Genomic DNA, 47783 nt, shown 5'->3' with positions numbered 1-47783 from the left:
GCCAGGCCCACCACCACGGGGGCGGTGAAGGCCCACGCGTCGGGGGCGGTCGAGGAGCGGCGGAGCAGCGCGACGACCGCGGCCACCGCGACGACCACGGGCACGAGGGCGGCGAGGGCGCTGGCGCGGCGCGCCCGTTCGGCACCGGCGGGGCGGAGCAGCTCCGTCAGCGGTCCGCGCAGCGCGACCACCATCGCGGTGACGACGGTGGCCGAGGCGAGGAGCCACACCGCGGCGACCAGTGCCGGGGACGCGACCTCGGCGCCGAGTGCCAGCGGCACCGCCGCACCCACCGCGCCGCCGAGGACGGCGGTCAGCATCGGTTCGGTGACGAGCGCGGTCACCCAGCGCATGCCGCGGCGGCCGTGCAGGCGCAGCAGCGCCGCCTCCTGCCGACGCGCGGAGCCGAGGGCGACGCCGGCGCCGGGGAGCACCCCGGCCGCGAGCACGACCAGCGGCACGAGGAGGGCGGGCCTGCCGCCGGCGTCGGCGAGCACGGTGGCCGCGGTGACCACCGCGATGGCGGCCGCGACGGGCAGGTGGGTGCCCCGCCGGGCCCACCACCCGGCCACGACGCGCAACGTCATGCGATCCGGCCCTCGTCGATCGCGACGTGGTGGTCGGCGAGCTCGACGATGGCGGGGTCGTGGGTGGCGATGACGACGACGCATCCCCGCTCGGCCTCGGCGCGCAGGGCGTCGAGGACGACCGCGACGTTGCCCTGGTCGAGCTCGCTCGTCGGCTCGTCGGCGAGCAGCACGGGCGCGCCCACCACCAGGCCGCGGGCGCAGGCCACGCGCTGCAGCTGCCCGCCGGAGAGCTCCTCCACCTGGCGGTCGCCGAGGTCGGCGATGTCGAAGCGCGCCAGCGCTGCCTCGGCCCGGTCGGAGGCGTCGGTCCACGAGGTGCCGCGGGCGCGCAGCGCGATGGCGACGTTCTCGCGGGCGGACAGGATGGGGACCAGGCCGTAGACCTGGAGCACGAAGGCGATCTCGGGGGGCGGGTCGCCGTCGCCCTGCCACGTCGCGCGGCCGTCGTACGTCGCGGCGCCGGTGCTCGGGGCGACCAGGCCGCCGGCGATCGAGAGCAGCGTCGTCTTGCCCGAACCGCTCGGCCCGGACAGCGCGGTCACGCGGCCGGCCGCGAACGTCACGGAGACGTCGTCGAGCAGGAGGGGACCGGGCTGGTAGCTGACGTGGTCGAGGACCAGGTCGCCGGTCCCGTTCATCCCGGCGCTCATCGCAGACCGTCCCGCGGGATGCCGGTCTCGTCCGCCGGGTGGCTGATCACGATCCGGCGCGGCTCCGCATCGACGCGGACGAGCGTGCCGGCCGGCCACTGGGTGGTCAGGTGCGAGGGCAGGTGGAGGACCCCTTCGCTGCCGATGACGGCGTACTCGGCGCCGTGGTGCCCCTCGGACCCGACCCGGCCGCCCTTCATCGTCACGGTGCGGGGGAAGGTCGCGGCGACCTCCGGCTGGTGGGTGACCACCACGACGGTGGTGCCGAAGTCGCGGTTGAGGTCGTGGAGCAGGCCGACCACGGCGTCACGGTCCACGTGGGAGAGCTGGCTGGTCGGCTCGTCGGCGAGCAGCAGGCCGGGCGTCGTGGCGACGGCGCACGCGAGGGCCAGGCGCTGGCGCTGGCCGCCCGACATCGTGCTCACCACCTGGTCGGCCTGGTCGGTCAGCCCCACCCGGTCGAGCAGGTCGGACACGCCCGGCGCCCGGTCGGCCTCCTCGGCCGTCATGCCGATGCGGGCGAACTCCACGTTGCGTCGCGCCGTCGTGTAGGGCAGGAGGTTGCGGGTGGACCCCTGCAGCATGGTCGCCACCCGGCGCGCACGGAGCCGCGAGAGGTGTCGCTCGCTCATCCGCGAGATGTCGTCGTCGCCGAGCAGGATGCGCCCGGCGCTGGGCCGCTGGATGCCGCCGAGCAGCGCGAGCAGGGTGGACTTGCCCGACCCGCTCGGGCCGAGGAACGCGACGCGTTCGCCCGGGGCGATCTCGAGGTCGACGCCCTGCAGTGCCACCACGTCGTGGCCCTCGAAGGTGCGGTAGAGGTGCACCACGCCCGAGCACCGGACGCCGATGCCGCCCCCGTCCTGCACGTGAAGTCCTCCTGAAGCTGCGTCGTCGTACCGTCACCCGGCCGCGCCGGAATGCTGGGACATCATGCACCGGCGACGACGACTCGGCGTGCGACGACGCCCTTGGATCGATCCAAAGTTACCGGTCCGTACCGCGGGCCACCGTGGGTCGCGCAGGACCGGGCGCCCGATATGGTCGGAGTGGTCACCAAAGGCCGCAGTTGTCGACGGGGTCACCGAAGGCCCCACCAAGGAGGCATCACCATGACTGTCCGCGTAGGTATCAACGGCTTCGGCCGCATCGGCCGCAACTTCTTCCGTGCCGTTCGCGCCTCGGGCGCCGACATCGAGATCGTCGGCGTGAACGACCTGACCGACAACGCCTCACTGGCCAACCTGCTCAAGTTCGACTCGATCCTGGGTCGGCTCGACGCCGACGTGACCAGCGACGACACGTCGATCAAGGTGGGCGACCAGACCATCGCCGCGTTCGCCGAGCGCGACCCGTCCGCCCTGAAGTGGGGCGACATCGGTGCCGACGTCGTCGTCGAGTCCACCGGCTTCTTCACCGACGCGACCAAGGCCAAGGCCCACGTCGACGCCGGCGCCAAGAAGGTCATCATCTCCGCGCCCGCCTCCAACGAGGACATCACCATCGTGATGGGCGTCAACCACGAGCTCTACGACCCCTCGGCCCACACCGTCATCTCCAACGCGTCCTGCACGACCAACTGCCTCGCGCCGATGGCGAAGGCGCTGCACGACGGTCTCGGCATCAACAAGGGCCTGATGACGACCATCCACGCCTACACCGCTGACCAGAACCTCCAGGACAACATCCACAAGGACCCGCGTCGCGCCCGCGCCGCCGCGCTCAACATGGTGCCCACCTCGACCGGTGCGGCGAAGGCCATCGGCCTCGTCCTGCCCGAGCTCAAGGGCAAGCTCGACGGCTACGCCATGCGCGTCCCGGTCCCCACCGGCTCCGCCACCGACCTGACCTTCGAGGCCAGCCGCGAGACGTCGGTCGACGAGGTCAACGAGATCGTCCGGGCTGCCGCCGACGGGCGCTACCTGCGCTACTCGACCGACCCGCTGGTCTCGACCGACATCGTCACCGACCCGGCGTCCTGCATCTTCGACGCGCCCCTCACCAAGGTGATCGGCAACCAGGTCAAGGTGCTCGGCTGGTACGACAACGAGTGGGGCTACTCCAACCGCCTCGCCGACCTGATCACCCACGTCGGCACGTCGCTCTGACCGATGGCCGAGTCCGCCGCTGGCATCGAGTCCCTCGGTGACCTGAGAGGCAAGCGCGTCCTGGTCCGCTCGGACCTGAACGTGCCCCTCGACGGCACCACCATCACCGACGACGGCCGGATCCGCGCGAGCGTCCCGACCATCACGCAGCTGTCCGACGCGGGCGCCCGGGTGGTCGTGACCGCCCACCTGGGCCGCCCCAAGGGCGCGCCAGACCCGGCGTACTCGCTGGAGCCGGTCGCCGGTCGGCTGTCCGAGCTCCTCGGGCGGCCGGTGGCGTTCGCGACCGACACCGTCGGCGCGAGCGCGTCCGAGACCGTCGCCGGCCTGCAGGACGGTGACGTCGCCCTCCTGGAGAACGTCCGCTTCAACGACGGCGAGACCAGCAAGGACGACGAGGTCCGCGGCGCGTTCGCCGACCAGCTCGCCCAGCTGGCCGACGCCTTCGTCTCCGACGGCTTCGGCGTCGTCCACCGCAAGCAGGCGAGCGTGTACGACATCGCGCTGCGGCTGCCGTCCGCGATGGGCGGCCTGGTGGCGGCGGAGGTCGACGTGCTGAGGCGTCTGACGGAGGAGCCCGAGCGGCCCTACGTCGTCGTGCTGGGCGGGTCGAAGGTCTCCGACAAGCTCGGGGTCATCGACAACCTCATCGACAAGGCCGACAAGCTGCTCATCGGCGGCGGCATGGTCTTCACCTTCCTCAAGGCCCAGGGCCACGAGGTCGGCAAGAGCCTCCTCGAGGCCGACCAGCTCGACACCTGCAACCGCTACCTCAGCGAGGCGGCGGACCGCGGCGTCGAGATCGTGCTGCCCACCGACGTCGTGGTCGACACGGCGTTCCCGTCGGGCGACCGCGAGCCGCAGCCGTCCGTCGTACCCGCCTCGGAGATCCCGGCCGACGCCCTCGGGCTCGACATCGGGCCGGAGTCGGCGGCCGCCTTCGCGGCGGCGCTGGCCGACGCCAGGACGGTCTTCTGGAACGGCCCGATGGGCGTGTTCGAGACCGACGCCTTCGCCGGCGGCACCCGTGCGGTCGCGCAGGCGCTGACCGAGATCGACGGCCTGTCGGTCGTCGGCGGCGGCGATTCCGCCGCGGCCGTGCGCCAGCTCGGCTTCGACGAGGCCGCGTTCGGCCACATCTCCACCGGCGGTGGCGCGTCGCTGGAGTTCCTGGAGGGCAAGGAGCTCCCGGGCATCGCCGTACTCGAGAGGGGCTGACCGTGGCCGAGAAGACGAACCGCACGCCGCTGATGGCGGGCAACTGGAAGATGAACCTCAACCACCAGGAAGCGGTGGTGACCGTCCAGAAGCTCGCCTGGACGCTGTCGGACAAGCGCCACGACTTCGGCAAGGTCGAGGTCGTCGTGGTGCCGCCGTACACCGACCTTCGCTCGGTGCAGACGCTGGTCGACGGCGACCGGCTGTCGATCCGCTACGGCGCCCAGGACGTCTCCGTCCACGACAACGGCGCCTACACCGGCGAGATCTCCGCGGCCATGCTGTCCAAGCTGGGCTGCTCCTACGTCGTCGTCGGGCACAGCGAGCGCCGGATGTACCACAATGAGTCCGACGAGCTGGTCAACGCGAAGGCCCACAAGTCGCTCCACGCCGGGATGACCCCGATCGTGTGCGTCGGGGAGGGTCTCGACGTACGCCAGGCCGGCGAGCACGTGCCCTTCACGCTCACGCAGCTCGACGGCTCGCTCGACGGGTTCACCGCCGAGCAGGTCGCGGGCCTCGTGGTCGCCTACGAGCCCGTCTGGGCCATCGGCACGGGCGAGGTGGCGACCCCGGACGACGCGCAGGAGGTCTGCGCGGCGATCCGCGAGCGCGTCCGCGAGGTGCACGGCGACGGTGCGGCCGACGGCCTGCGGATCCTCTACGGCGGGTCGGTCAAGGCCGCCAACGTCGGCGGGATCATGGAGAAGGCGGACGTCGACGGATGCCTCGTCGGGGGCGCCAGCCTGCAGGTCGACGAGTTCGGCGGGATCTGCCGCTTCTACGACATGCCGGTGCTGTGAGGGCGCTCACCGGTTCGCGGCGGACGTGACGTAGGCTTCCGACCGTGATTCTTGCTTTCACCATCCTGCTCGTCCTCACGAGCGCGATCATGATCCTGCTGGTGCTCCTCCACAAGGGCCGCGGTGGCGGCCTGTCCGACATGTTCGGTGGCGGCGTGTCCAGCAGCCTGGGGGGATCGTCGGTCGCTGAGCGCAACCTCGACCGCTTCACGATCGGGGTCGGCCTCATCTGGTTTGCCTGTGTTGTCGCCCTCGGCCTGCTCATGGCCTACCAGGGCAGCTGAGTCCCCCGAGCGTTTCTGAGAAGGAGTCGTCATGGCTGGTGCTGGAAACGCGATCCGCGGTAGTCGAGTCGGGGCCGGCCCGATGGGTGAGGCCGAGCGCGGCGAGGCCGCACCGCGGCAGGCAGTGACGTACTTCTGCAGCCACGACCACCGGTCCGTGGTGACCTTCGCGATCGAGGCCGCGGTGCCCGAGTCGTGGGACTGCCCGAAGTGCGGCCTGCCGGCGAGCCTCGACTCCGAGAACCCCCCGCCGGCCCCCAAGATCGAGCCCTACAAGACGCACCTGGCCTACGTGAAGGAGCGTCGCAGCGAGACCGAGGCGGCCGACATCCTCGACGAGGCCGTCGCCCTCCTGCGCAGCCGCCGCAAGGCCGGCGAGATCATCTTCTGACCGACCGGTCATCTCCTCGCGCTAGGCATCGCCGAGCGGGCACTTCCTCGCGCTAGCAGGCGCCGAGCGGGCACTTCCTCGCGCTAGGCATCGCCGAGCGGGCATCTCCTCGCGCTAGGGAGCGCCGGGCGGGCGCTGGTCCTGCTTGCGCCTGTGGATGACCTACGACGTCCAGCGCCCGTTTCGGGCATCGTCCGAGCATGCAGCGCTTGCCGACCTGGTGCCGCGACGCCGTCCTGCTGGACGGAACCGCGCCACTGCCTGTCGATCGACCGTTCACCTCGCACGAGGCCGACGCGGCCGGCGTCCCCCCGAGTCTCCGGCGCAAGCTGGTCGCGAACGGTCTGTTGAGGCCGATGGTGCGCGGGGTGTTCGTCGCGACCCAGGTGCCTGACTCGCTGCGACTCCGCGTTGCTGCCGTGGCGCTGGTGACACCTCCCCACGTCGTGGTGGTCGACAGGACCGCGGCCTGGATCCATGGAGTCGATGCTCTTCCCCGCAGCGCCATCCACGAGATGCCGTCCTTGGACCTCTACAGCCGCAGCGCCAGCAGGATGAGACGCGCCGGCGTGAGCAGCGGTACGCGGCACCTGACTGGAGCGGACATCGAGGATGCCGGCGGTGTGGCGGTCACGACAGCCCTTCGCACGGCTTGYGACCTGGGCAGGCTGCTGTGGAGGTACGACGCGCTCGCGGCCATTGACGGGTTCCTCCGCCTCGGCGTGGCACGGGAGCAGCTGGTCGGTGAGATCGACAGGTTCAAGGGACACCGCGGTGTCGTGCAGCTCCGACGCTTGGCTGCGCTCGGCGATCCCGGTGCGGAGTCGCCACCGGAGAGCGCGCTCAGGCTGCACTGGCACGAGGCCGACATACCAGCCTGGCCCACGACCCAGATCTGGGTGCACGCAGATGACGGCACACCGCAGTTCCGGATCGACGTGGGCGATCCGGAGGTGCGGTTCGGCGGGGAGTACTTCGGGGAGGAGTTCCACGGCGAGGACGACGAGGCCTCGGACGAGGACCGCCTGCGATGGCTCAGGAACCGACGTGCCTGGGTCATGGAGGTGTTCACCAAGTCGGACGTCTACGGCCCGGACCTCGCGGCGGGTGATCGCCTCCATCAGGGCTACCTCGCGGCGCGGTCGACCATGGGCCTGCGGCGTCGGACGTACGTCGACCTCGGCAGGTTGTAGCGCGAGGAAGTGCCCGCTCGGCAGGTTGTAGCGCGAGGAAGTGCCCGGTCGGCAGGCTGTAGCGCGAGGAGGTGCCCGGTCAGAGGGCGGAGGCGGCGGCCTCGTCGAGCCACCAGACGGTCTCCTCACCGCGTGCGCCGCGGGCGGGGGTCTCGGTGACCGACCCGTCGGGAGCAAGCGCACGGGCGACCGCCTCGGCCTTGCCGTCGCCGCTGGCGATGAACCACACCGCGCGGCAGCGCTCCATCGCCTCGAAGGTGAGGGTGACGCGGTCGGGCGGCGGCTTGGGGGAGTCGTGGACGGCGACGGCGATCGCGTCGCGCGCCTCCAGCGCAGCGTGGCCGGGGAAGAGCGACGCGCAGTGGCCGTCGGGGCCGATGCCGAGCATCAGCACCTCGAAGAACCCGGCGCCGTGCTGGCGCAGCGCTTCGCCGTAGGCCGCCGCGGCGTCCTCGGCGGTCGCGACCTGGTCGCTCGCCGGCACCTCGTGGACGTTGGCCGGGTCGACGGGGACGTGGTCGAGGAGCGACTCGCGGGCCTGGCGCGCGTTGCGGTCGGGGGAGTCGGCGGGCACGAAGCGCTCGTCACCCCACCAGAACACGACGCGGGACCATTCGACCGCGGAGTCGACGGCCCGGCGCGCGAGCTCGCGGTGGAGCTCCTCGGCGATGGTGCCCCCGGTGAGCCCGACCTGCGGAACCTCGCCGCGCGCCTGCGCGGCCTCGAGCCGGGCGAGCAGGGCGGAGGCGATGTCGCCGACGAGCACGTCCGCGTCGTCGTGGCGGCGGACCTCGGGCTCGTTCACTTCTTGCTCCTCAGCTTGACCAGGCGGGCGGCGACCTCGGCGTAGACGTCGTCCTCGTCGAGGCGGCGCAGCTCCTCCGCCAGCAGGGCCGGCACCTCGCGGCGCTTCAGCGCGACCGGCCGGTCGGGCCGGTTGGGCGAGGAGAACGTCGCCAGGCGGCCGTCGGCGCGGGAGATGCGGATCGGGCCTTCCTTGGTGTCCATGGTGACCTCGGTGATGCCGGGGCCGTCGGAGTTGCCGCGGGCGACCTCGACCTTGAGCCGGTCGCTGAGCCAGGCCACCAGCAGGTCGGCGCTGGGGCTGATCCGCTCGGCGGTCACCTTGGCGCGGGTCACCTTGAGGGGGTGCTGGTCCAGGGCCGCGGCGAGGAGCGCGCGCCACGGCGTCAACCGGGTCCAGCTCAGGTCGGTGTTGCCGGGCGCGTAGGTGCGGCACTGGGTCAGCATCGCGGTGGACTTGCCGCGCGGGACCGCCGCGGAGTCGGTGATGCGCCGCTGTGCAAGAGCGCCGAGCGGGTCGGCCGCGACGTCGGCCGGCGCGGACGTCGGCCACCAGATGGCGACGGGGGAGTCGGGGAGCAGCAGGGGTAGCACGACGGACTCGGCGTGCTTGACCACCTCGCCCTTCAGCCGGATCACGGCGATCTCGCCTCCCCAGCCGTCGCCGCTGCCGACCTGGGCGTTGACCTGGGCGGCGCCGCGCGCGTCACCGAGGATGACGCCGAGGACCCGGGACGGGTGCTCGCGCGAGGCACGCTTGGCCGCGGCCATCGCCTCGGCCGCGTCGTCCTCGGGGGCGACGATGACCAGGGTCATCACCATCCCCATCGCCGGGCTGCCGGCCCGGGTGCGTGAGCGGATGAACTCCGCGGCGATCTTGGACGAGCTGGTGTCGGTCAATTCGATCATCTCGGGGTCCCCTCGGTGTTGTTCGGCGGAGGAGCGGCTTGGGGTCCCCGCGGGAAAGTGGTCCGGGGGAGCGAAGCGGAGGAGGTCACTTGGTCGTGGGGCGAAGCGTTGCGGGGGAGGCGAAGAACAGCGTGGGGTGAGGTCATCAGGGCCTCCTCCAGGTGCGGCCGTCGCGCGCAAGCATCTTGTCGGCGGACTCAGGACCCCAGGTGCCGGAGTCGTACTGGTCCGGCTTGCCCTTGCGGGCCCAGAACTCGATCACGGGGTCCAGGATCTTCCACGAGAGCTCGACCTCCTCGTGCCGCGGGAACAGCGGCGGGTCGCCGAGCAGGACGTCGAGGATGAGCCGTTCGTACGCCTCGGCGCTGGCCTCGGTGAAGGAGCCGCCGTAGGCGAAGTCCATGTTGACGTCGCGGATCTCCATCGCGGTGCCGGGCACCTTCGACCCGAAGCGCAGTGTCATGCCCTCGTCGGGCTGCACGCGGATGACCAGGGCGTTGTGCGTCAGGTCCTCGGTCGCGGTCTGCGCGAACGGCAGGTGTGGCGCGCGCTTGAAGACGATGGCGACCTCGGTGACGCGCCTCCCCAGCCGCTTGCCGGTCCGGAGGTAGAACGGCACCCCGGCCCAGCGGCGGGTCTCAACGTTGACGGTGATCGCGGCGAAGGTCTCGGTCGTGGAGGTCTTCCTGATGCCCTCCTCCTCCAGGAAGCCCTGGACCTTCTCGCCCCCGGCCCACCCGGCGGCGTACTGGCCGCGCGCGGTGGTGAGGTCGAGACGCGCCGGCAGCGTGGCCGACTTGAGCACCTTCTGCTTCTCGATGCGCAGGCTCCTGGCGTCGAACGCGATGGGCTCCTCCATCGCGACGAGCGCCATCAGCTGCAGCAGGTGGTTCTGGATGACGTCGCGCGCCGCCCCGATGCCGTCGTAGTAGCCCGCGCGGCCGCCGATGCCGATGTCCTCGGCCATCGTGATCTGCACGTGGTCGACGTAGTTGGCGTTCCAGATCGGCTCGAACATGTTGTTGGCGAACCGCATCGCCAGGATGTTCTGGACCGTCTCCTTGCCGAGGTAGTGGTCGATCCGGAAGACCGACCCGGAGGGGAAGACGCCGTCGAGGGTGCGGTTGAGCTCGCGCGCCGACTCGAGGTCGTGGCCGAACGGCTTCTCCACGACCACGCGGCGCCACTGCTCGGGTCCGGGGTCGGCGAGGCCGTGCTCCTTGAGCTGGCCCACGACGGTGCCGAAGAAGGCGGGCGGGATCGCGAGGTAGAAGGCCATGTTGCCGCCGGTGCCGCGCAGCTGGTCGAGCTCCTCGACGGTGCGGCGCAGGTGGTCGAAGGCGGCGTCGTCGTCGAAGTCGCCCGAGACGAAGCGGAAGCCCTCGGACAGCTGCTTCCAGACCTCCTCGCGGAACGGCGTACGAGCGTGCTCCTTGACCGCGTCGTGCACGATCTGTGCGAAGTCCTGGTCGGCCCAGTCGCGCCGGGCGAAGCCGACGAGGCTGAAGCCCGGCGGCAGCAGGCCGCGGTTGGCGAGGTCGTAGATCGCGGGCATGACCTTCTTGCGCGACAGGTCACCCGTCACGCCGAAGAGGACCATGCCGCAGGGGCCGGCGATCCGCGGCAACCGGCGGTCCTGCGGGTCGCGCAGCGGGTTGGTGTGGGTCATGCGGGGTCCCCAAGTCGTTGTTCGGAGGAGCGGAGCGGGGGAGAGGAACGTCGTGGGGTGCTCATCGTCGTCGGTTCTCCTGGTAGTAGCGGATCAGCGACTGCGTGGAGGGGTCCTGCTCGGCGGCCACGGACGCGTCGCCCGAGACCGCCGGCCGCAGCTCCTGGGCGAGCTGCTTGCCGAGCTCGACGCCCCACTGGTCGAAGCTGTCGATGCCCCACACGGCGCCCTGGACGAAGGTGATGTGCTCGTAGAGGGCGATGAGCTGGCCGAGCACGGACGGCGTGAGCGCCGCCGCCATGATCGACGTCGTCGGGCGGTTGCCCGGGAAGGTGCGCGCCGACACCAGCTCCTCGGCGACACCCTCCGCGCGGACCTCGTCGGCGCTCTTGCCGAATGCGAGCGCCTTGGTCTGCGCGAGGAAGTTGGCCAGCAGCAGCTCGTGGACGTCGGTCTCGCCGTCGTCAGTGCGGTCGACGAGCTCGTACGACGGTCGCGCGAAGGCGATGAAGTCGGCCGGCACGAGCCGGGTGCCCTGGTGGATGAGCTGGTAGAAGGCGTGCTGGCCGTTGGTGCCGGGCTCGCCCCAGAAGACCTCGCCCGTGTCGTATTCGACGGCCGAGCCGTCCCACCGCACGCCCTTGCCGTTGGACTCCATCGTCAGCTGCTGGAGGTAGGCGGGGAAGCGGTGCAGCAGCTGCGCGTAGGGGAGCACGGCGTGGGTGTGGGCACCGAGGAAGTTGGTGTACCAGACGTTGAGCAGTCCCATCCGGAGCGGCACGTTGGACTCCGGCGGCGCGGTGCGGAAGTGCTCGTCCATCGCGTGGAACCCGGCGAGCAGCTCCGCGAAGCGCTCCGGCCCGACGGCCACGACGAGCGACAGCCCGATCGCGGAGTCCATCGAGTAGCGCCCGCCGACCCAGTCCCAGAAGCCGAACGCGTTGTCGGGGTCGATCCCGAAGTCGGCCACCTTGTCGAGCGCCGTGGACACGGCGACGAAGTGCTGGGCGACCGCGGCCGCCTCGTCGGTGCCCGACGGCAGGTGCTGGAGGAGCCAGGCCCGGCACAGCCGGGCGTTGGTCAGCGTCTCGAGGGTGCCGAAGGTCTTGCTGGAGACGATGAACAGCGTCGTCTCCGGGTCGAGGTCGGACAGCGCCTGCCCGGCATCGGTGGGGTCGATGTTGCTGATGAAGCGGCACGACAGCCCGTCCTGGCGGTAGGGCTCGAGCGCCTCGTAGGCCATCACGGGCCCGAGGTCGGACCCGCCGATGCCGATGTTGACGACCGTCTCGATCCGCTTGCCGGTCACGCCGGTCCACTCACCCGACCTGACGCGGTCGGCGAAGGCGTACACCCGCTCGAGCACCTCGTGGACGTCGGCCACGACGTCCTGGCCGTCGACGCTCAGCGACGCGTCGACCGGCAGCCGGAGCGCGGCGTGGAGCACCGCGCGGTCCTCGGTGACGTTGATGTGCTCGCCCGCCAGCATCGCGTCGCGACGCCCGGTCACGCCGACCTCGTCGGCGAGCGCGAGCAGCGCCGCCTCCACGTCACCGTCGAGGAGGTTCTTCGACAGGTCGACGTGGAGGTCGGCGGCGGTGAGGCTCTGGCGGTCGACCCACTCCGGCGTCAGCGTGGCGCGCAGGTCGGGCTGGTACGACGCCGCGAGCTCGGCGAGCCGTGCCCACGCCTCCGTCGTGGTGGGGTCGACCGCGTCACTCATGCGCGAGCGGCCTCGAGGGACTTCGCGAGCGTCGTCTGCAGCTCGTCCCAGGCGACGACGAACTTGTCGACGCCCTCCTTGATGAGCACCTCGATCACGTCGTCGTAGTCGATGCCGGCATCCTCGAGCGCCTTCATGTGGGCGGCGGCGTCGTCGTAGAACGGACGGATGCGGTCGCCGCGGACCTCGCCGTGGTCGGCGACGGCCTCGAGGGTCTTCTCGGGCATCGTGTTGACGGTGTCCTCGACGACCAGGTCGACGACGTACATCGTATCGTCGTAGTCGGGGTTCTTGACCCCGGTCGACGCCCACAGCGGGCGCTGCTTGCGCGCGCCCTTGGCCTCGAGCGCGGCCCACCGGTCGCCGCTGAAGAACTCCTCGAACATCTGGAAGGCCAGCCGGGCGTTGGCCACGCCGGCCTTGCCGCGCAGGGACGGGTCGGTGCCCGGTCCCTCCGTGGTCGCCTCGAGCCGCTTGTCGATCTCGGAGTCGACGCGCGAGACGAAGAAGGACGCCACCGAGTGGATGTCGGCGAGCTCGTGACCGTTGTCGGCGGCCTGCTCGAGGCCCGAGACGTAGGCCTCCATGACGTTGCGGTACTGCTCGAGGCCGAAGATCAGCGTCACGTTGACCGAGATGCCGGCGGCGATGGTCTCCGTGATGGCCGGCCAGCCCTCCTTCGTGCCGGGGATCTTGATGAGGAGGTTGGGCTGGTCGACGATCCGCCAGAGCTCGGCGGCCTCCTTGACGGTCTCGCCGGTGTCGTGGGCGAAGCCGGGGGACACCTCGATGGAGACGCGGCCGTCGACACCGTCGGTGGCGTCGAAGACCGGGCGCATCACCTTGCAGGCGTCGCGCACGTCGTCGGTGGTGATGACCTGCGTGGCCTTGTCGACGTCGGCGCCCGCGGCGGCGAGCTCGCGCACCTGCGGGTCGTAGCGCTCACCGTCGGCCAGCGCGGCCTGGAAGATGGCCGGGTTGGACGTGACGCCCACGACGTGGCTGTTCTTCACCAGGTCGGCCAGGTTGCCGGTCTCCAGCCGCTCGCGGGAGAGGTCGTCGAGCCAGATGGACACCCCGGCGTCGGCCAGGGCCTTGAGACGGTCGTTCATGCGGTGCCTCCAGATGTTCGGTGGGGACTGGCGGGTGAGCCCAGTCGGTCAGGTCAGTCGGTCAGGGTGCGCAGGCTGTCGCGGGCGGCGTTGGCCACCGCCTCGCCGGTGATGTCGAACTCCTCGTAGATCCGCGCGAAGTCGGCCGAGGCGCCGTAGTGGTCGATGGACACGATGCGGCCGTGGTCGCCGACGTACTCGCGCCACCCCTGCTTGACGCCCGCCTCGACCGAGACGCGCGCCTTGACGGTGGGCGGCAGGACGGTCTCGCGGTAGGCCTCCTCCTGCTCCTCGAACCACTCGAGGCAGGGGAACGACACCACGCGGGCGCGGATGCCGTCGGCGGCGAGGAGCTCGCGGGCGGCGACCGCCGCCTGCACCTCGGAGCCGGTGCCCATGAGGATCACGTCGGGCTCGCCGTCACGGTCCTCGATGGCAGGGGCGTCGATGAGGACGTAGCCGCCGCGGTGCACGTTGGACGTGTCGCTGTAGCCGTCCTCGCCGCGCGGGAAGACCGGGACGTTCTGGCGGGTCAGCGCGATGCCGGCGGGGTGGTCGGTGCGCTCGAGGACGGCGTGCCACGCGGCGGCCGTCTCGTTGGCGTCCGCCGGGCGTACGACGTCGAGGCCGGGGATGGCGCGCAGGGCGGCGAGGTGCTCGATCGGCTGGTGCGTCGGGCCGTCCTCACCCAGGCCGATGGAGTCGTGGGTCCAGACGTAGGTGACCGGCAGGCCCATCAGCGCCGCCAGCCGGACCGACCCGCGCATGTAGTCGCTGAAGGTGAGGAACGTGCCGCCGAAGACGCGCGTGCCGCCGTGGAGCGCGATGCCGTTGAGGATGCCGCCCATGCCGTGCTCGCGGATGCCGAAGTGCAGCACGCGGCCCGCGAGCGGGTCGCCGGTCCACTGGTCGGTCGAGCGGCTCTCCGGGATGAAGGACGAGGCGTCCTCGATGGTGGTGTTGTTGGACTCGGCGAGGTCGGCCGAGCCACCCCACAGCTCGGGCATCACGCCGGCGACGGCGTTGATCACCGCGCCGGACGCCTTGCGGGTCGCCACGCCCTTGGGGTCGGCGTCGAAGGTCGGGAGCGCGTCGGCGAGGCCGACGGGCAGCGCGCGGGTCTGCATGCGCTCGAAGGTCTCGACGACGTCCTTGGGCGCTGAGCCCTTCCACGCGTCGAAGAGCTCCTGCCACGCGGCCTGCTGCTCCTTGCCGCGCGCGACGAGGGAGCGGGTGCGCTCGATCACGTCGGTCGGCACCTCGAAGTGCTGCTCGGGGTCGAAGCCGAGGATCTCCTTGGTGGCGGCCACCTCCTCCTCGCCGAGGGCCGAGCCGTGGGACTTGCCGGTGCCCTGCGCGTTGGGCGCGGGCCAGGCGATGACCGTGTGCAGGACGATGAGGCTGGGCCGGTCGGTGACCTCGTCGGCGGCGCGGACGGCGGCGTAGAGCTCGGGGACGTCCTCGACGTAGTCCGTGCCGTCGTTGGTCCAGTCGACGTGCTGGACGTGCCAGCCGTATGCCTCGTAGCGGGCGCCGACGTCCTCGGTGAACGCGACGTCGGTGTCGCCCTCGATCGAGATCTGGTTGGCGTCGTAGATCAGGGTGAGGTTGCCGAGCTGCTGGGTGCCGGCGATGGAGGAGGCCTCGGAGCTGACGCCCTCCTGCAGGTCACCGTCGGAGCAGAGCGCGTAGACGTGGTGGGTGAACGGCGAGTCGTCCTCGGCCGTGTCGGGGTCGAGCAGGCCCCGCTCGCGGCGGGCCGCCATGGCCATGCCGACGGCGTTGGCGACACCCTGGCCGAGCGGGCCGGTCGTGGTCTCCACACCCGCCGTGTGCCCGTACTCGGGGTGACCCGGCGTCTTGCTGCCCCACGTGCGCAGGGAGCGCAGGTCCTCGATCTCGAGGCCCCACCCGCCGAGGAAGAGCTGGGTGTAGAGGGTGATGGAGCTGTGGCCGCAGGACAGCACGAAGCGGTCGCGACCGGTCCAGTGCGGGTCGGCGGGGTTGTGCCGCATCACCTTCTGGAACAGCAGGTACGCCGCCGGCGCGAGGCTCATGGCCGTGCCGGGGTGGCCGTTGCCGACCTTCTGGACCGCGTCCATCGCCAGGACCCGGGAGGTGTCCACGGCCCGGCGATCGATGTCGTCCCACTCGAGGGTGGCGGGCAGGGCGGACTTCTTGGTCAACGCAGTTCCTCTCGATGGAGTGCAACCGGGTGCAGTCAGGATCACAGCCCAGCAGGGGTGGCCTCGACTACGACCCTATCGTCGTGGCCGAGTAGACTCGACCGTGCCCGAGGGTCGTCCCGGACGCCGGAACAGCTGGCCGTTCATCCTTCGGTTCCCTTGCTGTCCGCGTCCCATCCGCCCCCGTCCTCCCGAGGTTCTCCACCGTGTCCCACGCCGGCCCGAACGCAGCCGCGTCCGCCCGGCCGTCGACCGGTGACCCGGGCGTCGAGACCGACGCCCCGAAGTCCTGGCGCGACGTGGTCGCCGCCTACGTCGGGCTGACCAAGCCACGCGTGATCGAGCTGCTCCTCCTGACGACGGTGCCGGTGATGTTCTTCGCCGAGCGCGGCATCCCGCCGCTGGGGCTGGTTGCCGCGACCGTCGTCGGTGGCGCGCTGTCGGCGGGCTCCGCCTCGGCCTACAACTGCATCTACGACCGCGACATCGACGAGCAGATGCGGCGTACGCGACGCCGGGCGCTGCCCCGTCACATCGTCTCGCCGGTCTCGGCCCTCGTCTTCGCGACGGTGCTGGCCGTGCTGTCGACAGTGGTCCTGGCGCTGTGGGTCAACTGGCTCTCGGCCGCGCTGTCGGTGCTGGCCAACGCGTTCTACGTCCTCGTCTACACGATGCTCCTCAAGCGCCGGACCACGCAGAACATCGTCTGGGGCGGTCTGGCCGGCTGCTTCCCCGCGCTCATCGGCTGGACCGCGGTGACCGGCGAGCTGGCCTGGACGCCCGTCGTGCTGTTCCTGGTGGTCTTCTTCTGGACCCCGCCGCACACCTGGGCGCTCGCGCTGCGCTACCGCGAGGACTACCGCAACGTCGACGTGCCGATGCTCCCCGTGGTCAAGCCCGCGCCCGAGGTCGGACGACAGGTCGTCATCTACAGCTGGGTGATGGTCGCCACGTCGCTGCTGCTGTGGCCGGTCGCCGGGACAAGCCTGGTCTACCCGGTCGCCGCAGCCGTCCTGGGTGCCGTGTTCCTGGTCGAGGCCCACCGGATGTGGAAGCGTGCGAAGGGCTCCGAGGCGCTGACCGACATCAACCCCATGCGGCTCTTCCACGCGTCCAACCTCTACCTCTCCCTGCTCTTCGTCGCCGTAGCACTGGATCCCCTGCTCGGTCGGTAGCGCAACTTGAAGGTCTCGTCTGGTGAATGCGAGAAACTTTAAGATCTTCTTGAGACAACGTTCCGTGTCCAGAAGCCCCGCCGCCCGTTCAATGCTCCGTAGGGGGGAGGCAGTGGGCCACCCCCCGTGGGAGCAGGGGGTAGTTCTGCATGTCTTCATCACGTGAGCGACGGCACCGGACCGCTGGGGGAGCGGCCGGGCAGGGGGTTCGTCGCCCTTCGATCCACCGCGGTGTCTCGAGGCTCGTCACCCTCGTCCTGGCCGTGGGCTTCGCCGTCGTCGGCGTCGCCGGTGCGGCCAGTGCGCACCACAACACGATCAACGGTTCCGTCGTCTGCAAGACGGGCGGCGGCTGGGCCGTCACCTGGACCGTCGAGAACAGCGAGACGCGCACCGAGTCGATCACCGCGTCCAACCGGCCGGGCGTCGTCCCCGTCGGCACGCAGCTGACCTCGCGTCAGACACGCACGTTCACCGAGACCGTCACCACCAAGCCGACCTCGCCGCTGACCCTGACGCTGGCCGCGAGGTGGTCCAACGGCTCCACCAACACGAGCTCCGGGTACATCCCCGTCGCCACGTTCCTCGACGGCTGCAACGTCACCACCGTGCAGCCCCCGACGATCCCGGTCATCGACGACTGCGGCCCGGGCAACGCCCGCTACGGCCAGGTCCCGTCCGGGCCGTGGACCTCGGTCACCAACCCCAACGGCAGCGTCACGGTGACCGCCAACCCGGGCAACYAGTTCCCCGGCGGCAAGAAGAGCATCACCTACCCGGTGCCGACCGACAGCAACGTGCCGTGCCCGGCGTTCTTCCAGGTCACGACCGTGCCGGTCATCGACGACTGCGGGCCCGGCAACGCCCACTACGGGCAGATCCCCACGGGACCATGGACAGCCACGGTCAACCCCGACCGAAGCCTCACGGTGACCGCCGCTCCGGGCCACCAGTTCCCCAACGGGCAGACCGTCCTGACCTTCCCCGCGCCGACCGACAGCAACGAGCCGTGCCCGACCCCGCCGGTCGTGACCCCGCCGGTCGTGACGCCGCCGGTGGTCACGCCGCCCGTCGTCACCCCGCCCGAGGTGCTGCCAGCCGAGGCACGCGTCGTGTCGGCCCGTGCCCGCACGATCGACAAGTGCGGCACCCGCGGTGACGTCTACAAGGTCGTCAAGCGGTCGGGCGTCGTCTACACGTCGAAGGGCAAGGTCCTGCGCCAGGGCGTGTGGCTGAGGGCCGGCGCCAAGCGCGTCACCGTCCGCGCCCACGCTGCGGACGCGTCCTACCGGCTGGAGGGCAAGCAGGTGTGGAAGATGACCTTCCGCACCCGTCCGTGCGCCAACGCCCCGGAGGTCGCACCCAGCACCGGAGCGCGATGACCCGCTCCCGCGCTGCCGGGATCGTCGCCTCGATGGTCCTCTGCGTGACCGCGGTGGTCGGTCAGGGTGCGGCTCACGCCGCCCCTGACCGGCTCACCATCGGTCGCACCGGCACCGACGCGGCCATCATCAAGGTGCCGGCGCGCAACGACACCCTGGCGGTCGGCAACCGGCTCCGTGGTGCGGTCTACACCTGGTCGAAGGGCGACCCGCCCTGCGACCCGACAGGCAGCACCGTCTACGCCGGTCACGCCTGGCGCGCCGGCAACGGCGTCGCCGACCGGTGGGGCTCGCTGCGCCGCGGCGACGTCATCAAGGTGGCGGGCTGCCGGTTCGAGGTCACCCGCCGGGAGTACTGGCCCGCGTCGCGGCGGATGAGGTCGCTCTACTCCGTCGCCGGGCCGGCCCGGATCGTGCTCGTCGGCTGCAAGGCCGACGACTACTCCCGCCGCACGGTGGTCTTCGCACGGAAGATCGGGCGGTCCTGATCGGGCGGTCCTGACCGCCCGGCCTACGAAGGACCGATGCGGGTGGCGGCGTGCGTCTGGGGCACGCCGTCCGCCCGCGCCTCGTCGGCGCCACGGTGGGGCAGCACCGCCAGGGCGATGCGGGCCAGGCCGGCGGCGAGGAGGCCAGCGCCGAGCATGTGGAGGGCGACGAGGCCGACCGGCAGGTCCAGCCAGTACTGCACCCAGCCCAGGACGCCCTGGAGCACCTCGATCAGGAGCACCAGCCCGGTCACGCGTGCGAGCCACGGGTGCCCGCCGCGCAGCGCCGCGACCAGCAGCACGACGGTCAGGACGACGAGGACGTACACCGACGCCGCATGGACCTGCGACACCGTCGCCGGGTCGAGGCCGTTGCGGGGCGAGTCGGTGTCGCCGGCGTGCGGACCGGCCCCGGTCACGACCGTGCCGAGGTAGAGGACCACCCAGCCCGACGCGAACGTCGCCCACGCGAGGGCGCGCGGCAGCGGCGGTGCCATCCCGCGGGTGGGACTGCGCAGCTCGTCGATCAGGGCGACGCAGACCATGATCATCGCCATCGACAGCAGGAAGTGACCGGCGACGATCCAGGGGTTGAGGTCGGTCAGCACCGTGATGCCGCCCAGCACCGCCTGCAGCGGGATGCCGAGGCCGATGACGAGTGCCAGCCGCGTCGCGCGGCGGTGCCGCGCCCCGAGCGCGGCGAGGAAGCACAGGACGGCGACCGCGGCGAGGACGAAGGTCAGCAGCCGGTTGCCGAACTCGATGGCCCCGTGCAGCCCCAGCTCACCGTGGGCGACGTACGACGCGTCGGTGCAGCGCGGCCACGTCGGGCACCCGAGGCCGGAGCCCGTGAGCCGGACGGCCGCGCCGGTGACCACGATGCCGATGTTGGCGACGAGGTTGGCCAGGGCGAGCGGCCAGAGGTACCGCGCGAGGCGGTCGAGCAGGGTGCGTCCCATCATTCCCACCTGAAGGTCTTGGCCGTGAGCAGTGCGCCGAGCACCGCCCAGGCGGCGAGCACGAGCAGCGATCGGCCGTCGATGTCGGCGTGCACGAGCGTGGAGCGCATGGCCTCACCGAGGGCGCCGGACGGCAGCCACTGGATCAGCCCGCCGGCGGCGCCGTACGTGCTGGTCGGCAGCACGACGCCACCACCTGCCATGAGGAGCAGGTAGACGAGGTTGGCCAGCGCGAGGGTCGCCTCGGCACGCAGCGCGCCGGCGACGAGGAGCCCGAGGGAGGCGAAAGCCGCGGTGCCCAGGCCGACGGTGAGCACCAGGCCGATCACGGTGGTCGGCGGGCTGGCCAGCGAGGGCTCCCAGCCCAGGGCCAGTGCGACGGCCACGAGCACCACCAGCTGCAGGGCGACGACGTTGAGCAGCGCCAGCACCTTGCCCAGGAGCAGGCCGTGGCGGGGGAGGGGCGAGGAGCCGAGCAGCTTGATCACGCCGTAGCGGCGCTCGAAGCCGGTGGCGATGGCCACCGACGTGAACGCGGTCGACATCACGGCGAGGGCCAGCACACCCGGGGTGAGGAGGTCGACCGGCGCGTGCCCCTCGAAGGTGCTGCCGAGGCGGCCGGCCGCGGCGACACCTCCCACCAGCACGATCACCGGGATCACGATCGCGAGCAGCAGCTGCTCGCCGTTGCGCAGCATCAGCCGCGCCTCCATGCGGGCCTGGGCCAGCACCATCCGGCCGAGGCCGGAGCCTCCGGGAGCCGGGGTGAAGGTGCCGGTCGGGCGGGCGCCGGCGGGCGCGGTCCCGGCGGGAGGCGTGTTCATGAGGCCAGCTCCCGCCCGGTGAGCTCGAGGAAGACGTCCTCGAGGGTGCGCTGGCCGAGGGTGAGCGTCTGGGGGAGCACGGCGTGCTCCTCGCACCACCGCGAGACGCGGCCGAGGGTGCTGGCGTCGGCCGGACCGTGGATGAGCATGCTCACCTCGTCGAGCTGGCGCACCTCGGTCAGCGGTCCGAGCTCCCGGCGCAGCGACTCGGGGGCGCCGTCGGGGAACGGCCGGTTGACGACCAGCCGGATGGTCGCGGAGTGGCCGCCGCGGGTCAGCTCGGCCGGGGTCCCGGAGGCGATCAGCGTGCCGCGGTCGATGATGTGGATGCGGTCGGCCAGGTGCTCGGCCTCGTCCATGTGGTGGGTCGTCAGCACGACCGTGACGCCGTCGGCCCGCACCTCCTCGAGCATCTCCCACGTCGTACGCCTTGCCTGGGGGTCCATGCCGGCGGTCGGCTCGTCGACGAACACCAGCTCGGGTCGCCCGACGAGCGCGATCGCCAGGCCGAGGCGCTGCTTCTGGCCGCCGGACAGCCGGCGGTAGGGGGTTCGTCCGCACTCGCCCAGGCCGAGCCGTTCGACGAGCATGGCCGTGTCGAGCGGGTGCGCGTGCAGCGAGGCCATGTGCTCCAGCATCTCCACGGCGCGTACGCCGCTCCAGGCGCCGCCGCTCTGCAGCATGACGCCGATCCGGGGGAGCAGGTCCGCTCGGTCGCGCTGCGGGTCGAGCCCGAGCACGCGGACCGTGCCGCGCTGGGCCACCCGGTAGCCCTCGCAGGTCTCGAGCGTCGTGGTCTTGCCCGCGCCGTTGGGCCCGAGCACGGCGGTGATCGATCCCCGCGCCACCTCGAGCGACAACCCGTCGACGGCCACCTTGTCGCCGTACGCCATCACCAGACCGTCGATCTGGACGGCGGGGGAGGCGGGTGGCACGCACTGATTCTAGGTGCGCCTTATTGGGGAGCGGCTGTCGGTCCCCGCGACTAGCGTGGTCGCCATGACGCGTTCCGCCATCGAGGCCGAGGGCCTCGTCAAGCACTTCGGTGACACCGTGGCCGTGGACGGGGTGTCCTTCTCCGTCCCCGAGGGCTCGGTGCTCGGTCTGCTCGGGCCCAACGGCGCCGGCAAGACCACCACCGTCCGGATGATGACCACCCTGACCCGCCCGACCGCGGGCACGGGGCGCGTCGCCGGTCACGACATCCTGGCCGACCCCGCGGCCGTGCGCAGGAGCATGGGGCTGACCGGGCAGGCCGCGACCGTCGACGAGCTCCTGACGGGCCGGGAGAACCTGCGCCTCATCGGCAACCTCTACGGCCTCGACTCCTCCTACATCCGGCGCGCCAGTGACGAGCTGCTCGAGCGCTTCTCCCTCGCCGACGCCGGCGACCGGACGGCCAAGACCTACTCCGGCGGCATGCGGCGACGGCTCGACCTGGCGGTCAGCCTGATCGCGACACCGCCCGTGCTGTTCCTCGACGAGCCGACCACGGGCCTCGACCCGCGCTCGCGCGTGGAGCTGTGGGAGGTGCTGCGCGAGCTCGTCGCCGACGGGACCACCCTGCTGCTGACGACGCAATACCTCGAGGAGGCTGACCAGCTCTCCGACAACATCGTCGTGATCGATCGCGGCACGGTCATCGCCGAGGGCACCCCGCTGCAGCTGAAGGACCAGTCCGGTGCGGCCGCGCTCGTCGTGACGGTCTCCCACTCCGGGGACCTCCCGACCGCCGAGGCGCTGCTGCGCCCGCATGCCCGAGAGGTGCACGTCGACGTGGGGGCGCGCCAGCTCACGGCGCCCTCGGAGGGCCTGGGCCACATGACGCGCGTGGCCGGGATCTTCGACGAGAGCGACATCGTGCTCGACGACATCGGGCTCAAGCGCCCGAGCCTCGACGACGTCTTCCTCCACCTCACCGGGCACCGTGCCGAGCAGGAGACCGACGAGTCAGCCGAGGGTGACCCCGCAGACCAGCTCGACCAGACCGCAGGAGGAATGGCCCGATGACCACGCTCGAGCGACCGGAGATCCGCACCACCGGGCTTCCGGCCCAGTCGTGGGCCATCGCCCGCCGCAACTTCCTCCACATCAGGCGCATGCCCGAGATGCTGATGGACGTCACCATCCAGCCGGTGATGTTCGTGCTGCTGTTCGCCTTCGTGTTCGGCTCGTCGATCGACGTGGCGACGCCCGCCGGCTACCGCGCGTTCCTGCTCCCGGGGATCATGGCGCAGACCGTCGCCTTCGCCTCGTTCATCGTTGCCGTCGGCCTCACTGCCGACCTCGACAAGGGCATCGTCGACCGGATGCGGTCGCTGCCGATCAACCCGGCGGCCGTGCTGGTCGGGCGCAGCATCTCGAGCCTGGTCCACGCCTCGATCGGCCTCGTCGTCATGTCGCTGACCGGCCTGCTCATCGGCTGGCGCATCCACACCGACGTGTTCCAGGCGGCCTTCGGCTACGTCCTGCTCCTCGGCTGGGGGTTCGCGATGATCTGGGTCGGCATCTGGGTCGGCTCCGCGATGCGCTCGGTCGAGGCCGTCAACGGCGTCATGTTCGCGACGATGTTCCCGATCACCTTCCTGGCCAACACGTTCGCGCCCACCGACCAGATGCCGACCGTCCTGCGGTGGATCGCCGAGTGGAACCCGATCTCCTCGCTGACCCAGGCGGTCCGCGTGCTCTGGGGCAACGACCAGCCGCTCGCCGAGGGCGCGGCGTTCCCGATGCACCACCCGATCCCGTTCACGATCGGCTGGATCATCCTGATCACCGCCGTCGTGGCGCCGCTGGCCATCCGCACCTTCCGCGCCCGCACCGCTGACTGAGCGGGCGGCCGGCGCCCCCGGACCGCCGTGGGCCGGGTCACTTAGGCGACCCTTGCTTGAACGACCGGAAGCATTAACGACACACTGGTGTTGTGGAATTCGTGAGGACGTCGACGGCACAGCGTGAGGGCGATGCGCCCACACGCGACCGTGTGGCGCGCACGATCCTCGAGAACGGTCCCTCGACCGCCGCCGACCTGGCCCTCCGGCTCGACCTGACGCCCGCCGCCGTACGCCGTCACCTCGACCACCTCGCCGACGAGGGGGTCGTCGAGTCACGCGACCAGAAGGTCTACGGCACCCGGGGACGCGGCCGGCCCGCCAAGGTCTTCGCGCTCACCGAGACCGGGCGCGACAGCTTCGACCAGCAGTACGACGACCTCGCCGTGCAGGCCATGCGGTTCCTGGCCGAGACGCAGGGCGAGGAGGCCGTGGTCGAGTTCGCGCGGCGCCGGGTGGCCTTCGTCGGGCGCGACTACGCCGACGTCATGGCGTCCGACCCCGACCTGACGCCCGCCGAGGCGCTCGCGCGGGTGTTCACCCAGAACGGCTATGCCGCATCGGTGCGCGAGCTCCCGGTCGTGGGGGAGCAGCTGTGCCAGCAGCACTGCCCGGTCTCCCACGTCGCCCACGAGTTCCCGCAGCTCTGCGAGGCCGAGACCGAGGCGATCGCCTCCGTGCTCGGCACCCACGTCCAGCGGTTGGCGACCATCGCCCACGGTGACGGCGTGTGCACCACGTGCATCCCCCAGACCCTCAAGACGGACCCGAAGACGGTCCCGACAAAGGAGCAGGCATGACCTCCATCGAAGAACTCAACCCGGAGCTCAAGGGCATCGGCAAGTACGAGTTCGGCTGGTCCGACTCCGACACCGCCGGCGCCACCGCGACGCGTGGTCTCAACGAGGACGTCGTGCGCGACATCTCCGGCAAGAAGTCCGAGCCGCAGTGGATGCTCGACATGCGCCTCAAGGGCCTCAAGCTCTTCCACCGCAAGCCCATGCCCACCTGGGGCTCGGACCTGTCGACGATCGACTTCGACAACATCAAGTACTTCGTCCGCTCCAGCGAGAAGCAGGCGACGTCGTGGGAGGACCTCCCCGAGGACATCAAGAACACCTACGACAAGCTCGGCATCCCGGAGGCGGAGAAGCAGCGTCTCGTCGCCGGTGTCGCCGCGCAGTACGAGTCGGAGGTCGTCTACCACTCGATCCGCGAGGACCTCGAGGAGAAGGGCGTCATCTTCGTCGACACCGACACCGCGCTGAAGGAGCACGAGGAGCTCTTCAGGGAGTACTTCGGCACCGTCATCCCGGTCGGTGACAACAAGTTCTCCGCGCTCAACACCTCGGTGTGGTCGGGTGGCTCGTTCATCTACGTCCCCAAGGGCGTCCACGTCGACATCCCGCTGCAGGCCTACTTCCGGATCAACACCGAGAACATGGGTCAGTTCGAGCGGACGCTGATCATCGCGGACGAGGACTCCTACGTGCACTACGTGGAGGGCTGCACCGCCCCGATCTACTCCTCCGACTCGCTGCACTCCGCGGTCGTGGAGATCATCGTGAAGAAGGGCGCCCGCGTCCGCTACACGACCATCCAGAACTGGTCCAACAACGTCTACAACCTCGTCACCAAGCGGGCGACCTGCGAGGCCGGCGCCACGATGGAGTGGGTCGACGGCAACATCGGCTCCAAGGTGACGATGAAGTACCCCGCGATCTACCTCATGGGCGAGCACGCCAAGGGCGAGACGCTGTCGATCGCGTTCGCCGGCGAGGGCCAGCACCAGGACGCCGGCGCCAAGATGGTGCACGCGGCGCCGCACACCTCGTCGTCCATCCTGAGCAAGTCGGTGGCGCGCGGCGGCGGTCGTACGTCGTACCGCGGGCTGATCCAGGTCAACGAGGGCGCGCACGGCTCGAAGTCCAACGTGCTGTGCGACGCGCTGCTGGTCGACCAGATCAGCCGCAGCGACACCTATCCCTACGTCGACATCCGCGAGGACGACGTGTCGATGGGCCACGAGGCCAGCGTTTCCAAGGTCTCCGACGACCAGCTGTTCTACCTCATGTCGCGCGGCATGGAGCAGGACGAGGCGATGGCGATGATCGTGCGCGGCTTCGTCGAGCCGATCGCCAAGGAGCTGCCGATGGAGTACGCCCTCGAGCTCAACCGCCTGATCGAGCTGCAGATGGAAGGCGCGGTCGGCTGACCTGCCGCCCCGCCGCCTGACCGTGGGTCGTGACGCCTCGCCCCGGCGACCGTCACGAGACCGAAACGAGAAAGTAGAGCTTTGACCGTCACCACTGATTCCGTCCGCTCCGCGCTGGAGCAGGGCCCCGAGCACGGCAAGGTGGAGAGCCACCTCCACCCGGCCGGGTCGTTCGACGTCGCCGACCACGTGGTCCCGACCGGCCGCGAGGAGATCTGGCGCTTCACGCCGCTCAAGCGGCTCAAGGGCCTGCACGCCGACGCCGAGTTCATGCGGTCCGCGACCTCGTGCACGTGGAACACCCCCGAGGGTGTGCGCATCGAGGGCGTGTCCGGCGACGAGGCCCGCGACCTGCGCGGCCTCTCCGGCCTCGTGCCCAACACCCGCTGGGCCGCGCGCGTCCTGGCCGAGGTGCCCTCGACCCTGCTGATCGACGTGCCCGCCGACACCGAGGTGTCCGAGCCGATCGTCGTCGACCTCGACGGCAAGGATGTCGCCGTGACCGAGGCCGGCCACGTCGCGATGCGGTTCGGTGCGCACAGCAAGGCGATCGTGGTGCTCAACCACACCGGCTCCTCCACCATCGCCGCGGTCGTCGAGATCGCGGTCGGTGACGGCGCCGACGTCACGGTCGTCTCGCTCCAGGACTGGGCCGACGACGCCGTCCACCTGTCGCACCACCAGGCCCGCGTCGGTCGCGACGCCACCTACAAGCACGCCGCGATCTCCTTCGGCGGCGACCTGGTGCGGATGGACGCCAACGTGACCTACGACGGTCCCGGCGGCTCGGCCGAGCTGCTCGGCCTCTACTTCGCCGACGCCGGCCAGCACATCGAGCACCGGATCTTCGCCGACCACACGGCTCCGCGCACGAAGTCCCACGCGGTCTACAAGGGCGCGCTGCAGGGCGAGAAGGCGCACACCGTCTGGGTCGGCAACGTGCTGATCCGGAAGGTCGCCGAAGGCATCGAGACCTACGAGGAGAACCGCAACCTCGTCCTCACCGACGGCTGCCGGGCCGACTCCATCCCCAACCTGGAGATCGAGACGGGGGAGATCGAGGGTGCCGGGCACGCCTCCGCCACCGCGCGCTTCGACGACGAGCAGCTCTTCTACCTCCAGTCGCGCGGCGTCTCCGAGCAGGAGGCGCAGCGGCTGGTGGTGCACGGCTTCTTCAACGACCTCATCCGCCAGGTCGGCGTCCCCTCCATCGAGGACCGCCTCCTCACCACGGTCGAGGCCGAGCTCGCCAAGAACGTCCTCAAGGACCTCGGCTCGCTCGCCGCCTTCGGGTCGGACGACAATGCACCCCACGACGTTCTCGGCTCCCCCCGCTCCGCTCCTTCCGCCGACAACGCCGCGGGGACCCCGCGATGACCTTCGAGCGCGCCTGCGCACTCGACGAGGTCAGGACCGACCAGGGCCTCGCCGTGACCCTCGGCCGCTACGAGATCGTCGTCGCCCGCAACGGCGACGAGGTCTTCGCGCTGGAGAACGAGTGCAGCCACGCCGCCGTCGCCCTCAGCGAGGGCGAGGTCGGCGACTGCCAGATCGAGTGCTGGCTGCACGGGTCGATGTTCGACCTCCGCACCGGCAAGCCCACCAACCTCCCCGCGACCGAGCCGGTCGCCACCTTCCCGATCGAGGTACGCGGCACGGACGTGTACGTCGACACCGAGACCACCCTGAACGGAGTCACCCCCTCATGAGCAAGCTCGTCATCACCGACCTCCACGTCACCGTCGACACCGAGGACGGACCCAAGGAGATCCTCAAGGGCGTCACCCTCACCATCAAGGAGGGCGAGACCCACGCGATCATGGGGCCCAACGGCTCGGGCAAGTCCACGCTCGCCTACTCGATCGCCGGGCACCCGAAGTACACGATCACCAGCGGCTCGGTGACCCTCGACGGCCAGGACGTGCTGTCCCTCTCCGTCGACGAGCGTGCCCGCGCGGGCCTGTTCCTCGCGATGCAGTACCCGGTCGAGGTCCCGGGCGTCTCGGTGTCGAACTTCCTCCGCACCGCCAAGACCGCGATCGACGGTGAGGCCCCCAAGCTGCGCACGTGGGTCAAGGACGTCAACGGCGCACTCGAGCGGCTCAACCTCGACCCGTCCTTCGGCACGCGGAGCGTCAACGAGGGCTTCTCGGGCGGCGAGAAGAAGCGCCACGAGATCGCCCAGCTCGAGCTGCTCGACCCCAAGGTCGCGGTGCTCGACGAGACCGACTCCGGCCTCGACATCGACGCGTTGAAGATCGTCTCCGAGGGCGTCAACCGCTTCCGCGAGCGCGAGGGCAAGGGTGTCCTGCTCATCACCCACTACACCCGCATCCTGCGCTACATCGAGCCCGACTACGTCCACGTGTTCGTCGACGGCAAGGTCGCCGAGTCCGGCGGCAAGGAGCTCGCCGACCAGCTTGAGGCCGAGGGCTACGACAAGTACCTCAAGGCGAACGCCTGAGCCACCCGCCCGCACCGCCCACTTCGAAGGAGACCACGATGGAAGGGCTGCTTCCGGATCTCGACGTGATCCGCAAGGACTTCCCGATCCTCGAGCGCACGCTCGCGGGCGGAGTGCCGCTGGTCTACCTCGACAGCGCCAACACCTCGCAGAAGCCGCAGGTCGTCATCGACACGATGGTCGACCACCTCGAGCGGCACAACGCCAACGTCGCCCGCGCCATGCACCAGCTCGGCGCGGAGTCGACGGAGGCCTACGAGGCGGCGCGCGACCAGGTCACGAGCTTCCTCAACGCGTCGTCGCGCAACGAGGTGATCTTCACCAAGAACGCCACCGAGGCGCTCAACCTGCTGGCTCGCACGATCGATCTCGGTCCCGGCGACAACGTCGTGATCACCGAGATGGAGCACCACTCCAACATCGTGTCGTGGCAGCTGGCCTGCGAGCGCTCGGGCGCCGAGCTGCGCTGGTTCGGGCTCACCGACGACGGCCACCTCGACCTGTCGAACGCCGACCAGCTGCTCGACGAGCACACCAAGGTCGTCGCGTTCACGTGGGTGTCCAACATGCTCGGCACGATCAACCCGGTCACCGACCTCGTCGCCCGCGCGAAGTCCGTCGGCGCCCTGTCGGTCATCGACGCCTCGCAGGCCGCGCCGCAGCTGCCGGTCGACGTCCAGGCGACCGGGTGCGACTTCCTGGTCTTCACCGGCCACAAGGTGACCGGCCCGACGGGGATCGGCGTCCTGTGGGGGCGTGAGGAGCTCCTCAACGAGCTGCCTCCCTTCCACGGCGGCGGCGAGATGATCGAGACCGTGACCATGGCGCGGTCGACGTACGCCAAGGTGCCGCACCGCTTCGAGGCCGGCACCCCGCCGATCGTCGAGGCCGTCGGCCTGGGCGCAGCGGTCGACTACCTCCGCCACATCGGTCTCGACGCGATCCACCGCCACGAGCAGGCGATCACGGCGTACGCCCTCGAGGGCCTGCAGTCCGTGCCAGGACTCACGGTCCTCGGCCCGCTCGACGCCGCGCAGCGCGGCGGGGCGATCAGCTTCGAGCTCGCAGGTGTCCACCCGCACGACATCGCGCAGGTCCTCGACTCGCGCGGCATCGCGATCCGAGCCGGCCACCACTGCGCCAAACCTGCGCACGCGCGCTTCGGCGTGCAGAGCTCGAGCCGGATGTCGTCCTACCTCTACACGACGCCGGCTGAGATCGACGCGCTGGTCGAGGGCCTCCACCACACCCGCAGCTACTTCAAGGTGGACGGATGAGCACTGACCTCGACGCGCTCTACCAGGAGATCATCCTGGACCACTACAAGAACCCGCACCACAAGGGCCTGCGCGACCCGTTCGAGTCCGAGGTGCACCACGTCAACCCGACCTGCGGCGACGAGGTGACGCTGCGCGTCCACCTGTCCGACGGCGTGGTCGAGGACGTGTCCTACGACTCCGTGGGCTGCTCCATCTCGCAGGCGTCGGCGTCCGTGCTGACCGACCTCGTGATCGGCAAGCCCGTCGGCGAGGCGATGCAGATCCACCAGACGTTCCTCGAGCTCATGCAGGGCAAGGGACAGGTGGAGCCCGACGAAGACGTCCTCGAGGACGGCATCGCGTTCGCCGGTGTCGCCAAGTTCCCCGCGCGCGTGAAGTGCGCGCTGCTCTCCTGGATGGCGTGGAAGGACGCGACCGCCCAGGCCCAATCAGAAGGAGCCCCCTCATGACCAACCCCCAGGGCATCGACCACGGCGACCTCCCCGACGTGCCCGAGGCCGGGCAGGGCGGTGGCACGGCGACGGTGACCGTCGACGACGTGACCGAGGCGATGAAGGACGTCGTCGACCCCGAGCTCGGGATCAACGTCGTCGACCTCGGCCTCGTCTACGGCGTGCACCTCGACGAGCACAGCAACGCCGTCCTCGACATGACCCTCACCTCGGCGGCCTGCCCGCTGACCGACGTGATCACCGACCAGACCGAGTCGGCCCTCGAGGGCCTCGTCGGCGACGTCGCGATCAACTGGGTCTGGATGCCCCCGTGGGGCCCGGACAAGATCACCGACGACGGTCGCGAGCAGCTCCGGGCGCTCGGCTTCAACGTCTGAGCGGTGCGCCAGAGGCTGTACGGGGCTCGGGCTCGCCCGTAGGGAGGTGGACCCCCCCTGCCCTCGGAGCGCGGGCGGTTCTACGGTGCCGAGACGGCCTCGCACCGTGCGGGACCGCTCCGAAGCAGGGGGTATCGCATGAACCGGATCGTGCCCACGGCGCTGACCACCGTCGCGCTCCTCGTCCCCGCCTCCGTCCTCGCGCCCGCGGCCGCCGCCCCCGCGGAGGCAGGCACCGCTGTCACGGGAGCCTGGAAGGGCCAGGTGTTCGGTGACAACGGCGCCGATGCGGGCTACAGGGCACGGGTCCGCATCTTCAAGCGCAACGGCGAGCTGCGAGGACGCGTGGCCTCGGGCGGCTGCTACGGCGTCTGGCGCTACCGGGGCCGTTCCAACGGCTGGTACCGCTTCGCCGAAGTCATCACCCGCAACACGACCGGCGACTGTGTGAAGCGCGTCGCGGTCAAGGTCCGCCGGGACGACGCCAAGCTGCGCGTCGTGTGGCGCGAGCGCACCTCGGGTGACACCGCGACGATGCTGGCGGACAAGGTCTGACGGCAGGCCGATATTCCGTGGCGCGGTTGCGTGCTTCGAGCGCACACTCCATCCGTGCTCAACCCCCACCCCACGCGCTACGCCGAGCTCAACGGCGTGCTGCACGACCTCGTGACGGGCGCCCAGGAGGCGCTCGGCGAGTCGTTCGTCGGCGCCTACCTGCAGGGGTCGTTCGCGCTCGGGGCGGGTGACCTGCACAGCGACTGCGACTTCATCGTCGTGGTGGGGGAGCGGCCCGACGCGGAGCAGGAGGCCGCGCTGCGGCGGCTCCACGCCGACCTGCCGCACCGCGACGGCTTCTGGTACGGCCACCTCGAGGGCTCGTACGCCGTCGCCGGCGACCTCGCCGCCGTGGCCGGGCTGGGCCGGGAGTGGCTCTACGTCGACCACGGCTCGGACGTCATGGCGTGGTCGGAGCACTGCAACCAGCCGTGGACCCGCTGGATCCTGCGCGAGCACGGCATCACGCTCGTCGGCCCGTGCCCGGAGCAGCTGATGGAACCCGTCCCCGACGACGTGCTCCGCGAGAGCGCACGGGCGGGGCTCGCAACGCTCACCGACGACGTCCTGGGCTGGTGCCCGCCGAGCATCGCGTGGTGCCAGCGCTACCTCGTCGTCCAGGCCAGTCGCAGCCTCTTCACGATCCGCACGGGTGAGGTGGCCAGCAAGCGCGACGCGTTGCGGTGGGTGATGGTGCACGGCGATCCCGGCTGGCGACCGCTGCTGCAGCAGGTGCTCGCCGACCGCGACCTCGGTCTCGACCCGGAGGCGCCACCGCGCCCGGGTTCGATGCAGGCCGCGCGGGACTACGCGGCGTACGTCGCCGCCGTGGCCTGACTGGCTACCCTTCGGGCATGGATCCCGAGGTCGAGCCCAGCAACGTCGAGCCGTCCGAGGTCGAGTTCGACCACGAGGAGCTGCGGGTCTTCTGGGACCTCGCCCGCTTCCACGCCAAGCTCAACGCCGCACCGACCTACTTCGGGCCGACGACGCTGGAGTCCGTGCCGCCTCCGGCGTGGGCGTACGGCGAGTCGGCGGAGGAGTCCGACGCCTACGTCGAGTCGGTGCTCGCCGACGAGCAGGGGAGCACGACCGCCGCGGTGGCCGACTACGCCGGCGACCTCCCGCAGCCCGGCGTGCTCTCCATCCTCTGCGACGGCTCCGGCCGACCGCGCGCTCTCGTCGAGGTCAGCGACGTGAGCGTCACCGGCGACGACCTGACCGAGTCGTTCAAGGTCGTCTACCAGCCCTGAGAGACCACCCCACGACGTTCTTCTCCTCCGCTTCGCTCCCCCGAACAACGCCGCGGGGACCCCGTACCCCGCCCGTCCGCGTGTGGGAGAGTCCTCGCATGGCTGAGCGGATGACCTACCTCCTCGTCGACGGGGAGAACATCGACGCCACGCTGGGCACCTCGATCCTGGGCCGGCGTCCGCGTCCCGAGGAGCGGCCGCGGTGGGACCGGCTCCTGGAGTGGGCCGAGCGGGCGTTCGACCAGGACGTCACTGGTCTGTTCTTCCTCGCGGCCACGACCGAGCTGCCCACCAGCTTCGTCCAGGCCCTGCTCGCGATCGGCTTCAAGCCGATCCCGCTCAGCGGCGAGGGCAAGATCGTCGACATCGCCATCCAGCGCACCGCCGAGGCGCTCGTCCACCGCGAGGCCGACGTGGTGCTGGTCAGCCACGACGGCGACTTCGTCGACCAGGTCTCGGCACTGTGCGACGGCAGCCGCCAGGTCGGCGTCATCGGGTTCACCGAGTTCGTGAACTCGCAGTTCCGCAACCTGCCCGGCCTGCGGATCTTCGACCTCGAGTACGACCTCGGCGCCTTCAACTCGCCGCTCCCGCGCACACGCGTGATCCCGATCGACGAGTTCGACCCGCTCGACTTCCTCTGAGGTCGGGCGTGCCGTCCGTCCTGGTCCCTGCCCCGCGCTGGGAGAGGTGGGTCGCCAACTTCGCCTCCGGCCACGGCGGTGCTGACCTCACGGTCGCCGACGGCGCGCTCCGCGGGCAGGCGGTCGACGGCTCGCACTTCGCGGCCCGGCTGCCCTTCGCGAGTGCGTACGACGGCCCGCCCGAGGCTGCCGACTTCGCGGCCGCGGCCCAGGCGCCGGGGGAGTGGGGCGTGCTGCTCGTGCGCAAGGGCGGCTTCGCCGTCGCCCGGATGGGCGGCGTCGCCATCGTCGAGCACAAGATCGGCCAGCGGCACGTCCAGGGTCGCACCAAGGCCGGGGGCCAGAGCCAGCAGCGCTTCGCCCGTCGCCGCGACAACCAGGCGCGGCAGGCCTACGAGGCGGCCGCCGACCATGCGGCGCGGATCCTCGGCGTCGTACGCCTCGTGGTGGCCGGCGGTGACCACGCGGCGGTCGACGCAGTGCTGACCGACCAGCGGCTGGCGTCGGTGACGGTCGTGGACCCCTGGCTGGCCGTGCCCGACCCGCGCCGGGCGGTGCTGGACCAGGCGATCGTGGACGCGCAGTCGATCGCCGTCGACGTGACCAACGCCTGACGCACGTGGGGGCGCTGACGCCGTAGGTTGAGGTCGTGAGCAGCACCATCGAGGTCCGCGGCCTCGTCAAGACCTTCGGCAGTGCTCGTGCCCTCGACGGCCTCGACCTCGACGTCACGCCGGGCGAGGTGCACGGCTTCCTCGGACCCAACGGAGCGGGAAAGTCCACCACCATCCGGGTGCTGCTCGGGCTGCTGCGCAGCAACGGCGGCACCGCGTCGGTGTTCGGGCGGGACCCGTGGCGCGACGCCACCGACATCCACCGACGCCTGGCCTACGTGCCCGGTGACGTCAGCGTCTGGCCCAACCTGTCCGGCGGCGAGACCATCGACCTGCTCCTGCGGATGCGTGACCTCGACCCGCGCTCGACGCGTCGCGACGACCTGCTGGAGCGGTTCGAGCTGGACCCCACGAAGAAGGGGCGTGCCTACTCCAAGGGCAACCGGCAGAAGGTCGCCCTCGTCACCGCGTTCGCCGCCCCCATCGACCTGCTGATCCTCGACGAGCCCACCTCCGGGCTGGACCCGCTGATGGAGCAGGTCTTCAACGAGTGCCTCGCCGAGCACAAGGCCGCGGGCACGACCGTCCTGCTCTCGAGCCACATCCTCAGCGAGGTCGAGCGGCTGGCGGACCGCGTGACGATCATCCGCAGCGGCCGGACGGTCGAGTCGGGGTCGCTCGAGGAGCTGCGCCACCTCCGGCGCAACCGGGTCCGGGCCGAGGTCTCGGGTCCGGTCCCCGACCTCGCGGGGCTGGACGGCGTGCACGACGTCACGGTCGACGGGCGCGTCGTCTCCGCCTCGGTCGACCCCTCCGGACTGCCGCCGCTCCTTGACGCCCTCCACCACGCCGGGGTCGTCTCGCTGACCAGCTCACCGCCCACCCTCGAGGAGCTGTTCCTCGACGCCTACCGGAGCTCGCCGTGAGCAACCGGCTGCGCGGCACCGGGCTGCTCCTGAGGTTCGCGCTGCGCCGTGACCGCATCCTGATGCCGGCGTGGGTGCTGCTGCTCACCGCGACCGTGGTGGCCAGTGCGGCGGCCACGGGTCCCCTCTACGCCACGACGGCGGAGCGGGTGGCCGCGGCCGAGGCGCTCAACGCCAGCCCCGCGATCGTCGCCCTCTACGGGCCGATCCTCGACACCTCCAGCCTCGGCGAGCTGTCGATGACCAAGATGACCGTGCTCTACGCCGTGTTCGTCGCCTTCATGTCCGTGGTCCTCGTACGCCGCCACACGCGCGTCGAGGAGGAGACCGGGCGCGCCGAGCTGGTCGGCGCGACCGCGGTGGGCGCCGACGCCCCGCTCGCGGCCGCACTCGCGGAGGCCGTGCTCGCCTCGGTCGTGCTGGGCGTGCTGGTGGCCGTGGGCAACATCGCGTCCGGGCTGCCCGTCACCGGCTCGGTGCTCTTCGCGGCGTCGTGGACCGGCATCGGCCTGGTCGGCGCGGGGATCACCGTCGTGGCGGCCCAGCTGTCGAGCAGCGCGCGCACGGTCGGCTTCGTGGCTTCCGGCGCGATCGGCGTCCTCTACCTCCTGCGGGCGATCGGCGACACGTCCGCCGGGTGGCTGTCGTGGCTGACGCCGTTCGGCTGGGGCACGCAGCTCAGCGCCTGGTCCGAGCCGCGCGCCTGGCTGCTGGTGGCCTACCCGCTGCTCGCAGGCGCGCTGACCGCGGCCGGCGTCGCGTTGCGGCGACGACGCGACCTCGGGGCCGGCCTGCTGCCGGACCGCGCCGGTCCGGCAGAGGGAGCCCCACGGCTGCGTGACGCCCTCACCCTCGTCTGGCGCCAGCAGGGCACCGCGCTGGCCGGCTGGACCGTCGGCATCGGCGTGATCGGCGTCCTGATGGGGTCGATCGTGCCCAACATCGGCGACCTGCTCGACACCGAGACCACGCGGCCGATCATCGAGGCGATGGGCGGGGTGGGTGGACTCCAGGACGCGCTGGTCTTCGCGCTGGCGTCGGTGATCGCCGTCGTGATCACGTGCTTCGGCATCTCCGCCGTGACGCGCGCCGCCGGCGACGAGCACGACGGCCGCACCGAGACCGTGCTCGCCACGGCCACCTCCCGCGCCGGGCTGCTCGTGGCGGTGTCGTCGGCCGCGATCCTCGGCAGCACCTGGCTCCTGCTGGTCTCCGGCGCCGCGACGGCCATCGGCTGGGGGCGCGGGCTGGGAGCGGTCGGGGCCGCGCTGGCCCAGGCGCCGGCGGTGTGGGTCGTGCTCGGTGTCGCGCTGCTGCTGCTGTCGGTGCGCAGCCGCTGGGCCGTCGCCGGCTGGGCGGTGCTCGCTGCGTTCGTCACCCTCGGGCAGGTCGGCGCCGGACTCGAGCTCCCGGGCTGGGTCCTCGGCCTCTCGCCGTTCCACCACGTGCCCAAATACCCGTCCGAGGCCTTCGACTGGCGTCCCGAGCTGCTGCTGACCGTGCTGGCAGCTGCCCTCGTGTCGCTCGCCTGGTGGCGCTACCGCGTACGGGACATCGGCTAGCGTCACGTCCATGTGGCAGCCGGAGCCGGGATGGCAGCGCCTCCCGGGCGCAGGTCCGGCCACCGTCGGCGTCTGGTCGGCCACCCACCACGGCCACGACGTCGTCGTCAAACGGTTGCGCCGCCCCGAGCCGCAGGACGCGCCCGGCGTGCTCGTCCCGGGGGACGTCAACTACTGGCGCCGTGCTGCCGACGTCGCGCTCAGCGGGGTGGTCTCCGGCGCGCCCGGCCTGCGGGAGGCGCCCGTCGTGCGCGTCGACGAGGACGACGAGGGCATCACCCTGGTCCACGAACGGGTCGAGAACGACGACCCGCCGGGGCTGTGGCTCGCCGCCTGCCTCGGACGCTTCGCCGCGGTCGACCTCGGGGAGCACCCGTGGCTGGCGCGCGACCAGCTGCGCAGCCGGCTCCGCCTCGTCGAGCGGCGCGGTGGCTGGCGCACCCTCGCCCGCACGCCCATGGCCGACATCGCCGACCACCTGTGGACGCGCCGCGAGGCGTGGCTGGACCTCTGTGACGCCCTCCCACAGGTGGCCCAGCACGGTGACCCGTCGGCCGCCAACATCCCGGGTCGGCACGAGCACGGCGCCGTCGCGATCGACTGGGCCCACCTCGGGCGGGGACCGGTCGGCGCCGACCTCGGCTACCTGTCACTGGCGACCCGCGAGGACGTCGAGCCCCTGGTGGAGGCGTACGTCGCCGCGCTGCCCGTCGGGCTCGCGAGCCCCGAGGACGTGGTGACCGGTGCGCGCGTGATGGCCGTCTACACCGCGCTGACCCGGCTCGACTGGGCGCTGGCCCGGGTCGCGGACGGCGAGGGCGCGCTGGCCGGCAAGTTCCGCCACCCGAGCGTGGCGCCGTACATCCGCTCCATGCAGCGCCAGGTCGGTCAGATCGAGGCGCTCCTCAGCGACCGCTGACCGACACGTCAGAGCGACACGTCAGAGCGAGGAGGCCGAGAAGGTGTCGCACGCCTGGAGGGTGCCCTCCTGGTAGCCGCGGGTGAACCACGCCATCCGCTGCTCCGACGAGCCGTGGGTCCAGCCCTCGGGGTCGACGCCCTGGCCGGACTTCTGCTGGATCCGGTCGTCGCCGACGGCCTTCGCCGAGTCCAGCGCCTCGGTGATGTCACCCTCGTCGAGGTCGGTCAGGATGCCGTCGCCGTCGCTGGCGTCGCGGGTCCACATGCCGGCGTAGCAGTCGGCCTGCAGCTCGAGGCGCACGGCGTCGGAGTCGGCGCCCTTCTGGGTCCGGACCTGGCCCATCGTGCCCATCAGGTTCTGGATGTGGTGGCCGTACTCGTGGCCGAGGACGTAGGGCTCGACGAAGTCGCCGCCCTGGCCGCCGAGCTGTCCCTCGAGGACGTCGGCGAAGAAGGTCGTGTCGAGGTAGATCTGCTGGTCGGGCGGGCAGTAGAACGGGCCCACCTGGGACGACGCCTGGCCGCATCCCGTCTGCACGGCGCCGGCGAAGGTCTCGATGTTGGCCGGGGTGAACTCGGTGCCGGCCTGCTCGGGCAGCGCCTTCGCCCAGTACTGCTCGAGCGACAGCGCCACGGCCTTGCGGGCGCAGTCGGCGTCGGTGTTGGCGTCGGCGCCCGACGTGCAGTTGGCGTAGCGCTCGTCCCCGGTGTCGATGCCGTCCGGCTGGCCCTGTGCCTGGCCCTGCGTGCTGGTGCCGCCACCGCCCGACGACCCGAGGCCGGTGCACTGCGTGAGCACGACGAACAGGATGATGATCAGGATGCCGCCGATGCCGCCGCCGGCCCGCGTGCCGCCGGGCATGGGGATCCGCATCCCACCGCCGCCCATGCCGCCCCCGCCGCCGCCGCCCGCGTCGCGCACACGACCCTTGCTGATGTCGGCCTTCGGGTTGAACCGCATGGGAGTGCCTTTCGGGGGGTTGTGACGACGTCGTGGAGCCTTGGCGCACAGTAACCCCTGCGTCGCCGATGGGGCTCCCGCCTCCACCCCTTCGTAGGATGTCGCCCGAGATGATCACCGCCCAGAAGCTCGAGGTCAGAGCCGGCGCGCGGCTCCTCATGGAGGACGTCACCTTCCGCATCGCCGCAGGCGACAAGGTCGGCCTCGTGGGGCGCAACGGTGCCGGCAAGACGACCCTCACCCGCATCCTCGCCGGCGAGGGGACCCCGGCCGACGGCCAGGTCCTCCGTAGCGGCGAGGTCGGCTACCTGCCGCAGGACCCCCGGGTGGGCGATCCCGAGGTCATCGCCCGCGACCGGATCCTGTCGGCGCGCGGCCTCGACGACGTCGTACGCCGCCTGCGTGAGGCGGAGGTCGAGATGGCCGACGAGGACCCGAAGATCCACGAGCGCGGCATGAAGCGGTGGACGCGCGCCGACGCCGAGCTCCACGCCGGTGGCGGGTACGCCGCCGAGTCCGAGGCCGCGCAGATGGCTGCCGCCCTCGGGATCGAGGAGCGCATCCTCGCCCAGCCGATCGGCACCCTGTCCGGTGGCCAGCGACGCCGCGTCGAGCTCGCCCGCATCCTGTTCTCGGGCGCGGAGATCATGCTGCTGGACGAGCCCACCAACCACCTCGACGCCGACTCGATCGTGTGGCTGCGCGACTTCCTCAAGGCGCACCGCGGCGGCTTCGTGGTCATCAGCCACGACAACGCGCTGCTCGAGGCGACGGTCAACAAGGTCTTCCACCTCGACGCCAACCGCGCCGTCATCGACGTCTACAACATGGGCTGGCACAACTACCTGACCCAGCGCGAGGACGACGAGAAGCGCCGCAAGCGCGAGCGGATGAACGCCGAGAACAAGGCCAAGGTGCTCACCGACCAGGCCAACAAGATGCGCGCCAAGGCGACCAAGGCACAGGCCGCGCAGTCGATGCTCAAGCGCGCCGAGAAGATGATGGCCGGCATCGAGGGCGAGCGCGCGGCCGACAAGGTCGCCCAGATCGCGTTCCCCGAGCCCGCGCCCTGCGGCAAGACGCCGCTCATGGGCTCCGAGCTGTCCAAGTCGTACGGCTCGCTCGAGGTCTTCACCGCCGTCGACCTCGCGATCGACCGGGGGAGCCGCGTGGTCATCCTCGGCCTCAACGGCGCCGGCAAGACGACGATGCTGCGGATCCTCGCCGGCGTCGACCAGCCCGACACCGGCGAGGTCGTGCCGGGCTACGGCCTCAAGATGGGCTACTACGCCCAGGAGCACGAGACGCTCGACGTCAACCGGACCGTGCTGGAGAACATGCACTCCGCGGCGCCCGAGCTCACCGACACCCAGGCGCGCTCGGTGCTCGGGTCGTTCCTGTTCTCCGGCGACGACGCCCACAAGCCGGCCGGCGTGCTGTCCGGTGGCGAGAAGACCCGGCTCGCCCTCGCGATCCTCGTCGTCTCGAGCGCCAACGTGCTGCTGCTCGACGAGCCCACCAACAACCTCGACCCTGCCTCCCGCGAGGAGGTGCTCCACGCGATCCGCAGCTACACCGGCGCGATCATCCTCGTCACCCACGACGAGGGCGCGGTGCGGGCCCTCGACCCCGACCGGGTGCTGCTGCTGCCCGACGGTGACGAGGACCTGTGGAACGACGACTACGCCGACCTGGTGTCCCTCGCCTGAGGGTTACTCACGAGTAGTAACCTGCTCGGCATGACTCCCGAAGAGCTCGACGCGGTCGGCCTCCGCCTCGACGTGGACGGCGCCGTCGCCACGATCACCCTGGACCGTCCCGAGGTGCGCAACGCGCAGACCCCGGCGATGTGGCTGGCGCTCGGCGAGCTCGGCGCCTCGCTGCCCGACGACGTGCGCATCGTGGTGGTGACGGGGGAGGGCGACACCTTCTCGGCCGGCCTCGACCGCGCGATGCTCGACCCGGCCAACGCGGGCGAGGGCACGGTGCTCGGGCTGCTGGCGCTGAGCGACGAGGACGCCTCGGCCCGGATCGAGGAGTTCCAGCGCGGCTTCACGTGGCTGCGCGACCCGCGCTTCGTCTCCATCGCCAAGGTGCGCGGCCACGCGATCGGTGCCGGCTTCCAGCTGGCCCTGTCGTGCGACCTCCGCGTGGTCGCCGACGACGCAAAGTTCTCCATGAAGGAGTCGGCCCTCGGCCTGGTGCCCGACCTCACCGGCACCAAGCCGCTGGTCGAGCACGTCGGCTACGCCCGGGCGCTGGAGATCTGCGCCACTGCGCGCGTGGTGCCCGGGGAGGAGGCCGCGCGGATTGGTCTCGCCACGACCTGCGTGTCGGCGGCCGGGCTCGACGCCGCCGTCGCCGACCTGGCCGCCGCGCTGATCGCGCCGATGCCGGGTGTCGTCACCGAGACCAAGACGCTCCTTCAGGGCGCAGGCGACCGCGACCTCGACGAGCAGCGGCGCCTGGAGCGGGAGGCGCAGGTACGCCGGTTCCGCGCGCTCGCCGCCGCCTTCGCGGGCTGATCGCTCGACGGCGCCGACGCGGGTGTCGGGGCCGCGAGGAACAATGAGGACCCGCCGGTAGTTCACGGTGGTGGACCTCAGGAGGAGTGGGCATGTCGATGGGACCGGGCGCAGGTGGCCCGCCGTGGCGACACCTGCGCAGTGACCGGAGCGTCGTCGACAACAAGATCGAGCGGCGCACGCTGCGCCGGGTGCTCGGTTTCGCGCGCCCGCACCGTCGGCTGATCGAGGCGTTCCTGGCGGTGACGGTGGTCGACGCGGCGCTCGTCGTGGTGCCGCCCCTGCTCCTTAAGGCGATCATCGACGACGCCGTGAGCACGGGTGACACGGCGCTGGTCATCTGGCTCGCCGTGCTGGTGGCGGTGGTGGCGGTCGTCGACGCCGGCTTCGGGCTGATCACCGGCTGGCTGTCGAGCCGCATCGGTGAGGGTCTGATCTACGACCTCCGCACCCGCGTCTTCGCCCACGTGCAGCGGCAGTCGCTCGCCTTCTTCACCCGCACCCAGACCGGCGCGCTCGTCAGCCGCCTCAACAACGACGTCATCGGCGCGCAGCGGGCGTTCACCTCCACGCTGCAGGGCACCGTCTCCAACATCATCGCCGCGGTCGTCGTGGGCGTGACGATGCTCTTCCTCAGCTGGCCGGTCACGCTGCTGTGCGTCGCGCTCTTCCCGATCCTGCTGCTCGCCTCACGCATCGTGGGCGACCGCCTGGCGAGCCTGTCGCGCCAGCAGATGGACGGCAACGCAGACCTCGGCAACGCCATGACCGAGCGGTTCAACGTCGGCGGCGCGATGCTCCTCAAGCTCTTCGGGCGACGCGAGGCCGAGGATGTCGCCTACGCCGAGAAGGCCGCTGTCGTGCGCGACCTCGGCATCCGGATCTCCCTGCTCACCCGCATCTTCTTCGCCGCGATGACGCTCGTGCCGTCGCTCGCGACCGCGCTCGTCTACGGCATCGGCGGCTGGCTGGCCATCCGCGGGGACCTGTCCGTCGGCACCATCGTCGCCCTCGGCGTCCTGCTGACCCGGCTGCTCGGCCCGCTGCAGGGCCTCTCCAACGTCCGCATCGACGTGATGACCGCGCTCGTCAGCTTCGACCGGGTCTTCGAGGTCCTCGACCTGCCGTCCCTCATCGAGGAGAAGCCCGACGCCGTCGTCCTGGCGCCGTCGGCCTCCCGCCTCGAGTTCGACCACGTCGCGTTCACCTACCCGCGCGCCGACGAGATCTCCCTCGCCTCGCTCGAGACCGTGGCCCGCACCGAGTCGCGTGACACCGGGCAGGTGCTGCACGAGGTCACCTTCACCGCCGCGCCCGGCCAGATGGTCGCGCTCGTCGGCCCGTCGGGAGCCGGCAAGACCACGGTCACGCACCTCGTCGCCCGCCTCTACGACGTCGAGTCCGGCGCGGTGCGGGTCGGCGGCCACGACGTCCGCGACGTCACCCTCCAGTCGCTGGAGGACGTCGTCGGCTACGTCACCCAGGACGCGCACATGTTCCACGACACGATCCGCGCCAACCTGCTCTACGCCCGTCCCACGGCGTCCGAGGCCGACGTCTGGGCCGCCCTCGAGGCCGCGCAGATCGCGGCGCTGGTGCGGTCGCTGCCCGACGGCCTCGACACGGTCGTGGGCGACCGGGGCTACCGGCTCAGCGGGGGAGAGCGGCAGCGGCTCGCGATCGCCCGCCTCCTGCTCAAGGCGCCGGCCATCGTCGTGCTCGACGAGGCCACCGCCCACCTCGACAGCGAGTCCGAGGCCGCGGTCCAGCAGGCGCTCGACGCCGCGCTCGAGGGACGTACGTCGCTGGTGATCGCGCACCGGCTCTCCACCGTCCGCAACGCCGACCTCATCCTCGTCCTCGACGACGGCCGCGTCGTGCAGCAGGGCACCCACGCCGAGCTGCTCGCCGCCGGCGGGCTCTACGCCACGCTCCACGCGACCCAGTTCCGTGCGGAGCGGTCCGAGGTCGTCCCCGGCTGACCTCACGGGCTGTGGTCGTGGGTCTCGATACGCCCTCTCGCGACCTCGCAGGCTCGGTCGCGGGGCTACTCGACCTCCCTCGCCACGCCGCGAGCTCCTCCGTCGCTCGCAGCTAGGCTCCTGAGATGGACCTGCAGCTGACCGATCGAGTCTTCATCGTCACCGGCGGGGCCCGCGGGCTCGGTCGGGCGACCGCCGACGTGCTGGTGGCCGAGGGGGCCCGGGTCGTGCTGTCCGGGCGCTCGCAGGAGTCGCTCGACGAGGCCAGTGCGGCGCTCGACGAGGTCGCCGGGCGCCGGGCGGCGGTCGGCGTGGTGGCGGACAACGCAGATCGCGAGACCCCGGGGCGGCTGCTCACTGCGGCGGAGGAGGCGTTCGGCCGCGTCGACGGCGCCCTGATCAGCGTCGGCGGGCCGCCGAAGGGACCGGTGACGGGGATCTCCGACGACCAGTGGAGTGCGGCCTTCGAGTCCGTCTTCCTCGGCGCCGTACGCCTCGCACGCGAGCTCGGCACCGCGCTGCGCGAGGGGGGATCCCTGGGCCTCGTGCTGTCCTCGAGCGTGCGCGCGCCGCTGCCGGAGATGGCGATCTCCAACGGCCTGCGTCCCGGTCTCGCGATGGTTGCCAAGACCCTGGCCGACGAGCTGGGCCCGCGGGGCGTGCGGGTCAACGGGCTCCTGCCCGGCCGGATCGCCACCGAACGGGTCGCGGAGCTGGACGACTCGACCGGCGACCCGGAGGCGGCGCGCCGGGCCGCGGAGGCGTCGATCCCGCTGCGTCGCTACGGCAAGCCGCAGGAGTTCGGCGCGGTCGCCGCCTTCGTGCTGTCGCCGGCGGCGTCATTCCTGACGGGCGTGATGCTCCCGGTCGACGGCGGACTCCTCCGCGCCCTCTGAGTCGCTGCCCGATTCCGACCCTGAGTCCAGCCGCTCGCGCCACGTACGACGTCGCGGCCGTGCCGGCTCTGCCTTGCCGGTGCGCGTCGGCTCGGGTGCCGGGGCGTCCTGGTTGCCCCACGGGCCCCGGCCGCCGCGCCACTCGTCGTAGATCAGGTAGAAGAAGCCGAAGATCGCCAGGGCGCCGAAGAACCACCACTGGAGCCCGTAGAAGAAGTGCGGCCCGTTGTCGAGCTCGGGAAGCTCGACCGGTTGCAGCGGCGTCGCGGGCTCGGGCGACTCCGAGCGCAGGTCGACCCAGCCGCCGAGCACCTCGCGGTCCAGCGCCTCGCCGATGCGCGCGCTGTCGACCGCACGGGTGGACTGGTCGGTGACGTCGGTGCTGTCGCCCTCGGCGTCACGGCGTACCCAGCCGGTGACGTCGACCTCCCCGTCCGGCGGTGCGGGCACGTCGGCGGTCGTCGCTCCACGGTTGTCGGTGGCGAACCAGCCACGGTCGACCAGCAGGCTCGTGCCGTCGTCGAGCTCGAGGGGGACCACCACGTCGACGCCGGCGGCACCGTCGCGGGTGCGGTAGCGGACGACCACGGTGTCCTCGACGGCGTACGTCCCCGTGGCCTCGACGATGCGCCACTCGTCGGCCGCGGCGACCGCCCGGCCGGGGGCCAGCACGTCGGCGACGGGGTCGGCGCCGGCCTTCTCGTTGCGCTGGATGATCTCGTTGCGTTCCTGCCGGTCGGCGAGCCGGTGGAACTGCCACTCACCGAGCCGCCACGCGACCCACGCCAGGAAGACGACCACGAGCGCGAAGGCGATCCAGCGGCGTGAGACCAGGAACCGCAGCTTGTGCACCCGGCGAGGTTATCCGCCCGGTCCTGAGCATCCGGCGGGCGGTGCGGCCCCCGTCGGTAGACTTGTGATCGTGATGACACCCCTGGCGGACCGCTTCGGCCGCGTGGCCACGGACCTGCGGGTCTCGCTGACCGACCGGTGCAACCTGCGATGCAACTACTGCATGCCGGCCGAGGGCCTCGACTGGCTGCCCACCGACCAGACGCTGACCGATGACGAGGTCGTGCGGCTGATCACGATCGGCGTGGAGCGGCTCGGCGTCCGGGAGGTGCGGTTCACCGGTGGCGAGCCGCTCCTGCGCCGCGGGCTGGTGGACATCGTGGGACGCACGCACGCACTCGGTGTCGAGACGTCGCTCACCACCAACGCCCTCGGGCTCTCGCGGACCGCGCAGGCCCTCGCCGACGCCGGCCTCGACCGGATCAACGCCAGCATCGACTCGGTGCGACCGGAGACCTTCGCGACCATCACGCGCCGAGACCGCCTCAAGGACGTGGTCGCCGGGCTCGAGGCCGCCAAGGCGGCGGGGCTCGGTCCGATCAAGCTCAACGCGGTGCTGCTGCGCGGCACCAACGACGACCAGGCCGCCGAGCTGCTGCACTGGGCTGTCGAGCACCACTACGAGCTGCGCTTCATCGAGCAGATGCCCCTCGATGCCCAGCACGACTGGAGCCGCACCGAGATGGTGACCGCCGACGAGATCTACGCACAGCTCACTGCCGAGTTCACCCTCACGCCCCACGGCGAGCCCCGCGGCAGCGCGCCGGCCGAGCTCTTCGACGTCGACGGCGGGCCGGCGACGGTCGGCATCATCGCCTCGGTCACCCGCCCGTTCTGCGGCGACTGCGACCGCGTCCGGCTCACCGCCGACGGCCAGGTCCGCAACTGCCTGTTCGCCCGCGAGGAGTCCGACCTCCGCACGGCGCTGCGCTCCGGCGCGGAGGACGAGGAGATCGCCGAGCGGTGGGTCATCGCCATGCTCGGCAAGCGCGCCGGCCACGGCATCGACGACGAGACCTTCCTCCAACCCGACCGCCCGATGTCCGCCATCGGCGGCTAGGCCTACGTCAGTCCGCGGGAGCGTGCGGGACGACGTCCTTCAGGAACCCGCGGGCACCGAGGAAGTCCGAGAGCGAGGCCCGGTGCTCGTCGCAGGCGAGCCAGGACTTCCGGCGCTCGGGGGTGTGGATCTTCGGGTTGTTCCACCGGAGGTCCCACACGGCCTCGGCCTGGCAGCCCTTGGCCGAGCAGATGTCACGGTCGAGCTCCATCGGCGTCCTTCCGCAGGGGCCTCCGCGCCGCGCGGGGGCGGCCGTACGCATGAGAAGTGCCGGACAGCCACGGGGGGAAGCTGTCCGGCACCTCGATGCTGACGCAGACGGGGGATGCTGCGCTCGCGTGAAGGATCATTCCATGGGACTGGGTGAAAACCAAACTTTCGACACCCCGGTGTCGTGTCGTTTTTCCTCAGTCTTCACCGTCGTGTGCCGTCAGTTCGTGGGCACCGGCGTTGGTCGGCAGGCTGAATCCGTCGTCCCGCTGATCGTTGGCATTCGCCATGACCACCGCGAAGAGCGGAAGGAAGACGGCGGCGGCGACCAGGATCCACCGCAGGACGCCCGGACCGACCGCGACCGCGCCCACGAAGCACACCAGCCTGATCGTCATCGAGATGGCGTAGCGGCGCTGGCGCGACCGCATGTCTTCTGCGGCGCTGTTGCGAGCCGTGGTGATGCGCACGGCATCGGACTTGGCCATGCTCGAAGTCTACGCCGCTAGGCTCGCAGAACCACGGGCCGGTGACGGTCCGCGCAGCCGTCGACCAGGAGGCATCATGACCAACCGCACCTATCGCGTCACGGAGATCGTCGGCACCTCGCCCGACGGCATCGACCAGGCGATCCGCAACGGCATCGAGCGCGCCGGCCAGACCCTGCGCCACATCGACTGGTTCGAGGTCACCCAGGTCCGCGGCCAGGCCAAGGACGGGGTCGTCGAGCACTTCCAGGTCGGCATGAAGGTCGGCTTCCGCCTCGAGGACGAGTGACCGTTCGCCGCGGATCTCGAGACGCGTCGCCCAGCCCCTCGCTCCGCTCGGATCTGGGCCGAGCACTCCTCGATCTCCCGCCGTGCTCGACACCCTCGCTTCGCTCGGGTGTCGCGGCGTGATTCCGGATACCCCCCGGTAATCACTAGCGTCGGGGAGCGTGAGCGAGATTCCTGGATCCAGCACCCCGACCGAGCCTCGATCGGTCCTGGTGACCGGTGGCAACCGCGGCATCGGCCGCGCGATCGCCGAGGCGTTCATCGCCCAGGGCGACAAGGTCGCGGTCACCACCCGCAACGGCGGCGCCCCCGAGGGCGCGCTCGACGTGCGCTGCGACATCACCGACGCCGACCAGGTCGAGGCAGCCTTCAAGCAGGTCGAGGAGGCGCACGGCCCGGTCGAGGTGCTCGTCGCCAACGCCGGGATCACCAAGGACACCCTGCTGCTCCGGATGAGCGAGGACGACTGGTCCTCGGTCATCGACACCAATCTCACCGGAACGTTCCGGCTGACCAAGCGCGCCGCCAAGGGCATGCTGCGCCTGCGGCGCGGCCGGATCATCCTCATCTCCTCGGTCGTCGGGCTGCTCGGCTCGGCCGGCCAGGTCAACTACGCCGCCTCCAAGTCCGGGCTCGTCGGCCTGGCGCGCTCGCTGGCCCGCGAGCTCGGCAGCCGGTCGATCACCACCAACGTCGTCGCGCCGGGCTTCGTGGAGACCGACATGACCGACGTGCTCACCGACGAGCAGAAGAGCGCCATCAAGACACAGGTCCCGCTGGGCCGCTACGCCTCGACAGCCGAGGTGGCCTCGGCGGTCACCTGGCTCGCCTCCGACGGCGCGTCCTACGTCACCGGCGCCGTGATCCCGGTCGACGGCGGCCTCGGCATGGGCCACTGATCCTTCCTCCCGCGAGACACGAGCACTGACGAAAGGTCCAACGACATGGGAATCCTCGACGGCAAGCGCATCCTCGTCGCCGGCGTCACGATGGACAGCTCCATCGGCTTCGCGACCGCCAAGGTCGCGCAGGAGCAGGGCGCCACGGTGCTGATCTCCAACTTCGGCCGCGCGCTCGGCATCACCAGGCGCATCGCGAAGCGGCTGCCGAAGGAGGCGCCCGTGCTCGAGCTCGACGTGACCGACGAGGACCACCTCGCGGGTCTCGCCGACCAGGTCCGGGAGCACGTCGACGGCCTGGACGGCGTCGTCCACTCCATCGCGTACGGCAACCCGGAGACGCTGCTCGGCGGCAAGTTCATGAGCGGTCCGTGGGACGACGTCGCGCAGGCCGTGCAGGTGTCGGCGTACTCCCTCAAGTCGCTGGCCGTTGCCACCAAGCCGCTGCTCTCGCCGGGCTCGTCGATCGTCGGGCTGACCTTCGACGCCACCATCGCGTGGCCGGCGTACGACTGGATGGGCGTCGCGAAGGCGGCGCTGGAGAACACCTCCCGCTATCTCGCCCGCGACCTCGGTCCCGACGGCATCCGCTGCAACCTGGTCTCGGCCGGTCCCCTGAAGACCCTCGCCGCCAAGGCGATCCCGGGGTTCGAGGACCTCGAGTCGGCGTGGAAGGACCGCGCGCCCCTCGGGTGGAACGAGTCCGACCACACGCCGACCGCGCAGGCCGTCGTGGCGCTGCTCAGCGACTTCTTCCCGGCGACCACCGGCGAGATCGTGCACGTCGACGGTGGCTTCCACGCGATGGGTCTCTGAGGTCCGATAGTTTCCCCGCGTGACCTCTCTCGTCGAGCTGCGCGTCCTCGAAGGCCCCAACCTCTACTTCCCGCGCGCCGCGGTGAAGCTGACGCTCGACGTCTCGACGATCACCGAGGCCGGCGAGGAGGCCGTGCTGCGGTTCGCCCGCCGCATCGGCCTGCGCACGACCAGACCGGGCGCGCCCGGCTCGGGCTTCCGGCAACGGTTCGCCCTGCGGGCGGTCGAGCGGCTGGTCCGCGCC

Annotated in this window: 51 protein-coding genes and 1 pseudogene; 36 read left to right on the top strand and 16 right to left on the bottom strand. The window is 71.2% G+C overall.

The window, feature by feature from the left end; translation table 11 throughout:
* The 3 genes from AC1DP1_RS21170 to AC1DP1_RS21160 form a co-directional block, all read right to left on the bottom strand.
* Nucleotides 1–587: hypothetical protein (locus AC1DP1_RS21170; protein WP_477508513.1), on the bottom strand; the 587-nt coding region annotated here is incomplete at its 3' end.
* Nucleotides 584–1240, bottom strand: a complete 657-nt coding sequence (locus tag AC1DP1_RS21165; RefSeq protein ID WP_457191439.1) for an ABC transporter ATP-binding protein — start codon at nt 1238–1240, stop codon at nt 584–586. The genes AC1DP1_RS21170 and AC1DP1_RS21165, both read right to left, overlap by 4 nt.
* A complete protein-coding gene (locus AC1DP1_RS21160) occupies nt 1237–2109 on the bottom strand; it encodes an ABC transporter ATP-binding protein (protein ID WP_300044811.1) in 873 nt (290 codons plus the stop codon). The genes AC1DP1_RS21165 and AC1DP1_RS21160 overlap by 4 nt, the downstream gene beginning before the upstream one ends.
* Nucleotides 2110–2352: 243 nt before the next feature.
* On the opposite strand from AC1DP1_RS21160, the gene gap reads away from it, so the two are divergent.
* The 6 genes from gap (at nt 2353) to AC1DP1_RS21130 (ending at nt 7237) form a co-directional block, all read left to right on the top strand.
* The gene (gene gap, locus AC1DP1_RS21155) at nt 2353–3348 is read left to right on the top strand and encodes a type I glyceraldehyde-3-phosphate dehydrogenase (RefSeq protein ID WP_457191437.1); all 996 of its coding nucleotides are present in this window, start codon (nt 2353–2355) and stop codon (nt 3346–3348) included.
* Nucleotides 3349–3351: 3 nt separating this feature from the next.
* Complete coding sequence (locus tag AC1DP1_RS21150; protein ID WP_477508512.1) at nt 3352–4566, top strand: phosphoglycerate kinase; 1215 nt, start codon at nt 3352–3354, stop codon at nt 4564–4566.
* 32 nt (nt 4567–4598) lie between these two features.
* Complete coding sequence (tpiA, locus tag AC1DP1_RS21145) at nt 4599–5369, top strand: triose-phosphate isomerase (RefSeq protein WP_457191447.1); 771 nt, start codon at nt 4599–4601, stop codon at nt 5367–5369.
* A 44-nt stretch (nt 5370–5413) separates the two neighbouring features.
* On the top strand, nt 5414–5653 hold the full coding sequence (secG, locus tag AC1DP1_RS21140; RefSeq protein ID WP_477508511.1) for a preprotein translocase subunit SecG: 240 nt from the start codon (nt 5414–5416) through the stop codon (nt 5651–5653).
* 31 nt (nt 5654–5684) lie between these two features.
* A complete protein-coding gene (locus AC1DP1_RS21135; protein WP_172259783.1) occupies nt 5685–6044 on the top strand; it encodes an RNA polymerase-binding protein RbpA in 360 nt (119 codons plus the stop codon).
* A 200-nt stretch (nt 6045–6244) separates the two neighbouring features.
* Complete coding sequence (locus tag AC1DP1_RS21130; RefSeq protein ID WP_477508510.1) at nt 6245–7237, top strand: hypothetical protein; 993 nt, start codon at nt 6245–6247, stop codon at nt 7235–7237.
* Between the two features lie 79 nt (nt 7238–7316).
* Here AC1DP1_RS21130 and pgl read toward each other — a convergent pair whose 3' ends face one another.
* The 6 genes from pgl to tkt all read right to left on the bottom strand — a co-directional run bounded on the left by pgl (nt 7317) and on the right by tkt (nt 15622).
* Nucleotides 7317–8042 carry a 6-phosphogluconolactonase gene (pgl, locus tag AC1DP1_RS21125; RefSeq protein WP_477508509.1) on the bottom strand — a complete coding sequence of 242 codons (726 nt, stop codon included), beginning with the start codon at nt 8040–8042 and terminating at the stop codon, nt 7317–7319.
* Entirely contained in the window at nt 8039–8950 is a 912-nt protein-coding gene (locus AC1DP1_RS21120) for a glucose-6-phosphate dehydrogenase assembly protein OpcA (protein ID WP_457191426.1), read from the bottom strand. Before AC1DP1_RS21120 ends, pgl begins: the two co-directional genes overlap by 4 nt.
* 145 nt (nt 8951–9095) lie before the next feature.
* On the bottom strand, nt 9096–10619 hold the full coding sequence (zwf, locus tag AC1DP1_RS21115; protein ID WP_477508508.1) for a glucose-6-phosphate dehydrogenase: 1524 nt from the start codon (nt 10617–10619) through the stop codon (nt 9096–9098).
* Between the two features lie 61 nt (nt 10620–10680).
* Nucleotides 10681–12342, bottom strand: coding sequence for a glucose-6-phosphate isomerase (pgi, locus tag AC1DP1_RS21110; protein ID WP_477508507.1), 1662 nt, complete (start codon nt 12340–12342; stop codon nt 10681–10683).
* A complete protein-coding gene (gene tal / locus AC1DP1_RS21105; RefSeq protein WP_457191421.1) occupies nt 12339–13454 on the bottom strand; it encodes a transaldolase in 1116 nt (371 codons plus the stop codon). The genes pgi and tal overlap by 4 nt, the downstream gene beginning before the upstream one ends.
* Before the next feature lie 53 nt (nt 13455–13507).
* Nucleotides 13508–15622 (bottom strand): transketolase, encoded by a 2115-nt coding sequence (tkt, locus tag AC1DP1_RS21100; RefSeq protein ID WP_477508515.1) that lies wholly within the window; start codon nt 15620–15622, stop codon nt 13508–13510.
* Between the two features lie 224 nt (nt 15623–15846).
* Here tkt and AC1DP1_RS21095 point away from each other — a divergent pair, with 224 nt between their 5' ends.
* The 3 genes from AC1DP1_RS21095 to AC1DP1_RS21085 all read left to right on the top strand — a co-directional run bounded on the left by AC1DP1_RS21095 (nt 15847) and on the right by AC1DP1_RS21085 (nt 18685).
* Complete coding sequence (locus AC1DP1_RS21095; RefSeq protein ID WP_477508506.1) at nt 15847–16815, top strand: heme o synthase; 969 nt, start codon at nt 15847–15849, stop codon at nt 16813–16815.
* A 263-nt stretch (nt 16816–17078) separates the two neighbouring features.
* Nucleotides 17079–18197 (top strand): hypothetical protein, encoded by a 1119-nt coding sequence (locus tag AC1DP1_RS21090; protein ID WP_477508505.1) that lies wholly within the window; start codon nt 17079–17081, stop codon nt 18195–18197.
* The gene (locus AC1DP1_RS21085; RefSeq protein WP_477508504.1) at nt 18194–18685 is read left to right on the top strand and encodes a class F sortase; all 492 of its coding nucleotides are present in this window, start codon (nt 18194–18196) and stop codon (nt 18683–18685) included. The genes AC1DP1_RS21090 and AC1DP1_RS21085 overlap by 4 nt, the downstream gene beginning before the upstream one ends.
* 23 nt (nt 18686–18708) lie before the next feature.
* On the opposite strand, the gene AC1DP1_RS21080 is transcribed toward AC1DP1_RS21085, so the two are convergent.
* The 3 genes from AC1DP1_RS21080 to AC1DP1_RS21070 are packed head-to-tail and all read right to left on the bottom strand — an operon-like array spanning nt 18709 to nt 21403.
* A complete protein-coding gene (locus AC1DP1_RS21080; RefSeq protein WP_477508503.1) occupies nt 18709–19644 on the bottom strand; it encodes a COX15/CtaA family protein in 936 nt (311 codons plus the stop codon).
* Nucleotides 19644–20468 (bottom strand): ABC transporter permease, encoded by an 825-nt coding sequence (locus tag AC1DP1_RS21075; protein ID WP_477508502.1) that lies wholly within the window; start codon nt 20466–20468, stop codon nt 19644–19646. Before AC1DP1_RS21075 ends, AC1DP1_RS21080 begins: the two co-directional genes overlap by 1 nt.
* A complete protein-coding gene (locus tag AC1DP1_RS21070; RefSeq protein ID WP_457191409.1) occupies nt 20465–21403 on the bottom strand; it encodes an ABC transporter ATP-binding protein in 939 nt (312 codons plus the stop codon). Before AC1DP1_RS21070 ends, AC1DP1_RS21075 begins: the two co-directional genes overlap by 4 nt.
* A 64-nt stretch (nt 21404–21467) precedes the next feature.
* On the opposite strand from AC1DP1_RS21070, the gene AC1DP1_RS21065 reads away from it, so the two are divergent.
* The 18 genes from AC1DP1_RS21065 (at nt 21468) to AC1DP1_RS20980 (ending at nt 36560) form a co-directional block, all read left to right on the top strand.
* Nucleotides 21468–22478 carry an ATP-binding cassette domain-containing protein gene (locus AC1DP1_RS21065; RefSeq protein WP_477508501.1) on the top strand — a complete coding sequence of 337 codons (1011 nt, stop codon included), beginning with the start codon at nt 21468–21470 and terminating at the stop codon, nt 22476–22478.
* Nucleotides 22475–23299 (top strand): ABC transporter permease, encoded by an 825-nt coding sequence (locus AC1DP1_RS21060; RefSeq protein ID WP_477508500.1) that lies wholly within the window; start codon nt 22475–22477, stop codon nt 23297–23299. The genes AC1DP1_RS21065 and AC1DP1_RS21060 overlap by 4 nt, the downstream gene beginning before the upstream one ends.
* Nucleotides 23300–23391: 92 nt before the next feature.
* Complete coding sequence (locus AC1DP1_RS21055; protein WP_477508499.1) at nt 23392–24099, top strand: helix-turn-helix transcriptional regulator; 708 nt, start codon at nt 23392–23394, stop codon at nt 24097–24099.
* Nucleotides 24096–25514 carry a Fe-S cluster assembly protein SufB gene (gene sufB / locus AC1DP1_RS21050; protein WP_477508498.1) on the top strand — a complete coding sequence of 473 codons (1419 nt, stop codon included), beginning with the start codon at nt 24096–24098 and terminating at the stop codon, nt 25512–25514. Before AC1DP1_RS21055 ends, sufB begins: the two co-directional genes overlap by 4 nt.
* 81 nt (nt 25515–25595) lie before the next feature.
* Nucleotides 25596–26891, top strand: a complete 1296-nt coding sequence (gene sufD, locus AC1DP1_RS21045) for a Fe-S cluster assembly protein SufD (protein ID WP_477508497.1) — start codon at nt 25596–25598, stop codon at nt 26889–26891.
* Entirely contained in the window at nt 26888–27223 is a 336-nt protein-coding gene (locus AC1DP1_RS21040) for a non-heme iron oxygenase ferredoxin subunit (RefSeq protein ID WP_477508496.1), read from the top strand. Before sufD ends, AC1DP1_RS21040 begins: the two co-directional genes overlap by 4 nt.
* Nucleotides 27220–27978, top strand: coding sequence for a Fe-S cluster assembly ATPase SufC (gene sufC / locus AC1DP1_RS21035; protein WP_457191395.1), 759 nt, complete (start codon nt 27220–27222; stop codon nt 27976–27978). Before AC1DP1_RS21040 ends, sufC begins: the two co-directional genes overlap by 4 nt.
* A 38-nt stretch (nt 27979–28016) precedes the next feature.
* Nucleotides 28017–29255, top strand: a complete 1239-nt coding sequence (locus AC1DP1_RS21030) for a cysteine desulfurase (RefSeq protein ID WP_477508495.1) — start codon at nt 28017–28019, stop codon at nt 29253–29255.
* The gene (sufU, locus tag AC1DP1_RS21025) at nt 29252–29707 is read left to right on the top strand and encodes a Fe-S cluster assembly sulfur transfer protein SufU (RefSeq protein WP_477508494.1); all 456 of its coding nucleotides are present in this window, start codon (nt 29252–29254) and stop codon (nt 29705–29707) included. Before AC1DP1_RS21030 ends, sufU begins: the two co-directional genes overlap by 4 nt.
* The gene (locus tag AC1DP1_RS21020) at nt 29704–30087 is read left to right on the top strand and encodes a metal-sulfur cluster assembly factor (protein WP_457191391.1); all 384 of its coding nucleotides are present in this window, start codon (nt 29704–29706) and stop codon (nt 30085–30087) included. Before sufU ends, AC1DP1_RS21020 begins: the two co-directional genes overlap by 4 nt.
* Before the next feature lie 138 nt (nt 30088–30225).
* Complete coding sequence (locus tag AC1DP1_RS21015; RefSeq protein WP_477508493.1) at nt 30226–30642, top strand: hypothetical protein; 417 nt, start codon at nt 30226–30228, stop codon at nt 30640–30642.
* 54 nt (nt 30643–30696) lie between these two features.
* Nucleotides 30697–31479 carry an aminoglycoside adenylyltransferase domain-containing protein gene (locus tag AC1DP1_RS21010; RefSeq protein WP_477508492.1) on the top strand — a complete coding sequence of 261 codons (783 nt, stop codon included), beginning with the start codon at nt 30697–30699 and terminating at the stop codon, nt 31477–31479.
* 17 nt (nt 31480–31496) lie between these two features.
* Nucleotides 31497–31895: a hypothetical protein gene (locus tag AC1DP1_RS21005; RefSeq protein ID WP_457191387.1), complete on the top strand. Its 399-nt coding sequence runs from the start codon at nt 31497–31499 to the stop codon at nt 31893–31895.
* A 98-nt stretch (nt 31896–31993) separates the two neighbouring features.
* Nucleotides 31994–32539, top strand: a complete 546-nt coding sequence (locus AC1DP1_RS21000; protein ID WP_457191385.1) for an NYN domain-containing protein — start codon at nt 31994–31996, stop codon at nt 32537–32539.
* Nucleotides 32540–32547: 8 nt separating this feature from the next.
* Nucleotides 32548–33153, top strand: coding sequence for an acVLRF1 family peptidyl-tRNA hydrolase (locus tag AC1DP1_RS20995; protein WP_477508491.1), 606 nt, complete (start codon nt 32548–32550; stop codon nt 33151–33153).
* Nucleotides 33154–33188: 35 nt separating this feature from the next.
* Complete coding sequence (locus AC1DP1_RS20990; protein WP_477508490.1) at nt 33189–34079, top strand: ABC transporter ATP-binding protein; 891 nt, start codon at nt 33189–33191, stop codon at nt 34077–34079.
* Nucleotides 34076–35641, top strand: coding sequence for an ABC transporter permease (locus AC1DP1_RS20985; RefSeq protein WP_477508489.1), 1566 nt, complete (start codon nt 34076–34078; stop codon nt 35639–35641). The genes AC1DP1_RS20990 and AC1DP1_RS20985 overlap by 4 nt, the downstream gene beginning before the upstream one ends.
* 10 nt (nt 35642–35651) lie before the next feature.
* Nucleotides 35652–36560 (top strand): phosphotransferase, encoded by a 909-nt coding sequence (locus tag AC1DP1_RS20980; protein ID WP_477508488.1) that lies wholly within the window; start codon nt 35652–35654, stop codon nt 36558–36560.
* 21 nt (nt 36561–36581) lie between these two features.
* Here AC1DP1_RS20980 and ypfJ read toward each other — a convergent pair whose 3' ends face one another.
* Nucleotides 36582–37523, bottom strand: a complete 942-nt coding sequence (ypfJ, locus tag AC1DP1_RS20975; protein WP_477508487.1) for a KPN_02809 family neutral zinc metallopeptidase — start codon at nt 37521–37523, stop codon at nt 36582–36584.
* 110 nt (nt 37524–37633) lie between these two features.
* Here ypfJ and AC1DP1_RS20970 point away from each other — a divergent pair, with 110 nt between their 5' ends.
* The 4 genes from AC1DP1_RS20970 to AC1DP1_RS20955 all read left to right on the top strand — a co-directional run bounded on the left by AC1DP1_RS20970 (nt 37634) and on the right by AC1DP1_RS20955 (nt 42926).
* Nucleotides 37634–39232: an ABC-F family ATP-binding cassette domain-containing protein gene (locus AC1DP1_RS20970; RefSeq protein WP_477508486.1), complete on the top strand. Its 1599-nt coding sequence runs from the start codon at nt 37634–37636 to the stop codon at nt 39230–39232.
* 30 nt (nt 39233–39262) lie between these two features.
* The gene (locus AC1DP1_RS20965) at nt 39263–40048 is read left to right on the top strand and encodes an enoyl-CoA hydratase/isomerase family protein (RefSeq protein WP_477508485.1); all 786 of its coding nucleotides are present in this window, start codon (nt 39263–39265) and stop codon (nt 40046–40048) included.
* Nucleotides 40049–40140: 92 nt separating this feature from the next.
* On the top strand, nt 40141–42030 hold the full coding sequence (locus AC1DP1_RS20960; RefSeq protein ID WP_477508484.1) for an ABC transporter ATP-binding protein: 1890 nt from the start codon (nt 40141–40143) through the stop codon (nt 42028–42030).
* A 125-nt stretch (nt 42031–42155) separates the two neighbouring features.
* On the top strand, nt 42156–42926 hold the full coding sequence (locus tag AC1DP1_RS20955) for an SDR family oxidoreductase (protein ID WP_477508483.1): 771 nt from the start codon (nt 42156–42158) through the stop codon (nt 42924–42926).
* Here AC1DP1_RS20955 and AC1DP1_RS20950 read toward each other — a convergent pair.
* Nucleotides 42870–43778 (bottom strand): SURF1 family cytochrome oxidase biogenesis protein, encoded by a 909-nt coding sequence (locus AC1DP1_RS20950; RefSeq protein ID WP_477508482.1) that lies wholly within the window; start codon nt 43776–43778, stop codon nt 42870–42872. The genes AC1DP1_RS20955 and AC1DP1_RS20950 overlap by 57 nt on opposite strands.
* A 73-nt stretch (nt 43779–43851) precedes the next feature.
* Here AC1DP1_RS20950 and moaA point away from each other — a divergent pair, with 73 nt between their 5' ends.
* A complete protein-coding gene (gene moaA / locus AC1DP1_RS20945; protein WP_477508514.1) occupies nt 43852–44838 on the top strand; it encodes a GTP 3',8-cyclase MoaA in 987 nt (328 codons plus the stop codon).
* Between the two features lie 7 nt (nt 44839–44845).
* Here moaA and AC1DP1_RS20940 read toward each other — a convergent pair whose 3' ends face one another.
* Complete coding sequence (locus tag AC1DP1_RS20940; RefSeq protein ID WP_477508481.1) at nt 44846–45049, bottom strand: acetone carboxylase; 204 nt, start codon at nt 45047–45049, stop codon at nt 44846–44848.
* A gap of 196 nt (nt 45050–45245) precedes the next feature.
* A complete protein-coding gene (locus AC1DP1_RS20935; protein WP_477508480.1) occupies nt 45246–45536 on the bottom strand; it encodes a DUF3099 domain-containing protein in 291 nt (96 codons plus the stop codon).
* A gap of 76 nt (nt 45537–45612) precedes the next feature.
* On the opposite strand from AC1DP1_RS20935, the gene AC1DP1_RS20930 reads away from it, so the two are divergent.
* From AC1DP1_RS20930 to AC1DP1_RS20915, 4 genes and pseudogenes are all read left to right on the top strand, one after another.
* Nucleotides 45613–45825, top strand: a complete 213-nt coding sequence (locus tag AC1DP1_RS20930; protein WP_191197183.1) for a dodecin — start codon at nt 45613–45615, stop codon at nt 45823–45825.
* A gap of 169 nt (nt 45826–45994) precedes the next feature.
* Nucleotides 45995–46723, top strand: coding sequence for a 3-oxoacyl-[acyl-carrier-protein] reductase (gene fabG, locus AC1DP1_RS20925; protein ID WP_300048491.1), 729 nt, complete (start codon nt 45995–45997; stop codon nt 46721–46723).
* 45 nt (nt 46724–46768) lie between these two features.
* Entirely contained in the window at nt 46769–47539 is a 771-nt protein-coding gene (gene fabI / locus AC1DP1_RS20920) for an enoyl-ACP reductase FabI (RefSeq protein WP_477508479.1), read from the top strand.
* 19 nt (nt 47540–47558) lie between these two features.
* Nucleotides 47559–47783: pseudogene (locus tag AC1DP1_RS20915) on the top strand (Mur ligase); the annotation flags it as partial.

This window comes from Nocardioides sp. P4_G10 (assembly GCF_056401175.1).
Note: the sequence above shows the minus strand (reverse complement) of the source record. Positions and strands in the feature narration are given on the sequence as shown.

Excerpts from the sequence above, each read along its gene's own strand:
- fabI (WP_477508479.1), top strand. The coding sequence starts at position 46,769 with ATGGGAATCCTCGACGGCAAGCGCATCCTCGTCGCCGGCGTCACGATG.
- AC1DP1_RS21120 (WP_457191426.1), bottom strand. The coding sequence starts at position 8,950 with ATGATCGAATTGACCGACACCAGCTCGTCCAAGATCGCCGCGGAGTTC.
- AC1DP1_RS20940 (WP_477508481.1), bottom strand. The coding sequence starts at position 45,049 with ATGGAGCTCGACCGTGACATCTGCTCGGCCAAGGGCTGCCAGGCCGAG.
- AC1DP1_RS20960 (WP_477508484.1), top strand. The coding sequence starts at position 40,141 with ATGTCGATGGGACCGGGCGCAGGTGGCCCGCCGTGGCGACACCTGCGC.
- AC1DP1_RS21080 (WP_477508503.1), bottom strand. The coding sequence starts at position 19,644 with ATGGGACGCACCCTGCTCGACCGCCTCGCGCGGTACCTCTGGCCGCTC.
- AC1DP1_RS21135 (WP_172259783.1), top strand. The coding sequence starts at position 5,685 with ATGGCTGGTGCTGGAAACGCGATCCGCGGTAGTCGAGTCGGGGCCGGC.
- moaA (WP_477508514.1), top strand. The coding sequence starts at position 43,852 with ATGACACCCCTGGCGGACCGCTTCGGCCGCGTGGCCACGGACCTGCGG.
- AC1DP1_RS21000 (WP_457191385.1), top strand. The coding sequence starts at position 31,994 with ATGGCTGAGCGGATGACCTACCTCCTCGTCGACGGGGAGAACATCGAC.
- gap (WP_457191437.1), top strand. The coding sequence starts at position 2,353 with ATGACTGTCCGCGTAGGTATCAACGGCTTCGGCCGCATCGGCCGCAAC.
- AC1DP1_RS21005 (WP_457191387.1), top strand. The coding sequence starts at position 31,497 with ATGGATCCCGAGGTCGAGCCCAGCAACGTCGAGCCGTCCGAGGTCGAG.
- AC1DP1_RS20970 (WP_477508486.1), top strand. The coding sequence starts at position 37,634 with ATGATCACCGCCCAGAAGCTCGAGGTCAGAGCCGGCGCGCGGCTCCTC.
- tpiA (WP_457191447.1), top strand. The coding sequence starts at position 4,599 with ATGGCGGGCAACTGGAAGATGAACCTCAACCACCAGGAAGCGGTGGTG.
- ypfJ (WP_477508487.1), bottom strand. The coding sequence starts at position 37,523 with ATGCGGTTCAACCCGAAGGCCGACATCAGCAAGGGTCGTGTGCGCGAC.
- AC1DP1_RS21015 (WP_477508493.1), top strand. The coding sequence starts at position 30,226 with ATGAACCGGATCGTGCCCACGGCGCTGACCACCGTCGCGCTCCTCGTC.
- sufB (WP_477508498.1), top strand. The coding sequence starts at position 24,096 with ATGACCTCCATCGAAGAACTCAACCCGGAGCTCAAGGGCATCGGCAAG.
- sufC (WP_457191395.1), top strand. The coding sequence starts at position 27,220 with ATGAGCAAGCTCGTCATCACCGACCTCCACGTCACCGTCGACACCGAG.
- AC1DP1_RS21060 (WP_477508500.1), top strand. The coding sequence starts at position 22,475 with ATGACCACGCTCGAGCGACCGGAGATCCGCACCACCGGGCTTCCGGCC.
- AC1DP1_RS21075 (WP_477508502.1), bottom strand. The coding sequence starts at position 20,468 with ATGAACACGCCTCCCGCCGGGACCGCGCCCGCCGGCGCCCGCCCGACC.
- AC1DP1_RS21030 (WP_477508495.1), top strand. The coding sequence starts at position 28,017 with ATGGAAGGGCTGCTTCCGGATCTCGACGTGATCCGCAAGGACTTCCCG.
- AC1DP1_RS20955 (WP_477508483.1), top strand. The coding sequence starts at position 42,156 with ATGGACCTGCAGCTGACCGATCGAGTCTTCATCGTCACCGGCGGGGCC.
- tal (WP_457191421.1), bottom strand. The coding sequence starts at position 13,454 with ATGAACGACCGTCTCAAGGCCCTGGCCGACGCCGGGGTGTCCATCTGG.
- AC1DP1_RS21165 (WP_457191439.1), bottom strand. The coding sequence starts at position 1,240 with ATGAGCGCCGGGATGAACGGGACCGGCGACCTGGTCCTCGACCACGTC.
- pgi (WP_477508507.1), bottom strand. The coding sequence starts at position 12,342 with ATGAGTGACGCGGTCGACCCCACCACGACGGAGGCGTGGGCACGGCTC.
- sufU (WP_477508494.1), top strand. The coding sequence starts at position 29,252 with ATGAGCACTGACCTCGACGCGCTCTACCAGGAGATCATCCTGGACCAC.
- AC1DP1_RS21150 (WP_477508512.1), top strand. The coding sequence starts at position 3,352 with ATGGCCGAGTCCGCCGCTGGCATCGAGTCCCTCGGTGACCTGAGAGGC.
- AC1DP1_RS20965 (WP_477508485.1), top strand. The coding sequence starts at position 39,263 with ATGACTCCCGAAGAGCTCGACGCGGTCGGCCTCCGCCTCGACGTGGAC.
- AC1DP1_RS21065 (WP_477508501.1), top strand. The coding sequence starts at position 21,468 with ATGACGCGTTCCGCCATCGAGGCCGAGGGCCTCGTCAAGCACTTCGGT.
- AC1DP1_RS20935 (WP_477508480.1), bottom strand. The coding sequence starts at position 45,536 with ATGGCCAAGTCCGATGCCGTGCGCATCACCACGGCTCGCAACAGCGCC.
- AC1DP1_RS21085 (WP_477508504.1), top strand. The coding sequence starts at position 18,194 with ATGACCCGCTCCCGCGCTGCCGGGATCGTCGCCTCGATGGTCCTCTGC.
- AC1DP1_RS21020 (WP_457191391.1), top strand. The coding sequence starts at position 29,704 with ATGACCAACCCCCAGGGCATCGACCACGGCGACCTCCCCGACGTGCCC.
- zwf (WP_477508508.1), bottom strand. The coding sequence starts at position 10,619 with ATGACCCACACCAACCCGCTGCGCGACCCGCAGGACCGCCGGTTGCCG.
- AC1DP1_RS20980 (WP_477508488.1), top strand. The coding sequence starts at position 35,652 with ATGTGGCAGCCGGAGCCGGGATGGCAGCGCCTCCCGGGCGCAGGTCCG.
- AC1DP1_RS21040 (WP_477508496.1), top strand. The coding sequence starts at position 26,888 with ATGACCTTCGAGCGCGCCTGCGCACTCGACGAGGTCAGGACCGACCAG.
- AC1DP1_RS20930 (WP_191197183.1), top strand. The coding sequence starts at position 45,613 with ATGACCAACCGCACCTATCGCGTCACGGAGATCGTCGGCACCTCGCCC.